64 protein-coding genes and 3 tRNA genes (2 of these 67 only partly in view) are annotated in these 53417 nt (G+C 72.3%); 26 read left to right on the forward strand and 41 right to left on the reverse strand.

What is annotated here, in order from left to right; all coding sequences use genetic code 11:
- A protein-coding gene (locus EXE59_RS22910) for an adenosine deaminase (RefSeq protein ID WP_135840952.1) crosses the window boundary here: on the reverse strand, positions 1-205 show its 5' portion. 824 nt of this gene lie to the left of the window's left edge; 205 of the gene's 1029 nt are visible here — the first part of the coding sequence; it begins with the start codon at positions 203-205; its stop codon lies beyond the left edge, outside the window.
- A 22-nt stretch (positions 206-227) separates the two neighbouring features.
- The gene (locus EXE59_RS22915; RefSeq protein WP_135840953.1) at positions 228-1031 is read right to left on the reverse strand and encodes a DsbA family protein; all 804 of its coding nucleotides are present in this window, start codon (positions 1029-1031) and stop codon (positions 228-230) included.
- A 76-nt stretch (positions 1032-1107) separates the two neighbouring features.
- On the opposite strand from EXE59_RS22915, the gene orn reads away from it, so the two are divergent.
- On the forward strand, positions 1108-1752 hold the full coding sequence (orn, locus tag EXE59_RS22920) for an oligoribonuclease (protein WP_135840954.1): 645 nt from the start codon (positions 1108-1110) through the stop codon (positions 1750-1752).
- A 44-nt stretch (positions 1753-1796) separates the two neighbouring features.
- Positions 1797-1872: transfer RNA gene (locus EXE59_RS22925), tRNA-His, on the forward strand.
- Between the two features lie 58 nt (positions 1873-1930).
- Here EXE59_RS22925 and EXE59_RS22930 read toward each other — a convergent pair.
- Complete coding sequence (locus EXE59_RS22930; RefSeq protein ID WP_135840955.1) at positions 1931-3037, reverse strand: FUSC family protein; 1107 nt, start codon at positions 3035-3037, stop codon at positions 1931-1933.
- Between the two features lie 64 nt (positions 3038-3101).
- Positions 3102-3368, reverse strand: coding sequence for a metal-sensitive transcriptional regulator (locus EXE59_RS22935; protein ID WP_135841489.1), 267 nt, complete (start codon positions 3366-3368; stop codon positions 3102-3104).
- Between the two features lie 126 nt (positions 3369-3494).
- Here EXE59_RS22935 and EXE59_RS22940 point away from each other — a divergent pair, with 126 nt between their 5' ends.
- Genes EXE59_RS22940 through EXE59_RS22955 form a run of 4 tightly spaced genes read left to right on the forward strand, consistent with a single transcriptional unit; the run spans position 3495 to position 6229 of the window.
- Complete coding sequence (locus tag EXE59_RS22940) at positions 3495-3812, forward strand: rhodanese-like domain-containing protein (protein WP_135840956.1); 318 nt, start codon at positions 3495-3497, stop codon at positions 3810-3812.
- Complete coding sequence (locus EXE59_RS22945) at positions 3812-5191, forward strand: MBL fold metallo-hydrolase (RefSeq protein ID WP_135840957.1); 1380 nt, start codon at positions 3812-3814, stop codon at positions 5189-5191. The genes EXE59_RS22940 and EXE59_RS22945 overlap by 1 nt, the downstream gene beginning before the upstream one ends.
- Positions 5188-6015 (forward strand): TSUP family transporter, encoded by an 828-nt coding sequence (locus EXE59_RS22950; RefSeq protein ID WP_135840958.1) that lies wholly within the window; start codon positions 5188-5190, stop codon positions 6013-6015. Before EXE59_RS22945 ends, EXE59_RS22950 begins: the two co-directional genes overlap by 4 nt.
- A 28-nt stretch (positions 6016-6043) precedes the next feature.
- Positions 6044-6229 carry a hypothetical protein gene (locus EXE59_RS22955; RefSeq protein WP_135840959.1) on the forward strand — a complete coding sequence of 62 codons (186 nt, stop codon included), beginning with the start codon at positions 6044-6046 and terminating at the stop codon, positions 6227-6229.
- 3 nt (positions 6230-6232) lie between these two features.
- On the opposite strand, the gene EXE59_RS22960 is transcribed toward EXE59_RS22955, so the two are convergent.
- Entirely contained in the window at positions 6233-7135 is a 903-nt protein-coding gene (locus tag EXE59_RS22960; protein WP_135840960.1) for a universal stress protein, read from the reverse strand.
- 133 nt (positions 7136-7268) lie between these two features.
- Here EXE59_RS22960 and EXE59_RS22965 point away from each other — a divergent pair, with 133 nt between their 5' ends.
- Both EXE59_RS22965 and EXE59_RS22970 read left to right on the forward strand, forming a co-directional pair.
- Entirely contained in the window at positions 7269-8837 is a 1569-nt protein-coding gene (locus EXE59_RS22965; RefSeq protein ID WP_246057007.1) for a phytoene desaturase family protein, read from the forward strand.
- A 62-nt stretch (positions 8838-8899) separates the two neighbouring features.
- Positions 8900-8972 (forward strand) — tRNA-Lys (locus EXE59_RS22970).
- Between the two features lie 56 nt (positions 8973-9028).
- On the opposite strand, the gene EXE59_RS24010 is transcribed toward EXE59_RS22970, so the two are convergent.
- From EXE59_RS24010 to EXE59_RS23005, 9 genes are all read right to left on the reverse strand, one after another.
- Positions 9029-9175: a GPGG-motif small membrane protein gene (locus EXE59_RS24010; RefSeq protein ID WP_168218648.1), complete on the reverse strand. Its 147-nt coding sequence runs from the start codon at positions 9173-9175 to the stop codon at positions 9029-9031.
- Positions 9176-9259: 84 nt separating this feature from the next.
- Entirely contained in the window at positions 9260-9820 is a 561-nt protein-coding gene (locus EXE59_RS22975; protein WP_246057008.1) for a 1-acyl-sn-glycerol-3-phosphate acyltransferase, read from the reverse strand.
- Positions 9807-11180: a flavin-containing monooxygenase gene (locus tag EXE59_RS22980; protein ID WP_135840962.1), complete on the reverse strand. Its 1374-nt coding sequence runs from the start codon at positions 11178-11180 to the stop codon at positions 9807-9809. The genes EXE59_RS22975 and EXE59_RS22980 overlap by 14 nt, the downstream gene beginning before the upstream one ends.
- A gap of 25 nt (positions 11181-11205) precedes the next feature.
- A complete protein-coding gene (locus tag EXE59_RS22985; protein WP_135840963.1) occupies positions 11206-11526 on the reverse strand; it encodes a GroES family chaperonin in 321 nt (106 codons plus the stop codon).
- Positions 11527-11549: 23 nt separating this feature from the next.
- Positions 11550-11798, reverse strand: a complete 249-nt coding sequence (locus tag EXE59_RS22990; RefSeq protein ID WP_135840964.1) for a DUF3618 domain-containing protein — start codon at positions 11796-11798, stop codon at positions 11550-11552.
- Entirely contained in the window at positions 11795-12550 is a 756-nt protein-coding gene (locus tag EXE59_RS22995; RefSeq protein WP_210429110.1) for an energy-coupling factor ABC transporter ATP-binding protein, read from the reverse strand. The genes EXE59_RS22990 and EXE59_RS22995 overlap by 4 nt, the downstream gene beginning before the upstream one ends.
- A gap of 35 nt (positions 12551-12585) precedes the next feature.
- Entirely contained in the window at positions 12586-13254 is a 669-nt protein-coding gene (gene cbiQ, locus EXE59_RS23000; protein WP_135840966.1) for a cobalt ECF transporter T component CbiQ, read from the reverse strand.
- The gene (locus EXE59_RS24015; protein WP_168218649.1) at positions 13254-13562 is read right to left on the reverse strand and encodes a PDGLE domain-containing protein; all 309 of its coding nucleotides are present in this window, start codon (positions 13560-13562) and stop codon (positions 13254-13256) included. Before EXE59_RS24015 ends, cbiQ begins: the two co-directional genes overlap by 1 nt.
- A complete protein-coding gene (locus tag EXE59_RS23005) occupies positions 13559-14248 on the reverse strand; it encodes an energy-coupling factor ABC transporter permease (protein WP_168218650.1) in 690 nt (229 codons plus the stop codon). The genes EXE59_RS24015 and EXE59_RS23005 overlap by 4 nt, the downstream gene beginning before the upstream one ends.
- A gap of 161 nt (positions 14249-14409) precedes the next feature.
- On the opposite strand from EXE59_RS23005, the gene bcp reads away from it, so the two are divergent.
- Positions 14410-14880 (forward strand): thioredoxin-dependent thiol peroxidase, encoded by a 471-nt coding sequence (gene bcp, locus EXE59_RS23010; protein WP_135840967.1) that lies wholly within the window; start codon positions 14410-14412, stop codon positions 14878-14880.
- Here bcp and EXE59_RS23015 read toward each other — a convergent pair whose 3' ends face one another.
- The 3 genes from EXE59_RS23015 to EXE59_RS23025 all read right to left on the reverse strand — a co-directional run bounded on the left by EXE59_RS23015 (position 14881) and on the right by EXE59_RS23025 (position 19417).
- Positions 14881-15273: a hypothetical protein gene (locus EXE59_RS23015; protein ID WP_135840968.1), complete on the reverse strand. Its 393-nt coding sequence runs from the start codon at positions 15271-15273 to the stop codon at positions 14881-14883.
- Complete coding sequence (locus tag EXE59_RS23020; RefSeq protein ID WP_135840969.1) at positions 15270-16964, reverse strand: glycoside hydrolase family 13 protein; 1695 nt, start codon at positions 16962-16964, stop codon at positions 15270-15272. Before EXE59_RS23020 ends, EXE59_RS23015 begins: the two co-directional genes overlap by 4 nt.
- Positions 16965-17089: 125 nt before the next feature.
- A complete protein-coding gene (locus tag EXE59_RS23025) occupies positions 17090-19417 on the reverse strand; it encodes an ATP-binding protein (RefSeq protein WP_135840970.1) in 2328 nt (775 codons plus the stop codon).
- Between the two features lie 135 nt (positions 19418-19552).
- On the opposite strand from EXE59_RS23025, the gene EXE59_RS23030 reads away from it, so the two are divergent.
- From EXE59_RS23030 to EXE59_RS23045, 4 genes are all read left to right on the forward strand, one after another.
- Positions 19553-19637: transfer RNA gene (locus EXE59_RS23030), tRNA-Leu, on the forward strand.
- Between the two features lie 51 nt (positions 19638-19688).
- Complete coding sequence (locus EXE59_RS23035) at positions 19689-20561, forward strand: bile acid:sodium symporter family protein (protein WP_135840971.1); 873 nt, start codon at positions 19689-19691, stop codon at positions 20559-20561.
- 44 nt (positions 20562-20605) lie between these two features.
- Entirely contained in the window at positions 20606-20944 is a 339-nt protein-coding gene (locus EXE59_RS23040) for a PadR family transcriptional regulator (protein WP_135840972.1), read from the forward strand.
- Entirely contained in the window at positions 20941-21591 is a 651-nt protein-coding gene (locus EXE59_RS23045) for a DUF1700 domain-containing protein (protein WP_135840973.1), read from the forward strand. Before EXE59_RS23040 ends, EXE59_RS23045 begins: the two co-directional genes overlap by 4 nt.
- Here EXE59_RS23045 and rdgB read toward each other — a convergent pair.
- Positions 21575-22192, reverse strand: coding sequence for an RdgB/HAM1 family non-canonical purine NTP pyrophosphatase (rdgB, locus tag EXE59_RS23050; RefSeq protein ID WP_135840974.1), 618 nt, complete (start codon positions 22190-22192; stop codon positions 21575-21577). The two genes, EXE59_RS23045 and rdgB, sit on opposite strands and share 17 nt — an antisense overlap.
- Positions 22189-22932, reverse strand: coding sequence for a ribonuclease PH (gene rph, locus EXE59_RS23055; RefSeq protein WP_135840975.1), 744 nt, complete (start codon positions 22930-22932; stop codon positions 22189-22191). Before rph ends, rdgB begins: the two co-directional genes overlap by 4 nt.
- A 242-nt stretch (positions 22933-23174) precedes the next feature.
- Here rph and EXE59_RS23060 point away from each other — a divergent pair, with 242 nt between their 5' ends.
- Positions 23175-24338 carry a sensor histidine kinase gene (locus tag EXE59_RS23060; RefSeq protein WP_246057009.1) on the forward strand — a complete coding sequence of 388 codons (1164 nt, stop codon included), beginning with the start codon at positions 23175-23177 and terminating at the stop codon, positions 24336-24338.
- Complete coding sequence (locus EXE59_RS23065) at positions 24335-24985, forward strand: response regulator (RefSeq protein ID WP_210429111.1); 651 nt, start codon at positions 24335-24337, stop codon at positions 24983-24985. The genes EXE59_RS23060 and EXE59_RS23065 overlap by 4 nt, the downstream gene beginning before the upstream one ends.
- A gap of 13 nt (positions 24986-24998) precedes the next feature.
- On the opposite strand, the gene EXE59_RS23070 is transcribed toward EXE59_RS23065, so the two are convergent.
- Together EXE59_RS23070 and murI are read right to left on the reverse strand one after the other, a co-directional pair.
- Positions 24999-25763, reverse strand: coding sequence for an MBL fold metallo-hydrolase (locus EXE59_RS23070; RefSeq protein ID WP_135840978.1), 765 nt, complete (start codon positions 25761-25763; stop codon positions 24999-25001).
- 8 nt (positions 25764-25771) lie between these two features.
- The gene (gene murI / locus EXE59_RS23075; protein ID WP_135841491.1) at positions 25772-26575 is read right to left on the reverse strand and encodes a glutamate racemase; all 804 of its coding nucleotides are present in this window, start codon (positions 26573-26575) and stop codon (positions 25772-25774) included.
- Between the two features lie 112 nt (positions 26576-26687).
- Between murI and EXE59_RS23080 the strand changes: the two genes are divergently transcribed.
- Positions 26688-27734: an alkaline phosphatase family protein gene (locus tag EXE59_RS23080; RefSeq protein WP_135840979.1), complete on the forward strand. Its 1047-nt coding sequence runs from the start codon at positions 26688-26690 to the stop codon at positions 27732-27734.
- A 24-nt stretch (positions 27735-27758) separates the two neighbouring features.
- On the forward strand, positions 27759-29306 hold the full coding sequence (locus tag EXE59_RS23085; protein WP_168218651.1) for a CotH kinase family protein: 1548 nt from the start codon (positions 27759-27761) through the stop codon (positions 29304-29306).
- A gap of 30 nt (positions 29307-29336) precedes the next feature.
- Here EXE59_RS23085 and EXE59_RS23090 read toward each other — a convergent pair whose 3' ends face one another.
- Complete coding sequence (locus EXE59_RS23090) at positions 29337-29966, reverse strand: DUF3152 domain-containing protein (RefSeq protein WP_135840981.1); 630 nt, start codon at positions 29964-29966, stop codon at positions 29337-29339.
- 40 nt (positions 29967-30006) lie between these two features.
- Here EXE59_RS23090 and EXE59_RS23095 point away from each other — a divergent pair, with 40 nt between their 5' ends.
- Positions 30007-30327, forward strand: a complete 321-nt coding sequence (locus EXE59_RS23095) for a hypothetical protein (RefSeq protein WP_135840982.1) — start codon at positions 30007-30009, stop codon at positions 30325-30327.
- Positions 30328-30394: 67 nt separating this feature from the next.
- Here EXE59_RS23095 and EXE59_RS23100 read toward each other — a convergent pair whose 3' ends face one another.
- The 4 genes from EXE59_RS23100 to EXE59_RS23115 form a co-directional block, all read right to left on the reverse strand.
- Positions 30395-31846, reverse strand: coding sequence for an HNH endonuclease signature motif containing protein (locus EXE59_RS23100; RefSeq protein WP_135840983.1), 1452 nt, complete (start codon positions 31844-31846; stop codon positions 30395-30397).
- Positions 31847-32028: 182 nt separating this feature from the next.
- Positions 32029-32979 (reverse strand): PLP-dependent cysteine synthase family protein, encoded by a 951-nt coding sequence (locus EXE59_RS23105; protein ID WP_135840984.1) that lies wholly within the window; start codon positions 32977-32979, stop codon positions 32029-32031.
- Positions 32980-32988: 9 nt separating this feature from the next.
- Positions 32989-33261 carry a MoaD/ThiS family protein gene (locus EXE59_RS23110; RefSeq protein WP_135840985.1) on the reverse strand — a complete coding sequence of 91 codons (273 nt, stop codon included), beginning with the start codon at positions 33259-33261 and terminating at the stop codon, positions 32989-32991.
- Entirely contained in the window at positions 33261-33722 is a 462-nt protein-coding gene (locus EXE59_RS23115) for a M67 family metallopeptidase (RefSeq protein ID WP_135840986.1), read from the reverse strand. The genes EXE59_RS23110 and EXE59_RS23115 overlap by 1 nt, the downstream gene beginning before the upstream one ends.
- A gap of 88 nt (positions 33723-33810) precedes the next feature.
- Here EXE59_RS23115 and EXE59_RS23120 point away from each other — a divergent pair, with 88 nt between their 5' ends.
- On the forward strand, positions 33811-35064 hold the full coding sequence (locus tag EXE59_RS23120) for an MFS transporter (protein ID WP_168218652.1): 1254 nt from the start codon (positions 33811-33813) through the stop codon (positions 35062-35064).
- Positions 35065-35070: 6 nt separating this feature from the next.
- Here the strand turns inward: EXE59_RS23120 and EXE59_RS23125 are convergent, their stop codons facing one another.
- Genes EXE59_RS23125 through clpS form a run of 3 tightly spaced genes read right to left on the reverse strand, consistent with a single transcriptional unit; the run spans position 35071 to position 37173 of the window.
- The gene (locus EXE59_RS23125) at positions 35071-36279 is read right to left on the reverse strand and encodes a DUF429 domain-containing protein (RefSeq protein ID WP_135840988.1); all 1209 of its coding nucleotides are present in this window, start codon (positions 36277-36279) and stop codon (positions 35071-35073) included.
- Positions 36276-36866, reverse strand: a complete 591-nt coding sequence (locus EXE59_RS23130) for a DUF2017 domain-containing protein (protein ID WP_135840989.1) — start codon at positions 36864-36866, stop codon at positions 36276-36278. The genes EXE59_RS23125 and EXE59_RS23130 overlap by 4 nt, the downstream gene beginning before the upstream one ends.
- Before the next feature lies 1 nt (position 36867).
- The gene (gene clpS, locus EXE59_RS23135; protein ID WP_135840990.1) at positions 36868-37173 is read right to left on the reverse strand and encodes an ATP-dependent Clp protease adapter ClpS; all 306 of its coding nucleotides are present in this window, start codon (positions 37171-37173) and stop codon (positions 36868-36870) included.
- A gap of 18 nt (positions 37174-37191) precedes the next feature.
- Between clpS and EXE59_RS23140 the strand changes: the two genes are divergently transcribed.
- The 3 genes from EXE59_RS23140 to EXE59_RS23150 all read left to right on the forward strand — a co-directional run bounded on the left by EXE59_RS23140 (position 37192) and on the right by EXE59_RS23150 (position 40189).
- Positions 37192-38514, forward strand: a complete 1323-nt coding sequence (locus tag EXE59_RS23140; protein ID WP_210429113.1) for a nicotinate phosphoribosyltransferase — start codon at positions 37192-37194, stop codon at positions 38512-38514.
- A gap of 132 nt (positions 38515-38646) precedes the next feature.
- The gene (locus EXE59_RS23145; RefSeq protein ID WP_135840992.1) at positions 38647-39474 is read left to right on the forward strand and encodes a hypothetical protein; all 828 of its coding nucleotides are present in this window, start codon (positions 38647-38649) and stop codon (positions 39472-39474) included.
- A 139-nt stretch (positions 39475-39613) separates the two neighbouring features.
- Complete coding sequence (locus EXE59_RS23150; protein ID WP_135840993.1) at positions 39614-40189, forward strand: isochorismatase family protein; 576 nt, start codon at positions 39614-39616, stop codon at positions 40187-40189.
- Positions 40190-40201: 12 nt separating this feature from the next.
- Here the strand turns inward: EXE59_RS23150 and EXE59_RS23155 are convergent, their stop codons facing one another.
- The 3 genes from EXE59_RS23155 to EXE59_RS23165 form a co-directional block, all read right to left on the reverse strand.
- Positions 40202-40738: a DUF1697 domain-containing protein gene (locus tag EXE59_RS23155; RefSeq protein ID WP_135840994.1), complete on the reverse strand. Its 537-nt coding sequence runs from the start codon at positions 40736-40738 to the stop codon at positions 40202-40204.
- 36 nt (positions 40739-40774) lie between these two features.
- Complete coding sequence (locus tag EXE59_RS23160) at positions 40775-41590, reverse strand: hypothetical protein (protein WP_135840995.1); 816 nt, start codon at positions 41588-41590, stop codon at positions 40775-40777.
- A 118-nt stretch (positions 41591-41708) separates the two neighbouring features.
- Positions 41709-42620, reverse strand: a complete 912-nt coding sequence (locus EXE59_RS23165) for a LysR family transcriptional regulator ArgP (protein WP_135840996.1) — start codon at positions 42618-42620, stop codon at positions 41709-41711.
- 72 nt (positions 42621-42692) lie between these two features.
- On the opposite strand from EXE59_RS23165, the gene EXE59_RS23170 reads away from it, so the two are divergent.
- Positions 42693-43292 carry a LysE/ArgO family amino acid transporter gene (locus tag EXE59_RS23170; RefSeq protein WP_135840997.1) on the forward strand — a complete coding sequence of 200 codons (600 nt, stop codon included), beginning with the start codon at positions 42693-42695 and terminating at the stop codon, positions 43290-43292.
- A gap of 174 nt (positions 43293-43466) precedes the next feature.
- Complete coding sequence (locus EXE59_RS23175; protein WP_135840998.1) at positions 43467-44150, forward strand: RDD family protein; 684 nt, start codon at positions 43467-43469, stop codon at positions 44148-44150.
- A gap of 30 nt (positions 44151-44180) precedes the next feature.
- Here EXE59_RS23175 and EXE59_RS23180 read toward each other — a convergent pair whose 3' ends face one another.
- Both EXE59_RS23180 and hppD read right to left on the reverse strand, forming a co-directional pair.
- The gene (locus tag EXE59_RS23180; RefSeq protein WP_135840999.1) at positions 44181-44975 is read right to left on the reverse strand and encodes a hypothetical protein; all 795 of its coding nucleotides are present in this window, start codon (positions 44973-44975) and stop codon (positions 44181-44183) included.
- A gap of 9 nt (positions 44976-44984) precedes the next feature.
- Positions 44985-46217: a 4-hydroxyphenylpyruvate dioxygenase gene (gene hppD, locus EXE59_RS23185; protein ID WP_135841000.1), complete on the reverse strand. Its 1233-nt coding sequence runs from the start codon at positions 46215-46217 to the stop codon at positions 44985-44987.
- A gap of 81 nt (positions 46218-46298) precedes the next feature.
- Between hppD and EXE59_RS23190 the strand changes: the two genes are divergently transcribed.
- Positions 46299-46784, forward strand: a complete 486-nt coding sequence (locus EXE59_RS23190; protein ID WP_135841001.1) for an Lrp/AsnC family transcriptional regulator — start codon at positions 46299-46301, stop codon at positions 46782-46784.
- On the opposite strand, the gene EXE59_RS23195 is transcribed toward EXE59_RS23190, so the two are convergent.
- Positions 46765-47295 (reverse strand): PaaI family thioesterase, encoded by a 531-nt coding sequence (locus tag EXE59_RS23195; protein WP_135841002.1) that lies wholly within the window; start codon positions 47293-47295, stop codon positions 46765-46767. The two genes, EXE59_RS23190 and EXE59_RS23195, sit on opposite strands and share 20 nt — an antisense overlap.
- A 55-nt stretch (positions 47296-47350) precedes the next feature.
- On the opposite strand from EXE59_RS23195, the gene EXE59_RS23200 reads away from it, so the two are divergent.
- Entirely contained in the window at positions 47351-47860 is a 510-nt protein-coding gene (locus EXE59_RS23200) for a winged helix-turn-helix transcriptional regulator (protein ID WP_135841003.1), read from the forward strand.
- Here EXE59_RS23200 and EXE59_RS23205 read toward each other — a convergent pair.
- The 6 genes from EXE59_RS23205 to EXE59_RS23230 all read right to left on the reverse strand — a co-directional run.
- Complete coding sequence (locus EXE59_RS23205; RefSeq protein ID WP_135841004.1) at positions 47857-48510, reverse strand: IclR family transcriptional regulator; 654 nt, start codon at positions 48508-48510, stop codon at positions 47857-47859. The two genes, EXE59_RS23200 and EXE59_RS23205, sit on opposite strands and share 4 nt — an antisense overlap.
- 21 nt (positions 48511-48531) lie before the next feature.
- Positions 48532-50310: a DEAD/DEAH box helicase gene (locus tag EXE59_RS23210; protein ID WP_135841005.1), complete on the reverse strand. Its 1779-nt coding sequence runs from the start codon at positions 50308-50310 to the stop codon at positions 48532-48534.
- Positions 50307-50600, reverse strand: a complete 294-nt coding sequence (locus tag EXE59_RS23215; protein WP_129456083.1) for a DUF3039 domain-containing protein — start codon at positions 50598-50600, stop codon at positions 50307-50309. The genes EXE59_RS23210 and EXE59_RS23215 overlap by 4 nt, the downstream gene beginning before the upstream one ends.
- 11 nt (positions 50601-50611) lie before the next feature.
- Positions 50612-52621 carry a cutinase family protein gene (locus EXE59_RS23220; protein ID WP_135841006.1) on the reverse strand — a complete coding sequence of 670 codons (2010 nt, stop codon included), beginning with the start codon at positions 52619-52621 and terminating at the stop codon, positions 50612-50614.
- 88 nt (positions 52622-52709) lie between these two features.
- On the reverse strand, positions 52710-53264 hold the full coding sequence (locus EXE59_RS23225) for a YqgE/AlgH family protein (RefSeq protein ID WP_135841007.1): 555 nt from the start codon (positions 53262-53264) through the stop codon (positions 52710-52712).
- 49 nt (positions 53265-53313) lie between these two features.
- Positions 53314-53417 carry the end of a hypothetical protein gene (locus tag EXE59_RS23230; RefSeq protein WP_135837072.1) on the reverse strand. The gene runs 421 nt beyond the window's last position, so only the last 104 of its 525 coding nucleotides appear in the window; the start codon falls outside the window, past its right edge; it ends in the stop codon at positions 53314-53316.

Raw genomic sequence — 53417 nt, forward strand, 5'->3', positions numbered from 1 at the left:
GGTCGACGACAGCGAGGTAGACCTCGATGAAGTGGGCGAAGTCGCGGAAGGTGAAGAACCTCCGCAGCTCGTCGAGGTCGGAGGGGACGCCGGCGCCGGGGTGGCGTGCCGCGAGCTCGGAGACGATCCGCGGCGACGCCGACCCGACGTGGTGGACGTGCAGCTCGGCCTTGGGCAGGCCGGCGATGAAGGACTGGAGGCTCACGCCGGGCAGTGTCGCAGAGACGTCAGCCGACCATCTGAGCGGCGATGTCCTGGAGCGTCTCGCCCTCGACGACCTCACCGTCGACGAGCACCGTCGGGGTGGAGCTGACGTCGGCGTCGGACGCCGCGTCCCCGGCCGCGTCGACCCAGCCCTCGAACGCCAGGCCCTCGATCCCCGGTCGTACGGCTTCCTCGTCCGCACCGGCCTCGACGGCCCACTCGACCAGCTCGTCGTCGTTCGGGAAGGGGCCGGACTCCGACGGCTGGTTCTCGAAGAGGATGTCGTGGAACTCCTTCGCGACCTCAGGACCGGACTCGTCGAGCACGACCGCGAAGGCGTTGGCCGCCTCCATGGAGTAGTCGAAGCGACGGGCCAGGAACGGCAGCGGCCGGTACTCGACGTTGACCTCGCCGGCCTCGACCGCGGCGTCGAGCTGGTCTCCGACGGTCTGCTCGAGCTGACCGCAGAAGGGGCAGAGGAAGTCCTCGTAGATGACGATCTCCTTGGGGGCGTCGGCCTCTCCCACGAGCAGCCCGTAGGTGTCGGTCGCGCCCTCCGGCGGGGTGTCGGGCTTGTCGGAGCCGAGGTTGGTGACGAGGAGGTAGCCCACCAGGGCCAGCACGAGCACGCCGGCGATCAGGCCGTAGCGGGAGAGCTGTTCCTTGCGCTTGGCCTTCTTGCGCCGCTCCTCGGCCTCCGCGCGCGCACGCTCGGTGCGTGCGCGCCGCGCCTCCCGCTTGGCCGCGGTCGCCGCCTTCTCCTCGGCGGTCCTGTGCGAGCTCTTCTTCTGCGCCATCGAGGCTTCCTTCGTGTCCGGTGTGCTCATCTGCAGGTCGTGCACCCCAGACCCTAGGAGGTCAGGCTGAGTCGAGCCTGAGAACACCCCAGTAGGGTGGCTCGTCGTGAACGACAGACTGGTGTGGATCGACTGCGAGATGACCGGCCTCGACCTGGGCGCGGACGCCCTGATCGAGGTGGCGGCCCTCGTGACGGACTTCGAGCTCAACGTCCTGGGCGAGGGCGTCGACGTCATCATCAAGCCGTCGCAGGAGTCGCTGGACCAGATGGTCGAGTTCGTCCGCTCGATGCACGAGAAGTCGGGCCTGCTCGACGAGCTCGCCGCCGGCACGACGCTGGCCGACGCCGAGGAGCAGGTGCTCGCCTACATCAAGGAGCACTGCCCCGACGGGAGCCGGCCGCCGCTGGCCGGCAACACCGTCGCCACCGACCGGTCCTTCCTGGCCCGCGACATGCCCGGCCTGGAGTCGTTCCTGCACTACCGCATCGTCGACGTCTCCTCGATCAAGGAGCTCTCGCGCCGGTGGTACCCCCGTGCCTACTTCGCCGCGCCGACCAAGCGCGGCAACCACCGCGCCCTCGCCGACATCCAGGAGAGCATCGAGGAGCTCCGCTACTACCGCGAGGCCGTCTTCGTGCCCCACCCCGGTCCTGACAGCGCCCGCGCGAAGGAGATCGCCGCCCGCCACGGCGGCCAGCTGACCGGGCTCGGCGAGGACACCGGTCCCGATTCCGGCTCCGCGGGCTGAGTGCCCTACACTTCTCGTCGTCCGCAGCGCGAGCCGCGGTCATGGTGGGTATAGCTCAGCTGGTAGAGCGCCGCCTTGTGGTGGCGGATGTCGCGGGTTCAAGTCCCGTTACTCACCCCAGACGGATCGAGCCCCCGACCTGGTCAGGTCGGGGGCTCGATTGTTCCCGGCCGGTCGGTCAGCCGGCCCCCCGCCGGCGTACAGGCACGCGCAGCGGCAGCGGCGGACCGCCCATGGGGTCGGCCTCGGCGACGCGGCCCATCGAGTCGACGATGTTGCGCAGGTTGATGATCAGCGCGCCGTAGACCGGCCACTCGGGCGAGCGCTCGGTGGCGCGGAGCTCCTCGGTGAACACCTCGAGCCGGCTGCGTACGTCGAGGAGCCCCGCCGCGTCGGCCGCGCTCGTGGCGCGACCCGCGTCGCCGAGCATCGAGATCCACGGGTCGGCGAAGGCCTCACCCCAGCGCTCGCGGTGCGCGCTGTGGCCGCCCAGCGTGCGCGCGAGGCTGCGGGTCTCGGCGACCGCCTGCTCCATGCGTCGGAGCAGCCCGTGCCACTTCTCAGGGTTGCGCATCGCCCGCGCCTGGCGGCGCGGGTTCAGCCGGGCGCTCTCCTGCGCCTGCCGGACGAGTGCCCAGGCGTGGTCCAGGTCGGCGTCGAGGTCGCGCGTGCGCTCGATCCACCCGCTGACGTCCTCCTCCTGGCACCCCTCCCCCAGGCCGCCGGCCATGTCGATGAGCAGCTCGCCGATGCCGTCGTCGATCCGGTCGAGCGCCTTGGCGGCGGTGTGCCTGCGCAGCGGCGGCCACACGATCACGTTCACGAGCAGGCCCACAGCCACGCCGATCCCGGTGTCGTAGAGCCGTGAGACGAGCATGACGTCGTTCTCGAACCCGGTGGTGAGGACCACCAGGCCGGTCGTCGCGATGGTGGTCGCCTCCGCGCCCAGCCAGGGCACCGCCCCCAGCACGAGGGCGACGACCAGCAGCAGCGCTATCGCCCAGGTGCTGAGGCCGAGCGCCTCACCCACGAGGGTCGCGAGCACCACCGCGACGACCGTCGCGGCAACCTGCTGCATGCCCTTGGAGAACGTGCGGTAGACGGTGGCGTGCACCACCAGGAGCGCCGCCCACGGCGCGAGGAACGGTTGTGGCAGCTCCAGCACGCTCGCCGCGATCACCCACGCGGCGACCGCTGCCAGCACCGTCTTGACCAGCTGCAGGACGTCGTTCCACCAGATCGGGTCGCCGAGCCGGCCGTCGACGCGCTCCCTCCACGTGCTCATGCGAGCTCCTCTCCCTCGCCGATCGACACTACGGCCGGGACGAGGGGCGCGCCTCACCCCGAGGTCACGCCAGGGAGAGGAAGAGCTTCTCCATCTTCTTCACGTCGAGGCTGTCCACCTCGCCGTCGCCCGCCAGGAGGCACTGCTGCAGGCCGGAGGCGACGATGGCAAAGCCGGCGCGGTCGAGCGCCTTGGACACCGCCGCGAGCTGCATGACGACGTCCTCGCACTCCCTGCCCTCCTCGAGCAGGCGGAGCACGCCGGCGAGCTGCCCCTGCGCTCGCTTGATGCGGTTGATGACGGGCGTCATCTCGTCGGGGTCGAGCTGCATCAGTCCTCCTCGGTGGGGGGTGATCACGGCGCAAGCATACCCCCCGGGGTGTTTTTGCCTTCTCCTCGAATACCCCATAGGGTATTTCTCGACCGGTTCGGAACACCCGATCACGAGAGGATTCGCATGTCACACCCGACGCCCGAGATCACCCTCGACGAGTTCGCCGCGGAGCGTGAGGACGGCATCACGGTCGACGTCCGCGAGCGCGACGAGTACGCCCAGGGCCACGTCCCCGGAGCCAGGCTGGTGCCGATGGGCCAGCTGGCCTCCCGGCTCGACGAGCTCGACCGGTCCGACCGGGTCCACGTCATCTGCGCCTCGGGCAACCGCTCGAAGGCGATGACCGACCTGCTCGTCGCCCAGGGCTTCGACGCCGTGTCCGTCGCCGGCGGCACCCAGGCCTGGATCGCCTCCGGCCGCGCGATCGGGGTGGGTCTGTGATGACCGACCTGACCGTCCTCGTGATCGACACCCCCACCCTCGGTGACCGCAGCTACCTGGTGCACGACGGCGAGGTGGCGCTCGTGGTCGACCCGCAGCGCGACATCGACCGCGTCCTTGCCCTGCTCGACGAGCACGGCGTACGCCTGACCCACGTCTTCGAGACGCACATCCACAACGACTACGTCACCGGCGGCCTCGCGCTCGCGCAGCGGACCGGTGCCCAGTACCTCGTCAACGGCGAGGACGACGTGTCCTTCTCCCGTATCCCCGTGGCGGACGGACAGGTCGTCGAGGTGGGTGGACGCATGCGCATCACTACGCTGGCAACCCCGGGCCACACGTTCACCCACCTCTCCTACCTGCTCACCGACGCGGGCCTCGACGGCGACCAGCGCGTCGGCGTCTTCTCGGGCGGCTCCCTGCTCTACGGAGCGACCGGACGCCCGGACCTGCTCGGCCCCGAGCACACCCACGAGCTCGTGCACGACCAGCACGCGTCGGCCCACCGGCTCGCCGACCTGCTGCCCGACGAGGCGGAGGTCTACCCGACCCACGGGTTCGGCTCGTTCTGCTCGGCCACCCAGTCGGACGCGACGTCGTCGACCATCGGGCAGGAGAAGCAGTCGAACCCGGTCCTGACCCAGGACGAGCAGACCTACGTCGAGGAGCTGCTGGCGGGCCTCGGCCCCTGGCCGGCCTACTACGCGCACATGGCGCCGGCCAACGCCGCCGGTCCCTCGGAGCCCGACCTCTCTCCCCCGGCCGTCGCCGACGCCACCGAGCTGCGCCGGCGGATCGAGGCCGGCGAGTGGGTCGTCGACCTGCGCAACCGCACGGCGTTCGCCGCGGGCCACGCCCCCGGCACGCTCAACTTCGGCCTCGACGGCGGCTTCGCGACCTACCTCGGGTGGCTGGTCGCGTGGGGCACGCCGATCACCCTGCTCGGTGAGAGTGCCGAGGACGTGGCCGAGGCGCAGCGCGAGCTGGTGCGCATCGGCATCGACCGACCGGCTGCCCACGCCACCGGCAAGCCCGAGGACTGGAGCGACCGCGGGCTCAGCTCGTTCCCCACGGCGACCTTCGCCGACCTCGCCCAGGTGCGCCACCACCGCGAGGTCGTGGTCCTCGACGTACGCCGGGCCGACGAGCACGACGCCGCCCGCATCGACGGCGCGGTCAACGTCCCGCTGCACGAGCTGACGGCCCGGCTCGGGGACGTTCCTGCCGGCGAGGTCTGGGTGCACTGCGCAGGTGGCTACCGCGCGTCGGTCGCCGCCTCGATGCTCCACGCCGCCGGCCGTGCGCTCGTGGCGATCGACGACACCTTCGACAACGCCGAGCAGGTCGGTCTGCACGTGGTCGGGCCCGACGCGTGACCGAGGTCCTCCTCGCCGTCGTCGCCGGCGCGCTCATCGGGCTCAGCCTGGGCGCGCTCGGCGGCGGCGGTTCGATCCTCGCCGTCCCCGTGCTCGTGGCCCTCGGCCAGGGACCGGCGCAGGCCACGACCGGTTCACTGGTGGTGGTGGCGATGACCTCGCTCGCCGGGGCGGTGACCGCCCACCGGGCCGGCAACGTGCTCCTGGCGCGCGGCCTCACCTTCGGCCTCGTCGCCACCGGCGGCGCGGTGGCGGGCGCGCGTGCGGCGAGCGCGGTCCCCGAGCCGGTCCTGCTGGCCGCCTTCGCCGTGCTGATGCTGGTCGTCGGCGGCCTGCTCGCCGTACGCCAGTGGCGCGCGCGGCACGCGGGCCCGGCCGACCGGGGCGCGCGTCGCGCCGTCCTCGACGACCCGATCATCACCTTCAGCCCCACCTTCGCGTGCCAGTGCCCGCGAGCGCTCAAGGTCCTCGTGACCGCGACCGCCGTCGGCCTCCTGACCGGCTTCCTGGGCGTCGGCGGCGGCTTCGTCGTGGTGCCGGCGCTGCTGATCGCACTCACCCTTCCCCTCGACCTCGCCGCCGGCACGTCGCTCGTGGTCATCACGATCACCAGCAGCGTCGCCCTCGCCGCGCGCGCCGGGAGCACCCCCGCGCCCGACTGGTCGCTGGTGGCCGCCCTCACCGTAGCCGCCGCCCTGGCCGCGGTCGCCGGCGCCCGTCTCGCCGACCGCGTCGACACCCGACGCCTCTCGGCCGCCCTCACCGGCCTCGTGCTGGCCGTCGCGGCGTACACCGCCGCCACCGCACTCCCCGCACTCGTCTGACCCCACCCAACCGAGAAGGAGCTCCACCATGTGCCGACCAGTCCGATGCAAGACCTGCGGCAAGACCACCTGGGCCGGCTGCGGCCAGCACGTCGGCCAGGTCAAGGCCGGCGTCCCCGCGAAGGAATGGTGCAACGGCCAGCACACCGCGGCGGAGAAGGCGGCCGGCGGCTCCGGCGGTGGCTTCCTGTCCCGACTGCTCGGCCGCGGCTGACCCTCACGGGTGGTAGACCGCCCGGTGGGGTCGCGGGCTGGCCAGCAGCACCGGGCAGGTGGCCTCCCGGAGCACCGCCCGCGCGACAGGTCCGACGTGCGACCCGATCGGCACGAGGGGGTCGTGGCGCCCGATCACCAGCAGCTCGGCGTCGGAGGAGGCCTTCACCAGCGCCTCGGCGGCACGGCCGTGGACGACCTGCACGTCGGCCTCCATCGCCGCGGAGAGGTCGCCCAGTGCGTCGATGGCGGCGCGCACCTCGGCGCGCGAGCGGTCCGCCCACCGGCGGGCCTCGTCCCCCGGCATCGCCTCCTCGTAGGGGCCGGGCAGCGACCACGAGTGGACGGCCCGCAGCCGGGCGCCCCGGGCGTGCGCCTCGGCCAGTGCCGCGCGCAGGACCTCCTCGGACCGCCCGGGCACGTCGATGCCGGCGACGACCACGCCCCGGCGCTGGTCCGCGTGCCAGCCGCCCGGGACGGCCACCACGGGGATCCTCAGGTGTGCCGCGACACCGCCGGCCACCGTACGGTTCACGATCCGCGAGAGCCGCGACAGGTGCCGGTGCTCCAGGACGACCATGCGTGCGGTGCGACCGACGTCCACGAGCACGCCGACAGCCGTGCCGCGGCGGATCTCGTGGGTGACGGGTACGGCACCCTGCACCAGGTCGTCGGCCAGCTTGACGACCTCTGCGAGGCGCTCCGCGCCCCACGCCTCGAGGTCGATCGCAGGCAGGAGGACCTGGTCGGGGCCGGGCGGGACCAGGCTGACCGCGTGCACGAGGTGCAGGCCACAACCGGCGCGCAGTGCCTCGTCCGCGGCGAAGGCCAGTGCGGACTCGACCTCGTCGGGTCCCACGCCGACCACGATCCGCGGGGCGCTGCTGGTGACGTGCTGCTGGGTCATGACGTCCTCCTCGACTGTCCGTGTGCCTCCACTCTTTCGCCGACGACGGTCCGGCACGAAGAGTCCTTGGGCCCGCGGAACGACGGCGAAGGGCCCTGCTCCGCGTTGCCGGCCGACGGTCTACGTTGGCCCGGTGACTTCCGGCACCAGCAGCTATGACGTCGTCGTGGTCGGCGGCGGGCACAACGCCCTCGTCGCCGCCGCCTACCTGGCCCGCGCAGGACTCTCCGTCGTCGTGCTCGAGCGCCTCGGCCACACCGGCGGGGCCGCCGTCTCGGTCGAGCCGTTCGCCGGCCAGCCCGCACGCCTCTCGCGCTACTCCTACCTCGTCAGCCTCATGCCCGAGCAGCTGATGGCCGACCTCGCCCTCGACGTCCGCCTGGCGTCCCGCACCACCGCGTCCTACACCCCGTGGACGCGCGGCGACCGGACCGGCGGGCTGCTGGTGGAGCGCCCCGAGGGGGACGCGACGCGGGCCTCGTTCCGCGAGCTGACCGGAGGCGACGAGGAGTACGCCGCGTGGCAGGAGTTCTACGCCGAGGTCGGTCGCCTCGCCGAGGTCGTCGCGCCGACGCTGATGCAGCCGCTGCCGCTCGAGCGCGACCTGCGCGCCCTGGTCGACCAGCGGACCTGGACCGACGTCGTCGAGGAGCCGCTCGGGCGTGCGATCCGCGACCGGTTCACCGACGACACGGTGCGCGGCGTCGTCGCCACCGACGCGCTGATCGGCACCTTCGCCTCGATGGACGACCCGTCGCTGATCCAGAACCGCTGCTTCCTCTACCACCTGGTCGGCAACGCGACCGGCGAGTGGCGTGTGCCGGTCGGCGGCATGGGGGCGGTGACCGACGCGCTCGCGAAGGCAGCCGTCGGGGCCGGCGCCGAGATCGTCACCGGAGCCGGCGTCAGCGCGATCACCCCCGGCCCCGACGGCGCCGAGGTCACCTGGCACGACGGCACCCGGCAGCACTCGGTCACCGGGCGGCGGGTGCTCTCCGGCGTCGCGCCGTGGGTGCTGCGGATCCTGCTCGGCGAGGGCGAGGACGCATCCACCAAGCCGGCCGGCTCCCAGCTCAAGATCAACTTCCTCCTCGACCGGCTGCCCGCGCTGAGGTCCGGCGCGGACCCGGCGGTCGCGTTCGCCGGCACCCTCCACCTCGCGGAGGACTACTCCCAGCTCGAGCAGGCGTACGCGGCTGCCGCAGCCGGTGCGGTACCCGACCCGGTGCCGGGCGAGGTCTACTGCCACAGCCTCACCGACCCCTCGATCCTCGGCGACCGCGCGGGGTCGGCGCACACGCTGACCTACTTCGGCCTGCACACCCCGGCCGGGCTCTTCGACGCCGACCCCGGCGCCAAGGACGTCGCCGTGCAGCGGGCGCTCGCCTCGATCGACGCGGTCCTGGCCGAGCCGCTCGCGGACTGTCTCGCCACCGACGGCGACGGCCGACCCTGCATCGAGGCGAAGATCCCGCAGGACGTCGAGCGGGACCTCGCGATGCCAGGCGGGCACATCTTCCACGGCGACCTGGAGTGGCCGTGGGCCCCCAACCGCTCGCGCCTCGACACGCCCGCCCAGCAGTGGGGCGTGCAGACCGCGCACGACGCCGTCCTTCTCTGCGGGTCCGGCGCACGTCGCGGCGGCGCCGTGTCGGGCCTCGGCGGGCACAACGCCGCACAGGCCGTCCTCGCGGAGCTCTGACCAGCCACCTCGATTTCGCCTACCGATCACGAGGCGGTAGAGTTCTACTCGCTTCACCGCCTGCGCCATTAGCTCAATTGGCAGAGCAGCTGACTCTTAATCAGCGGGTTCGGGGTTCGAGTCCCTGATGGCGTACAGAAGCGAAGGGCCGGTCCTCTCGGACCGGCCCTTCGTGCTTCTCCCGCAGGGTGCTACTTCGTGAAGAGGCTGACGCCACCCGGGCCGACCAGCAGCCCGACGATGATGAGCACGATGCCCCAGAGCATCTGACCCCTGATCAACGAGACGATGCCGGACACCACGAGGATGACGGCGAGGATCCACAGCAGAAAAACCATTGCATGCTCCCTTCGGTAGAACCCTCAACCTAGCCCTCACGGTTGCCGAGCGACACCGAGTCACACCCCGAGGGAGGGTGGGGCTCACCCCTCCTCGCGCAACCTCGGCGGAGTGAACCCCTCGGGCCTGAAGCCCGTCTTGTCGGCGTAGAACTCGCGCAGCACGTCCATGTCGGCGCTGACGTCACCGGTCGGGTGGAACGTCGGGCCCCAGCCGACGGTGCGGGAGGGGGCGTCGAGGAATGCGAGCGTGATCGGGAGTCCGGTCTGGCGGGCGATGCGGTAGAACCCCGACTTCCAGTACTCCCCGCGCGAGCGGGTGCCCTCGGCCGCGATGCCGATCAGCCACGGGTCGTCGCCCTCGGCCTCGGCGAGCAGCTCCTTGATGGCCCGCGCCGGGTTCTTGCGGTCCAGCTCCACGGCGCCGGTGCGGCGGAGCAACCAGCCGAGCGGGCCGACGAACAGCTCCTGCTTGACCAGCAGCCGGATGGTGATGCCGTACCTCCAGGCCAGGAGCATGGTCAGCACCCAGTCCCAGTTGGACGTGTGCGGGGCACCCACCAGGACGCCGCGCTGCGGCACCTCACCCACTGCCTTCCAGCGGATGAGGCGCAGCACGAGGCCTGCGACCTCACGACGAAGCACGGGCACGTCCTTTCGTGCGCTCGCGCGCGAGGTCCCACAGGTAGCGGTCGAAGTCGACCTCCATCGTGTGGCGGGGTGAGTCGTAGAACCGGCGCCGGTAGCGCCGGTGCTCCGCGGCCATCTGACGGCGTACGTCGCCGTCCGCGGGTGGCACGTAGTCGCCGCACAGCGTCTCGGCGATCCACGCCGCCTGGGCCTCGGCCAGCGGCATGACCGCGCCGAGCGGCTGGAGCAGGCCGAGGAAGTGGAGCCCCGGCAGGTCGGGGTGGACCGCCCGCTTCCACAGGGGCAGCTCGTTGTCGCGCGCGGCGACCAGCGCGGGGTCGAGGAAGGGGAAGGTGACGCGGTAGCCGGTGGCCCAGACGATGAGGTCGGCCGGCGAGGACGTGCCGTCGACGAAGACCACCCGGTCGCCGTCGAGGCGCTCGATGGCCGGGCGCGCGGTGACCGCGCCAGCGGCCAGCCGCTCCCGGATGCGCTCGGACTGCACCGGGTGCGACTGACCGGGCTTGTGGGTCGGCGCCGGCAGGCCGTACTTCGTCATGCTGCCCGCCGCCGTCGCGCCGATGCGCAGCCGCAGCGCGGTGACCCACCACGGCACCCAGCCGGGCGGCAGCAGGCCCTGGTCGCTCGGCTTGCCGAGGAAGAACTTGCGCAGCACCCACTCGGAGCGACGTACCGACCACGTCGTCGTGCGCGCGGTGGACGACGACTCGACGGCGATGTCCATCGCCGAGTTGCCGGCGCCTACCACAACGACGTCGCGCCCGGCGAGCTGGTCGGCGGAGCGGTAGTCGTGGGCGTGGATCTGCTCGCCGTCGAAGGTGCCGGGGTAGGCCGGGTCGGGCCAGCGCGGGTCCCAGTGGTGGCCGTTGGCGACGAGCACCGCGTCGTACGTCCGGGTCTCGGTGCCGCCGGGGCCGCTGGTCCGGACGTCCCAGCGACCGTCGGCGGCGCGCGAGACGTCCTCGACGGTGGTGTCGAAGGTGATGGTGTGCCGGAAGCCGAAGTGGTCGACGTAGGCCTGGAAGTAGGCGGCGACCTGGTCGTGGCGGGCGTAGGGCGGGTAGTCCTCCGGCATCGGGAAGTCGGAGTAGGCCATGCGCGGGCAGGACGTGTTGATCTCGAGGGTGTCGTAGCACGCCGACTGGCCGTTGGAGTTGTCGAGCACCCACGTGCCCCCGATGTCGCTGCCCATCTCGAAGCAGTCGAAGGGCACGCCGGCCTGGTGCAGGTGCTTGGCGGCGGCGATGCCGGACGATCCCGCCCCGATCACGCACGCACGCGGGAGCGAGTCGTCCACCGGCACCGGCGCGGTGACCGCGGGCGCCCGGTGGGACTGCTTGACGAGGTAGGCCATCAACGCTCCGCCGGGGGGAGGTCGCTCACAGGTAGAGCCCCGTCGAGCCGCCCTCGAGGCGCTCGGCGGCGACGGCGTGGACGTCGCGCTCGCGCATGACCACGTAGACCTCGCCGTGCACCTCGACCTCCGCCTTGTCCTCTGGGTCGAAGAGCACCCGGTCGCCGACCTCGACGGCGCGGGCGTGCGGACCGACAGCGATGACCCGCGACCAGGCCAGCCGCCGCGCCCCCATCGCCGCCGTGGCGGGGATGACGATGCCGCCGCTGGAGCGACGCTCACCGGCCTCCTCGTCGACCTCGACCAGGAGGCGGTCGTGCAGCATCTTGATCGGGGCGGACCGCATGCCCCCGGTGCCGGACGCGGCGCTCAGCGCGCGACCTTGCGGACGACGGCGAGGAGGACCACGACCCCGACGACCGCGCCGGCGACCTTGAGGATGTTGTCGGTGCGCGGGGTGCCGGTGTCGAGCTCGACGAAGTGGGACTTCACCGTCGTCACCTGCCGGCCGACGATGGTCCTCGGGTGGGCGCGGTGGGCGAGCTGGTCGATGGTCGAGGCGAGCCGCTGGCGCGTCTCCTCGATCTCGCGCTCGAGCGCGCTCATGTCCTGGGTCACCGGGGCAGGCTATCAATGCGCCGGGGATCGAACCCCCACGGCAGCTCCAACCTGTGGGCGGCCATCAGCGCGTCGTCGGTGAGCACGTCGAAGGTCGGACGGTCCGCCACCACGACCCCCTCGCTGAGCACCACGCTGCGCGGGCAGAGCTCGAGGGCGTAGGGCAGGTCGTGGGTCACCATCAGGACGGTGACGTCGAGGCTGAGGAGGATCTCCGCGAGCTCGCGCCGCGAGGCCGGGTCGAGGTTGGAGGACGGCTCGTCGAGGACGAGGATCTCAGGCTCCATCGCCAGGACGGTGGCGACGGCCACGCGACGGCGCTGTCCGTACGAGAGGTGGTGCGGCGGCCGGTCGGCGAAGTCCGCCATGCCGACGCGGTCGAGGGCGTCCATCACCCGGCGGTCGAGCCCGGCCCCCGTGAGTCCGAGGTTGGCGGGCCCGAACGCGACGTCCTGGCGGACCGTGCCGAGGAACAGCTGGTCGTCGGGGTCCTGGAAGACGATGCCGACGCGGCGGCGGATCTCCTTGAGGTGCTCCTTGGCGACGGGGAGGCCGCTGACCGCGACCGAGCCCTTGCCGGCGGTGAGGATGCCGTTGAGGTGCAGCACGAGGGTGGTCTTGCCCGCGCCGTTGGGGCCGAGCAGCGCGACGCGCTCGCCGCGGTGGACGTGCAGGTCGACGCCGAAGAGCGCCTGGTGGCCGTCGGGGTAGGCGAAGGCGAGGCCCTGGACGTCGAGGACCCGTCGAGACACCTCGTCCCTCAGCTCCTCAGGACAGCCGGGCGGGGTCATGATGGGAGCTTCCCGTCGTAGCCGCGCGACAGCATCGCCAGGTGCACGCGTTCGCCGCGCTCGTAGGACCTGATGAACAGGGCGCCCAGCGACCGGGCCAGCACCGGCCAGTGTCGCGGTGACCGGGGGTCGCAGCCGCGCGAGCGGAGCGCGGTCATCATCCGGCCCAGCTCGGCGGTGACCACGTCGAGGTAGCGGATCATGAAGCCCATGACCTGCACGACCAGCTCGGGCATGCGCAGCCGCTGGAGACCGCGGAGCAGGTCCTGCGGCTCCGTCGTGGCCGCGAGCGTGAGCGAGGCGAGCACGCCGATGCTGCCCTTGACGAGGAGGGCGATGCCGGCGACGAGCCCCGGCTCGGAGACGGTCACGCCGAGCACCTCGGTGCGGGGACCGTGGGCGATGAAGGGCATCAGCGCCGCGAAGACGGCGAACGGCACCTCGACCACCATCCGCGGCAGCAGGTAGCCGATCGGCACCCGCGAGACACCGACCACGCCGAGGAGGACGAGGGCCTCGACGACGAAGACGACGTACGCCTCGCGCGGGGTCGCGACGACCACGAGCATGAATCCCAGCAGCGCCAGCACCTTGAGGTGCGCCGGTGCGCGGTGGATCGGGCTGTGGCCGTGGAAGAAGAGCCGGTGCCCGTGCCCCGCGCCCATCAGCTGCCGCTGTCGACGGGCTCGCGGCGGCGTACGAGCCAGAAGAGTCCGGTGCTCAGCACGAGCATCACCACGACGCCGATGACCCCGGCGAGGCCACCGCTGACGCGCGGGTCGTCGACGCCGGTGGTCTCGTAGTCGGCGAGCGGGCTGTCGGCCGTCGCGGAGTCCTCGGCGGAGTCGATGAAGCCGGTCTGCTCGGCGACGTGCTCGAGACCGTCGGGGTGCGAGCTGGCGTAGTGGCTCGCGACGCCCGCGACGAGCAGGCTCACGACGACGGCGACGGCGAAGAAGCGGCGGGTGCTCATCGGACGACGACCTTGCGGGTCACCAGCTCGCGCTGCGCGATCAGCGGGCGGGCGCCGTGCACGAGGTCGGGGCGTGCGGCGACGACGCTGGCGACCACCAGGCCCGTCACCACCGCCTCGCCGACGCCGATCACGGTGTGCCAGCCGAACATCGCGATGGCGACTGCGGCGAGGTCGACCGGCGCGTTGTCCCCGACGGCGAACAGGCCGGTGAAGACCAGCGCCGCGACCGGCACGCTGACCAGGGCGCCGACGGCCGCGGCGGGCGCGACCAGGTCGAGACGCCTGGGCAGCACCCGGCGCAGGACGACGAAGACGGCCCAGCCCACGACCACCGTGACGATGCCGATCAGCGTGATGTTGGTGCCGAGGGCGGTGATCCCGCCGTCGGCCATCAGCAGGGCCTGCACCAGCAGCACGACCGCCAGGCACAGCACCGCCGTCCAGGGTCCGACGAGCACCGCGGCCAGCGCCCCGCCCATCAGGTGTCCGCTGGTGCCCGCGCCGACCGGGAAGTTGATCATCTGCGCGGCGAAGACGAAGGTCGCCACGAGGCCCGCCATGGGAGCCGTACGCTCGTCGAGCTCGCGGCGTGCGGCCCGGAGCGACACCGCGACCGCTGCCGCCGCGACGACGCCGGTCGCGACCGACGTGGGGGCGTCGAGGAAGCCGTCAGGCACGTGCATGTCTGCTCCCGTGTGGGTGAGGACTGCTTGGATGTCTGGTGGCCGGCACGGACCCCCCGGTACCGCGCCGGCACACCGCGACCTTATTGCAAGCAATTCGCAACAGCCAATCGATTCGAATCGATTGGCGGGACTTCCTCCTCCGAGAGAACAGGATCGAGATGACCGACCGCCTCGCCACCGGCGACACCGCCCCCGACTTCACCCTCACCGACGACGCCGAGGAGCAGGTGAGCCTCGCCGACCTGCGCGGCAAGAAGGTGATCCTCTACTTCTACCCGGCCGCGATGACGCCCGGCTGCACCACGCAGGCCTGCGACTTCTCGGAGTCGCTCGACTCGCTGCGCGGTGCCGGCTACGAGGTCCTCGGCGTCTCGAAGGACAAGCCGGCCAAGCTCGCGAAGTTCCGCGAGCGCGACGCCCTCACGCTGACCCTGCTCTCCGACGAGGACCTCGCCGTGCACAAGGCCTACGGGGCCTACGGCACCAAGAAGCTCTACGGCAAGGAGGTCGAGGGCGTGATCCGCTCGACCTTCGTCATCGACGAGGACGGCACGATCGAGCTCGCCCAGTACAACGTCAAGGCCACCGGCCACGTCGCGAAGCTGCGTCGGGACCTGGGGCTCGACTGATCATCCGTGGCGCGGCATCCAGCCCACCGGTGGAACGGCAGACCTGGCGCGCAGGCTGGAAGGCGCCAGGCCCGCCGGAACGGGGGGAACGTGGGCCACGAGGACGGCCATCCGGGAGCCCGCCTCGTGCCTGTTCAGGATGAGCTGCTCGACCGCGCCCACGTGGCGCAGGTCCGGGACGACGATCCCCCAGACGGTCTCGTCGCGGCCCACCTCGGCCATCAAGGCGTGGAAGGCGCCGGGATCGTGGCGCTGCTCCACGTAGACGGTGCCGAGGCAGAAGTCCTCGCGATCGGCGCACTCGCGCAGGCTGGCCTCCAACCGGGAGACGTCGACGCGGCTCCCGAAGACGTCGGCGCGGATGTAGCCGAGCAGCAGCGGCCGATGCCTCATGGCGTCTCCTCGAGCAGGAACCAGGCCGCGCTGTCCGGGGGCAGCTTCTCCCCGACCTCGGGATCGCTGCCCAGGAGCAGCCGCGACCCCGGCGGCGCGCACACCGGACGGGGAGTGAGGTTGACGAGGCAGGCGAAGCCGTCGCTGCGGGCGAACCCGAGCACGCCCGGCTCGGTCGCCAGCCACCGAAAGCTGCTCGAGGACAATGCGGGGATGCGGCGCCTCAGGGCGATGGCGTCGCGGTAGAGCTGGAGCACGGACTCGCCGGGCTCGCGCTGACGATCCGCGGAGTAGTGCACGAACCACTCCGGCTGCGGCAGCCACGTGGGAGCGTGGGCACCCGATGGGGAGAAGCCGAGCGCGTCGGACCCGGCCGCCCAGGGCAGCGGGACCCGGCACCCGTCCCGCCCTCGACGGGCACCGCCGGTGCGGTGGAACATCGGGTCCGTCAGCACGTGGTCGGGCAGGTCGGTGACCTCGGGCAGACCGAGCTCCTCGCCCTGGTAGAGGTAGACCGAGCCCGGCAGCGCGAGCATCAGCAGAGCCGCCGCTCGGGCCCGGGCCAGGCCGAGGTCGACATCACCCGCAGCGACGCCCGGAGCGCCACCGGCGTACCGCGTCACGGATCGGGGCATGTCGTGGTTGTTGAGGACCCAGGCCACGGGCGAGTCGTGCGTGGCGACCGTCCCCAGTCCCCGGTCGATCACCCGGGCCAGCGGCTCCGCGCCCCAGGGTGCGCGCAGGAACTCGAAGAAGAAGCTCTGGTGCAGCTCGTCGGGGCGCTGGTACGACGCGAGCTCCTCGGCGTCCAGCACTCCCACCTCGCCGATGAGCACCCGCTCCCGGCCGGTGCGGTCGGTGTACTCGTCGGCGAGGGCTCGCCAGCTGCGCCAGACGTCGTGCACCTCGGGCTGGTTCCAGGCGTGGGGGTTGACCGGGTCGCCGGTCAGCTCGTCGTCGATCGCGAGCTCGTGGTCCGGCAGCCCGTCCCGCTTGTGCAGGCCGTGGGCCACGTCGATGCGGAGGCCGTCCACACCGCGGTCCAGCCAGAAGCGGAGCACCTGCTCGAAGTGCTCGGACACATCCGGGTGGCGCCAGTTGAAGTCGGCCTGCTCGGGGGCGAACGTGTGGAGGTACCACTGCCCGGGCGAGCCGTCGGGTTCGCTGATCCGGCGCCAGGCCGGCCCGCCGAAGATGGAGCGCCAGTTGTTGGGAGGCAGCTCGCCGTGCTCACCGGTGCCGTCGGCGAAGTGGAATCGGAGGCGCTCGGGGCTGCCCGGGCCTGCGAGCACGGCCGCGATGAACCACGGGTGCTCGATCGAGCAGTGGTTGGGCACGACGTCGACGATGACCTTGATGTCCAACCGGTGGGCGTCGCGGACCAGCCGGTCGAAGGCCGCCAGGTCGCCGTACTCGTGGTGGACCAGCATGTGGTCGGAGACGTCGTACCCGTGGTCGTGCTGCGGCGAGGCGTAGAACGGGTTCAGCCAGATCCCGTCGACCCCGAGGCTGCGCAGGTAGGGAAGCCGCGCGCGGACACCCCCGAGGTCGCCCACGCCGTCCCCGTCGGAGTCCTGGAAGCTGCGGACGTACACCTGGTAGATGACGCCGTTCCGCCACCACCCTCGGCTGCCACGAGACCGCTCGTCGCTGACGGGGGAAACAGCGGGAGCAAGGGTCAGGGTGGACATCAGGGGAGTCCTCGGATGGTGGGGAACGGCGTGTGTGAACGCTCACACGTAGCCCGGCCGCGGGGATCCGAAGAGGTACGGAGATGACTACCCAGATGCGAGGAACTACGTAGTCCGGGTCAGGCTCAGCGAGCCTGCTGCTCGGCCACCCAGCTGGCGACCTGGGCGCGCGAGGCGATGCCGAGCTTGCCGAGGACGTGGTCGACGTGGGTCTCCACAGTGCGCTGGGAGATGACGAGCCGCGTCGCGATCTCCTTGTTGCTCAGTCCCTCGGCGAGCAACCCGGCAACCTCCCGCTCGCGCCGGGTCAGCCCGCCCGACTCGCTGGGCCGACGGCTGGACGCGATGATGGTGTTCTCGCCCTCGGGCACCTCACCGAGCGCGAGCGACACCGCCTGCTCGAAGGAGCACGCCGCGCCCTCCGCGAACGCCTGCTCGTACGCCTCGACGCCGAGCGCCTCACGCACGAGGTCCTGCGACCGCTGGTCGAACGCGCCGTAGGCGTTGGTCTCGTCGACCTTCGCCCCGCTCGTGCGCCAGACCGCCTGCGAGGCACCGAGCAGCCGGGCCGCCGCCTCGTCGGGCGCAGCGGAGGCGGCGCACCACGACAACGCCTGGACGCCGAAGCTGATGCCGGTGAGGTCGCGCATCGGCTGGAAGAGCCGTACGCACTCCCGTAGCGACCGGACCGCACGGCCGTACCGCTCGGCCCGCCACTGGGCGACGCCGACGCTCCACAGCCCGTAGGCCTTCGACGACAACGCGCCGTGGCGCTCGGCCAGTGCCAGGGCCTCACGGCTGAACTCGTCGACCCGCGGGTCCCCGAGGAAGAACATGGCCGCGGTCAGCAGGATCAGGGTGTCGAACTCGCCGAGGGGGTCACCGACCGCGCGGAACTCGTCGCGCGCCTCCAGCAGGAGCGCGACCGCGGCCGGCAGGTCACCCTGGTAGAGCGCGGCGTGCCCTCGGCACTCCTTGATGCGCGCGACCAACCGCGGGTCGTCGAGGCCTTCAGCGATCTCGGTGCACTCCGCGAGCATCGCGGCGTTGCGGTCGAACTCGGTGGCGAACATCGCCAGGTAGCTGGCGGCCCACAGGGCGTACGCCCGGTTCCTGGTCGGTTCGGTGGCGAGGTCCAGCGCCTGGAGGAGGTAGCGGTACCCCTCGCGGAGGAACCCGGCGAACCAGAAGTTCCAGGTGGGCGCGGCGATGTCGAAGGCAGCGGCGGCCTCCGAGCGGTCCGTGAGGCAGAACTCCAGCGCGGCCCGCACGTTGCCCTGCTCGCGACGGAGCCGGATGAACCAGTCCGCCTGGTGGGGGCCGAAGCTCTCGGCGTCGTACTGCTGCGCCAGGGCTCGGTAGTGGTCGCGGTGCCGGACCTGGAGCGCCCGCCGTTCCTCCTCGGCGAGGCGATCCGCGCCGTACTCCCGGACCGTCTCGAGCATCTGGTACCAGGCGGTCGTGTGCTCGGTCGCCTGGATCCGGACCAGGATCGACTTGTTGACCAGGCTCGCGATCAGGTTCAGGATCTCCTCGCGCGAGATCTGCTCCCCGCTGCAGACGTCCTCGGCCGCCTCCAGGTCGAAGCCGCCGGAGAAGATCGAGAGCCGTGCCCACAGGAGCTGCTCCGCGGGCGAGCAGAGCTCGTAGCTCCACCCGATGGTCGCGGCCAGTGCCTGCTGCCGGGCCGGCGCGCCACGGCGGCCGGTCGTGAGCAACCGGAACCGGTCCTCGAGACGCTCGAGGATCTGCACGGGCGACAGCGTGCGCAGCCACACCGCGGCGAGCTCGATCGCCAGCGGGATGCCGTCGAGCCGCCGGCAGAGCTCCACCACGGCGTCCCTGTTGCCGTCCGCGAGCTCGAAGTCGGGTGCCACGGCGCTGGCGCGCTGCAGGAAGAGCGCCACGGAGTCGTAGTGCGCGGCGTCGCCGGCCCTCACCCGGGCGTCGGGCGTGGACAGGGGCGGCACGACGAGGATCTGCTCGCCCTCGACGCCGAGCACGTGCCGGCTGGTGGCGATGATGCGCAGGTCGGGCGCCGCGGCCAGCAGCTTGCCGGACAGGACCGCGCAGGCGTCGGTCAGGTGCTCGCAGTTGTCGAGCACCACCAGGAGCTTCTTGCCCTCGAGGTAGGCGGCCAGGTCGCCGGCAGGATCGGCGGAGACCTGGCGCAGCTCGAGGGTGTTGGCCACGGTGTTGGGGAGCAGCTGCGGGTCGTGGACGGCAGCCAGCTCGACGAACCAGACACCGTCGGGGAAGGTGCGTCGGAGCTCGGCCGCGATCCGCAGGGCCAGGCGCGTCTTGCCGACCCCTCCGACGCCGGTCAGGGTCAGCATCCGACTGCTCGCCAGGAGCCTCCGGGTCTCGGCCAGCTCGCGTCGGCGGCCCACGAAGCTGGTCAGCTCTGCGGGCAGGGCGCCCCGCCCCGACGCCCCCGCCCTCGTGGTTGCCATACCGATCCCCAGCCTCTGCTGCCAGCCCGGGACAGTCATCGGATCATCCGGCGCCGCCGCGCGCCCTGACTGCCCCAGTGTACGGCCGCCCTGCCGCCGTGACAGGAAGCCGCCACCTCCTAGACTGACGCCCTTGCCGGAGTGGTGGAACAGGCAGACACGCACGGTTTAGGTCCGTGTGCCTTCGGGCGTGCGGGTTCGACTCCCGCCTTCGGCACCAGCTTTCCGCGAGTCCGTCGCACGTGACCCCCGTCACCACTAGGGTCCGCGCATGGATTCCGCGTTGACCACCGTCGGGCTGCCCCTCGCGCTGGCGATCATCATGTTCGGCCTCGGCCTGGACCTCACCGTCGGCGACTTCAAGCGGGTGGGCCGGGCACCCAGGACGGTGGCGGTCGCACTCGGGTGCCAGGTCGTCCTGCTGCCGGCGATCTGCTTCGGCCTGGTGGTGCTGTTCGACCTGCCCGCGCTGCTCGGCATCGGCATGCTCCTGCTGGCCGCGTCACCGGGCGGCACGACGGCCAACCTGTTCAGCCACCTCTTCCGCGGCGACGTCGCACTCAACATCACCCTGACCGCGATCAACACCGTCATCGCGGTCGTGACGCTGCCGCTGATCACCGGTCTCGCCATCGCGTACTACGACCGCCAGGACGACGTGACGATGCCGCTGCTCGAGATCGTCAAGGTGTTCGCGCTGATCCTGCTGCCCGTCGGCATCGGGATGCTGGTCAACCGGCGGGCGCCCGGTTTCGCCCGCCGGATGGACAAGCCCGTACGCATCGGCTCCGCGGTGATCCTCGCGATCCTGGTCCTCGGGATCCTGCTCGACCAGCGGGAGAACGTCGGCGACTACCTCGCCGACGTCGGCCTGATCGCTGCCCTCTTCTGCGCGATCAGCCTGGTGGTCGGCTACTACGTGCCGAAGACCCTCGGCGTGACCGGCCCGCAGGCCATCGCCTCGTCGATGGAGGTCGGCGTGCACAACGCCACCCTCGCGATCTTCGTCGCGGTCGAGGTGCTCGACGAGGTCGAGATCTCCGTGCCGGCGGCGGTCTACTCGCTGTTCATGTTCCTCTTCGCCGCGCTCTGGGGCACCTGGGTCAGCAAGCAGGTCGAACAGCGGGAGCCCGCTGCCGCCTGACCACTATCTTGTGCCGCAAGGTACCTTGCGGCTAGCCTCTCCTCATGGCGACAGGGGAGGCAGCACTCACGCAGCTGCGTCGCGGCGTGCTGGAGCACTGCGTGCTCGCCCTGCTCCAGTCGGGCGAGCGCTACGGCTACGACCTCGTCACCGAGCTGTCCGACGCCGGCCTCCTCGCCAGCGAGGGCACCCTCTACCCGCTGCTCAGCCGCCTGCGCCGCGACGAGCTGGTGAGCACCGCCTGGCGCGAGTCGCCCGCCGGCCCCCCGCGTCGCTACTACGCCCTGACCAACCGCGGGCAGGCCGCGCTCGACTCGTTCCGCACCGCCTGGACCGGGTTCGCCGGCTCCGTCGACCAGCTGCTCCAGAAGGGGACCCGATGACCACCGGCACCGACCTCCACCCGCTCGCACAGGACTACCTCGACCGCCTGCGCATGGCTGCGCGGACCCTGCCCGGCGACGACGCGGACGACCTGGTCGCCGACATCACGGACCACCTGCGCGACGCTCTCCCGCCCACGCCGTCCGAGGCCGAGGTCCGTACCGTGCTCGACCGGCTCGGCACGCCGCAGGAGCTGGTGGCGGCCGCAGGCGGTCCCACGACGAGTCCCGCGGCACCCCGGACGCGGGAGCCGCGGTTCGGCGCCGTCGAGGTCCTGGCGCTCGTGGGCCTCGTCGGCGCAGAGCTGCTGTTCATCATCCTTCCCCTGGCCGTCCTGCTGTGGCTGGCCGGGATCGTGCTCCTCGCGGTGTCGCGGGTCTGGTCGGGGCGGCAGAAGGCCTGGGGCCTGGCGGCCCTCGCGACGGGCTTCCCCGTGGTCTTCTCGACGCTCGTCGTGCCGGCGTCGACCGGGACGACGGTCTGCGAGGGCGCGGCGCCCGCAGGAGCCCCCGATGCCACGACGGTCTCGACCTGCGTGACCGAGGGCGGCTGGCCGGACTGGGCGTTCACCGTCGTCCAGGTACTGCTCGTCGCCTACCTCTGCGTCCAGGTGTGGACCCTCTGGCGCCTCACCCGGCGTCGCTGAGGTCCTCGGCGACGTACGGTGCGAGCGCGCGCAACGCCCGGCCCCGGTGCGAGATGCGGTCCTTCTCCCCCGGTCCGAGCTCGGCGGAGGTGAGGTCCTCGGCGTCGTGCTCGACGGCGACGAAGACCACGTCGTAGCCGAAGCCGCCGCTCCCCCGCTGCTCGCGGACGATACGGCCGTCCATCCGGCCCTCGACCACGCGCTCGCGTCCGTCGGGCAGCACCCACGCGACCGCGCACGCGAAGTGCGCGCCGCGGCGCGCGTCCGGCACGTCGTGGAGCTGGTCGAGCAGCAGCTCGTTGTTGCGAGCGTCGGACTTGCGGCGACCGGCCCACCTGGCCGACAGCACGCCCGGCATGCCGTTGAGGGCATCGACGCACAGGCCGCTGTCGTCGGCGATCGAGGGCAGACCGGTGGCCGCGACGCCGGCGCGGGCCTTGAGCAGCGCGTTGCCCTCGAACGTCGGCTCGTCCTCGACGGGCTCGACGTAGCCCTCGACGTCGCCGATGCCGAGCACCTCGACGCCGGGCACGTGCTCGGCCAGGATGCGCTGCATCTCGAGGATCTTCTTGGCGTTGGCCGAGGCGAGGAACACCTTCATCGAGCGAGGGCCTCCTGCTGGAGCCGGGTCAGGTCGGCGCAGCCCTTCTCGGCGAGCGCGAGGAGCGCGTCGAGCTCGGTGCGATCGAAGGCAGCTCCCTCGGCGGTGCCCTGCACCTCGACGAACTTCCCCTCGCCGGTCATCACGACGTTCATGTCGGTCTCTGCGCGGACGTCCTCGACGTAGGGCAGGTCGAGGCGGGGCACGCCGTCGACGATGCCGACGCTGACGGCGGCGACCGTGCCGGTGAGGGGCTCGCCGGCCAGCGCACCGTTGCCGCGCAGGTGCGCGACCGCATCGGCAAGGGCGACGTACGCTCCGGTGATCGCGGCGGTGCGGGTGCCGCCGTCGGCCTGGAGGACGTCGCAGTCGAGGACGATCGTGTTCTCGCCGAGCGCCTCGTAGTCGATGACAGCACGCAGCGAGCGGCCGATGAGGCGGGAGATCTCGTGCGTGCGGCCGCCGATGCGGCCCTTGACGGACTCGCGGTCGGAGCGGGTGTTGGTCGCGGCGGGGAGCATGGCGTACTCCGCGGTGACCCAGCCCAGGCCGGAGCCCTTGCGCCAGCGCGGCACGCCCTCGGAGGCGGACGCGGCACACAGCACCTTGGTGCCGCCGAACTCCACGAGCACGGACCCCGCGGCGTGGTCGAGCCAGTGGCGGGTGATGGTGATCGGGCGGAGCTCGTCGTCGGCGCGGCCGTCGGCACGCGAGGAGGTTCCGGGCGCGGGAGAAGTCATGGCCCCGACCCTAGACGTGGCCCCGGACAGGGCTGAGCCGGGTCCGGTCACCCCCGTGTGTTACCGGACCCGGCTCGAAGCCCCTTCCCCAGTGGGACCGTCGTGCTGCGCAGCCCCACGCCGCGCAGCTCCCTCCGCGCGGTGGTGCCCCATCGTGCCCGTTGCGTGCCGCGGAGGGCATCGGTCCTGTGGCCATGCCAACGCAGACCAAAGTAGGAGATCTGCTGGCTACGCTGACGCCCGTGGAGCCGCGAGCGACCGTCCCCGACACCCGGCCCGACCTGACCTGGGTGTCCCACGCATGGCGCTACGCGATCTGCCTCGTCTTCTCCGCGGCGGTCTGGCAGACGGTGGCCGGGATCGAGTGGCGGGAGAACCGCCTGCTCTTCGCCGCCGAGGTCGTCCTCGGCGCCGGCGCCTTCGTGCTGGTCCACTTCCGGCGCCGCGAACCCGTCCGCATCGCGCTGGTGATCGCAGCGATGAGCGCGTTCTCGGGGATCGCGGCCGGACCCGCCACGCTGGCGGCCGTCTCCGTCGCGACCCGGCGCCGCTTCCGCGAGGTCGTGCTGGTCGGCACCACGAACTTCCTGGCAGCACAGACCTGGACGACCCTCGCCCCGATCCCGGACAACGACTACCGCATCACCACCCTCGTCAACCTCACCGTCAACGCCGGGATGATGGGGTGGGGCCTCTACATCGGCTCGCGCCGAGAGCTCCTCTGGAGCCTGCGCAACCGCGCGGAGCGGGCCGAGCTGGAGCAGGAGCTGCGGCTCACCCAGGCGCGCTCCACCGAGCGCGCGCGCATCGCGCGCGAGATGCACGACGTCCTCGCGCACCGGATCACGCAGGTGTCCATGCACGCGGGCGCCCTCGCCTTCCGCGACGACCTCGCCGGCGACCGGTTGCGCGAGGGGCTCGGGGACATCCAGCGGCAGGCCAACGACGCGCTCCACGAGCTGCGCGACGTGCTGGGCGTCCTCCGCGCGGCCGACCCGGGACCCCCGACCGCGCGCCCGCAGCCGACGTACGACGACATCGCGGCCCTCGTCGCGGAGGAGGTGTCGTTCGGGATGGACATCGCCTACTCCGACGACCTGGACGCCTCCGTCCCCGTGCCGCCGGCCACCGGCCGCACCGTCTACCGGATCGTGCAGGAGGGCATCACCAACGTGCGCAAGCACGCCCCCGGCGCCGAGGTCGCGATCCGTTCCAGCGGTGACCCGAGCAGCGGCATCACCGTGGTCGTGTCGAACCCGGTCAGCGGGCGTACGAGCAAGACGCCGGGCGCCGGCCTCGGACTGGTCGGCCTCCGCGAGCGTGCCGAGCTGCGCGGTGGCCGGCTGCACCAGCGCACTGACGGCTCGAGGTTCGTGCTGGAGGCTTGGCTACCGTGGTCGGCGTGATCCGCGTGCTGCTCGTAGACGACGACCCGCTGGTCCGCTCCGCGCTGTCGCTGATGCTCGGCGGCCAGTCCGACATCGAGGTGGTCGGCGAGGCCCCCAACGGGGAGGCAGGCCTCGCCCTGGTGTCGCAGACGGAGCCCGACGTCGTCCTGATGGACATCCGGATGCCCGTGATGGACGGCCTCGAGGCGACCCGGGTGCTCCACTCGCGACCGTCGCCGCCCGCCGTCGTCGTGCTGACCACCTTCGACGCCGACGACCACGTCCTGCGCGCAGTGGCCTCCGGGGCCGACGGCTTCCTGCTCAAGGACACCCCGCCCGGCGACATCGTCGGTGCCATCCGGACGGTGGCGGCGGGCGACGCGATGCTGTCGCCGTCGGCGACACGCAGCCTCGTCTCGCGCCTGCGCAGCACCACCCCCGACGACCGCACGACCTCCGCGGCGGACCGGCTGACCGTGCTCACCGAGCGCGAGCTCGAGGTCGCGGTCTGCGTCGGGCGCGGGCTGAGCAACTCCGAGATCGCCTCGGAGCTCTACCTCTCCATCCCCACGGTGAAGTCGCACGTGTCGCGGCTGCTGACCAAGCTCGGCTCCACCAACCGCGTCCAGGTCGCGATGGTCGTCCACGACGCCGGGCTCGTCTGACCGGCCCGGCCGGTCAGACCGCGTACGTCGTCCCGGCGCGGGCCACGTCCACCGGCCCGGCCCACTCGGCGCGCGCCTCGGCCGCGGCGTCCGCCGGGTCGTGCCAGGGCGGGACGTGGGTGAGCACGAGGCGCTCGACGCCCGCCACCGACGCCGTGCGCCCGCAGTCCGCACCGGTCAGGTGCAGGTCGGGCGGGTTGTCGTCCCCGCTGCGGAACGACGCCTCGGCCAGGAGCAGGTGGGCGCCACCGGCGAGCTCGTCGAGCGCGGAGCACGGCCCGGTGTCGCCGGAGTAGACCAGGGCGCGGCCGCCGGCGGTGACCTTGAGCGCGTACGCCGCGACCGGGTGCACCACCTCGCGCGCCTCGATGCGGAAGGGGCCCACCTCCACCGACCGGCCGCCCGTGGGGTGCTCGAGGAACCGGAACTCCTCGTTCATCCCCGGCTCGGGGGGCAGGTCGTAGGCGCGGGCCATCCGCTCGGCCGTGCCGGCCGGACCCCACACGGGGATCTGCGGCTGCGCGCCGGTCGGGTGGTACTTGCGCATCACGTAGTAGCCGCAGAGGTCGAGGCAGTGGTCGGCGTGCAGGTGGCTGAGGAAGACCGCGTCGACCGTCAGCGGGTCGACGTAGCGGTGGAGCTGGCCGAGGGCGCCGTTGCCGAGGTCGAGCAGGATCCGCCAGGTGCGGCCGTCCTGCTCCCCCTCGAGGAGGTAGCAGCTCGCCGCGGAGTCGGGGCCGGGGTAGGAGCCCGAGCAGCCGACGATCGTGAGCCTCATCCCGTCGCTCACCGGACGCCACCGGCGAACTGGCTGGCGCTGAGCAGCTCGGCGCCGAGGAAGCGTCGCCCGACGGTCGCGAAGTCCTCGGGGCTGCCGGTCGTGGCGAACGTGTAGTCCGGCTCGCCCTCCGCGCGCATCAGCCCGGTGCTCGCGAGCATCTTGTAGACGTCCTTGGCGCACTCCTCCGCCGAGCTCACCAGCGTGACCTCGTCACCCATGACGTAGGAGATGACCCCGGTCAGGAGCGGGTAGTGCGTGCACCCGAGGATCAGAGTGTCGACCCCGGCCGCCACCAGCGGGTCGAGGTAGTCGTGGGCGGCGGCGAGGAGCTCGTCGCCTCCGGTCACGCCCTGCTCGACGAAGTCGACGAAGCGCGGGCACGCCTGGATGTGGAGGTCGAGGTGCGGGGCCGCGGCGAACGCGTCGTCGTACGCCATGGAGCTCGCGGTCGCCCGGGTGCAGATGACACCGACCTGACGGTTGCGCGTCGCTGCGGCGGCTCGGCGCGCGGCGGGGAGGATCACCTCGACGACGGGCACGTCGTAGCGCTCGCGGGCGTCGCGGAGCATCGCCGCGCTGGCGGAGTTGCACGCGATGACGAGCGCCTTCACGCCCTGCGCGTAGAGGTGGTCGAGGCACTCGAGGGCGTACTCGCGGACCTCGCCGATCGGCTTCTGTCCGTACGGCTGGCGGGCCGTGTCGCCGAGGTAGACCACGGACTCGTGCGGCAGCTGGTCGATCACGGAGCGCGCGACGGTCAGGCCACCGAAACCGGAGTCGAAGATGCCGACGGGGGCATCGGCGGTCATCCGCGGGGTCGGGGTCGGCACAGGCAGCAGGCTAGGCGCTCGCCCCGCCGCCGGTCACGCCATCGCGTGCGTCGTCCCGGTCACACGGCGGGTGCCGGGTTAGGGTCGTGCGGTGACTCCTCGCTCCGTGCTCGCCTCCGTGATCGCCTGCGCAGCCGTCGGGTTGTGCCTGACGTCGGCGCCGGCACAGATGGCGTCGAGCAGCATCCCGCCGGACCCCCGCAGCGTGTCCGCGGACGACGCGATCGACTCGGTCCTCGCGATCTCGATCGACGGCCTCAACCCCGAGGCGCTGCGGATCCTCGGCCCCGAGGGCACTCCGCACCTGCACGACTTCATGGCGTCGGGGGCCTCGACCCTCAACGCGCGCACCGAGCACGAGAAGACGCTCACCCTTCCCAACCACACGGGCATGGTCACCGGCCGTCGGATCGAGGCGGAGACGGGCGGTCACGGCGTGACGTGGAACGACGACCGCCGCCGTCCGGCGACGGTCCAGGCCGCCGCCGGACGGCGGGTCGAGTCGGTGTTCACCTCGATCAGCGCCGCCGGGGGCTCCACCGCCCTCTTCGCGAGCAAGACGAAGTTCTCCCTGTGGAAGCGCAGCTGGCCGCTGGCGATCGACAAGACCCGGATCCAGCTCGACAACGGCCTGCTGGCCCGCTCGGTGCGGCGCGACCTCCGCGACCACGACCGCGCCTTCCGCTTCGTGCACTTCTCGCTGCCCGACAACGTGGGCCATGCCAAGGGCTTCATGTCGAGGCCCTACCTGCGCTCGGTGAAGCAGGTCGACACCCTGCTGGGCGGCGTCGTGGCGGCCGTGGAGTCCGACCCGGGGCTCGACGCCGGCACGGCGATCATCGTGACCAGCGACCACGGCGGCCTGGGCGACAGCCACTCCGACGCGAGACGCTTCGCCAACTACCGGATCGCCTTCATGGTCGCCGGCCCCGGCGTGGCGATCGGAGCCGACCTCTACGACCTCAACGCCGACGACCGCCGCGATCCCGGCACCCGCCGCACGACCTACGCCCAGCCCGTGCAGCCCGTACGCAACGGCGACCTCGCCAACCTCGCGCTGGACCTGCTCGACCTCGACGCGGTTCCCGGAAGTGAGCACAACTCCGGGCTCGGTCTCGACGTCTCACTCGCGAACTGATCCCCCGTGGAGGCTCCCTTGTCCGTGCTGAGACACCTGTCCGTGGCGACCGCGCTCGCCGTGGCGTCGTCGACTGTCCTGCTGGCACCCGCCTCCGGGCGCCCGTCCGCCGCGCCGCAGGCGCCCGACAACAGCGCCGCCGCCGTCGGCTGGCCGCCGGCTCCGACGACCCAGATCGTCATCGACACCGGCGGTGTCGCGGTGGGCCGCGAGGACTACGTCCCCGGCACCGTGACCATCGACGGCGTCACCCACGTCACCGAGGTCCGCGGGCGCGGCAACTCCACGTGGAGCTGGCCCAAGAAGCCCTACAAGCTCAAGCTGGAGGAGGACGCCGCGCTCATCGGCTCGCGGCCCTTCGACGAGTGGGTGCTGCTCGCCGGCTACGGCGACCGCAGCGGCCTGCGCACGGCGGCCGCTTTCGCCGTGGCTGCGCAGACGCGGCTGGCCTGGACCCCGCGCTTCCGCTTCGTCGAGGTCGTCCTGAACGGCCAGGTGCAGGGCCTCTACATGCTCACCGAGCAGGTCGAGCAGGGGAAGGGTCGCGTCGACCTGCCCGACGACGGCTACCTCCTGGAGATGAACAAGCGCTACCTCAGGGACGGCGAGCCGGGGTTCCGCACCGGCAACGGCACGGCCGTCGCCTTCAAGGACCCCGACGAGATCACCAAGCGGCAGCGCCGCGAGGTGCGGGGCGCCGTGCGGCGCTTCGAGAAGGTCCTCTACGGCAAGTCGTTCGCCCACCCCACCCGCGGCTACGCCAAGTACGTCAACGTCAAGCGCATCATCGACTGGTACGTCGTCGAGGAGCTGTTCTCCAACCAGGACTCCAACTTCCAGTCCAGCGTCAACTTCAGCTGGGTCCCCGGCAAGAAGTTCGTCTTCGGTCCGGTCTGGGACTTCGACCTGAGCGCCGGGACGCGGTGGCGCGACTACGGACCGCCGGACGTGTGGCACACCCGCGAGGGACGTCACTGGGTCGCCCGGATGCTCGAGGACCCCGCGTTCTCGGCGCGGGTCAAGAGCCGGTGGGCGCGACTGCGTCCCGCCGTGCGCGAGGTGGTCTCCCAGCTGCCCGCGGCAGCAGCGACGCTCGCCCCGGCCGCGCAGGCCGACTGGCGCCAGTGGCACGAGTCGGGCGACCTCGAGTGGACCCACCACGCGAAGACCCTCGACGGCGAGGTCGCCTACCTCGGCGAGTGGCTCACCAAGCGCATCGAGTGGCTGAGCAAGAACGAGGTGCGCCTCGGCGGCACCCGGCAGTCGACCGAGGAGCGCGAGCGCACCGTGTGGGTGCCCGTGCAGCTGCAGTCCCCCGCCACCACGTCGGTGCAGGTCTCCTGGAGCCTCCAGGCCGGCAGCGCGACGCCCGGCGTGGACTACGTCGACGAGCAGGGGCAGGTGACCTTCGCACCGGGCCAGAAGGAGCGCGACGTGCCGGTGCGGATCCTCGACGACACCGAGACGGAGCGGCGCGAGACCCTGCGCGTGCTGCTGACCGGGTCGTCCAGGGAGCTCGTCATCGGCTCCCCGAACGTCGCCACGGTGGCGATCCGGGGCAATCGCCGCTGATCCCCGGCCCGGTGGTCCGTCGCCCGGTGATCACCGTCGCCTGACCGCGGCGGCCTCACCGGGCAGGGGCCAGGGGTTGAACCGGCAGCCGCCGGTGCCCTTGGACTGCTGCATCATCACCGGCGCCCTGCCCCTTCCGCCGCACGACGCGTGCCCGAGGCCGAGCCAGTGCCCGGTCTCGTGGTTGACGACCAGGTGGCGGTAGTCGCGCAGCGACCGGCCGGCCGCGTTCCACGCAGGTGATGCGTGCGCCCACCGCAGCTGGTTGATCACGACGTGGCGCCCGACCCGGCACGACCACTGCACGGAGCAGCCGGCCGCGAAGGACGGCAACGTCCCGGCGGCGGCGAGCACGAGCGTGAAGTCCCCGCCCCGGCGTACGCGGCGGAACTGCACCCCACCCGCCCGCCAGCCGCGCGGGTCCTCGAAGGTCTCCTGCGCCTGGCGCCGGAACACCTTCAGCGAGGCCGTGATCCGGCCCCGGGTGGTGACCGAGTAGGTGACGCGGCGGCGCACCGGCACGGCGTACGCCTCGGCGGTCTGCTCCGTCGCGCCCGGCGTACGCCGGTCGCGCGCCTCGGCCTCGAAGGCTGCCGCGGACGGGGCGAACAGGGTGAGGGCGAGCGCGACCGCGACGAAGGCGCGGGCGGGCCGGGTCATGCCGGGAGCCTACGCCCGGTGCGGCGGTAGGGTCCGGGCCGTGCTCGAACGACCTGAGATCGTCTGCCTCTGCGGCTCGATGCGCTTCGCCGAGGAGATGCGCGCGGCGAACCGTGACCTGACCTTCGCCGGTGTCATCGTCGTCGCGCCGGGCGAGGCGGACGAGGGGGACGAGGGGGCGGGCGAGGTGGTGACCGCCGAGCAGAAGGCCGCACTGGACGCACTGCACCTGGCCAAGATCGACCTGGCTGACCGCGTCCTGGTGGTGAACCCCGGCGGGTACGTCGGCGAGTCCACGAGGCGGGAGATCGCCCACGCCCGGGCAGCCGGCAAGCCGGTGTCGTTCACCGATCCCGTCTGACACACCGGAGTGGTCCGAGCGCGCCGGTGGCCCCGCTCGTGAGTGCTGAGCAGGGTGTGGGGCGGGGTCATCGTCGGCGGGGTCGTGGGATGCCAGGTGGGGCTGCCACATCCGGTGGTTCTGGTGGCTCGAGGTTGGTGGTGCCGGTGTGGTCGCGGCGGTAGCGGTGGCCGTGCGGTGAGGTCCACTCGAACACTCCGGGCGCGACCATGGCGTATCGCCAGGGTGAGTGGGTCTTGAGGCGGTGGTGGAACCGGCACAGGCAGGCCAGGTTGCTCGTGGTCGTCGGGCCGGGTTGCGGTCGGCCCTCGGCGTGGGCGTCGTCGTCCCACGGGATGATGTGGTCGCTGTCGCAGCGCCGTGCCGGGCGGGAGCAGAACGGGAACACGCAGGTGCGATCTCTCAGGATCACGTGTTCGCGGATCGTTGCCGGGACCTTCCGCGTCTGCGCGGTCAGCGTGGTGTTGAGGTCGATGACGGGCTTGATGGTGACCTCGGTGCGGGTGTCGGCGCACCAGGACTGGACCTGCTCGAGCAGGACCAGGCGCTGGCCGTTCTCCATGCGGCCGGTGGGCCCGAACACGGTGGTGTCGCCGGAGAAGGAGGCGTCGACGTGGGCGTGGATCACGACCGCGCGGGCGGCGGGCAGGTGCGACTCGTCGGCGTCGCCGCCGCCAGCGCCGGTGTCCTCCAGGTCGGCGCCGCCGCCGGCGAGATCCAGAGCAGTCTGGGTCCGGGCGAGGTCACCGAGCGCCTTGGCCCGTCGGGCGTCGAGCGGCAGCAGCGACCCGAGGGCCTGCTGCTCCTTGGCCTTGTGGGCGAGGGCGCGGTCGAGGTCGAGGGCGTCGGCGATGTCGACCTCGGCCTCGATCCGCAGGGTGCCGGCGTAGTGCACGTCCTCGGTGTCGACGGTGACGTGGCGGGGGTCGACGTGCAGGTAGCCGTCCTCGGGGTCCTGCGCGGGGTCGGCGGTCGCGAGGTCGTAGCGCCTGATGGTCTCGGCGACGAGGCGGTCGAGCTGCGCGGACCCGACCCGCCCGGCGACGGCGGCGACCTGCGCGTCGACGAACCCGGCCGCCTCACGAGTCAACGCGGGTGAGGAGTGGATCGTGGTGTCCGCGATCGCCCGGGCCCGCCACGCGGGCACCTGCCCGGCGTGGACCTGTGCCCAGAGCCGGGGGAGGCGGTGGCGCAGCTCGAGGGCGTGGCCGATGAGCTTCTTCGCCGCGGTCGTGGTGATGCCGAGGGTGGTGCCGAGCTCGGCGCAACAGAACTCCGCCACCAGCGGAGCACCCTCCCCGGCGATGGGCTCCTCGTGCTGCGACCCCGACACCGTGAACGACGCTGCCGTGTGGATCGACTCCGGCGGGTGCAGGTCCGCCCACCGGGCGGCGAGAGCGAGCTGGCGGGCAGCCTCGGAGTTCTCGACGTCACGGGAGGCCTTGATCGTGGCGAGCAGGTCGGCGGGTGAGAGGTCGTCCGCGACCCCTCGTGCCCCGGCTGCCAGCGTCTCGATCATGTGCTCGATTGTAGTCGTCGGGTCCGACAGTTGGCCATGGCTGTGGACGGTTCGTGGCCCACGAGGTTGAACGTGGTTTCGAGGCTCGCGGAGTTCATCCTGAGGAGCCGAGGGACGAGGCGTCTCGAAGGGCTCGCACCTCGACCACCGACGACAACCGCCGAGAAGAGGGGCGTCCCTCCTCAGGCCCAGAGCTGGCCGTCGAGCGCGTCCTCGGCCTCGTCGACGGTGCCCTCGTAGGCGCCCGTGGAGAGGTACTTCCAGCCGCCGTCGCACACCACGAAGGCGATGTCGGCGGACTCCCCCGCCTTGACCGCCTTGGCCGCCTGGCCGAGCGCGGCGTGCAGGATGGCGCCTGTCGAGATCCCGGCGAAGATGCCCTCGAGCTCGAGCAGCTCGCGTACCCGGCGTACGGCGTCGCGCGGGCCCACGCTGAACCGCGAGTCGATCAGCGAGGCGTCGTAGAGCTCGGGGACGAAGCCCTCGTCGAGGTTGCGCAGGCCGTAGACGAGCTCGCCGTAGCGCGGCTCGGCGGCGACGATGCGTACGTCCGGCCTGGCCCGGCGGAAGAAGCGGGAGACCCCCATCAGGGTGCCCGTCGTGCCGAGCCCGGCGACGAAGTGGGTGATGTCGGGCAGGTCGGCGAGCAGCTCGGGACCGGTGGTCTCCTCGTGCGCCAGGGCGTTGGCCTCGTTGCCGTACTGGTAGAGCATCACCCAGTCGGGGTGCTCGGCCGCGATCTTCTTCGCGACCCGCACGGCCTCGTTGGACCCGCCGGCAGCCGGGGAGGAGACGATCTCGGCGCCCCACATCCGTAGCAGCTGGCGACGCTCCTCGGAGGTGTTCTCGGGCATCACGCAGACGATGCGGTAGCCCTTGAGCTTGGCCGCCATCGCCAGGGAGATGCCGGTGTTGCCGCTGGTCGGTTCGAGGATCGTGCAGCCGGGGCGGAGGGTGCCGTCCTTCTCCGCCTGCTCGATCATCTTCAGCGCCGGGCGGTCCTTGATGGAGCCGGTGGGGTTGCGGTCCTCGAGCTTGGCCCAGATCCGCACGTCAGGGCTCGGCGAGAGCCGTGGCAGCCCCACGAGCGGGGTGTTGCCGACCGAGGCCAGCAGGTCGTCGTAGCGGGTCACGGCCCGGGATCAGCCTCCGGCGACGGCAGGCAGGACGACGACCTGGTCGCCGTCGGAGAGCTCGGCGTCGAGGCCGCCGATGAAGCGGACGTCCTCGTCGTTGATGTAGACGTTGACGAACCGCCGCAGGTCGCCGTCGTCGATCAGGCGGTCCTTGATGCCGGGGTGGTTGCCCTCGAGGTCGTCGATCAGCTCGGACAGCTTGCCGCCCGTGCCGTCGACGGCCTTGGCGCCGTCGGTGTAGGTGCGCAGGATGGTGGGGATCCGGACCTCGATGGCCATCAGGGGGTGCTCTCTTCCTCGGTCTGCGGGGGCGTGATCGTGACCTCTTCCTCGGTCACGACTCCGTCGATGATTCTGTAGGACCTGAACTCCACCGGGCCCTCAGTATTCCCCCCGTCCTCGTCGAAGCTGTCCCGTGTGCTGACGAGCACGTAGTGGGCGTTCGGCTCGCTCGCGAGCCCGATGTCGGTCCGGCTGGGGTAGGCCTCGGTGGCGGTGTGGGAGTGGTAGACGACCACCGGCTCCTCGTCGCGGGCGTCCATGTCCTTGTAGAGCGCGAGCAGCTCGGTGGAGTCGAACTCGTAGAACGTCGGGCTGCCTGCGGCGTTGACCATCGGGATGAACCGCTCCGGGCGGTCGCTGCCCTCCGGGCCGGCGACGACGCCGCACGCCTCGTCGGGGTGGTCGCGCCGGGCGTGCGCCACGATGGCGTCGTAGATCTCCTGGTCGATGGTCAGCACGCCGTCAAGGGTAGGCCGGATATCGATGTGACCCGACCACGTCTCAACGCATAGTCTTGACGTCGAGAGACTTGGGGGGATGCAGGACATGTCGATGACGCGCGCGCACGCGCAGCTCACGCGCCGGGGCATCCCCGTCGAGCGCGACCTGCGCGTCCTGGCGCTCGGTTCGTTCGCCAACCGGTTCGGCGCCGGGGCGGTCATGACGACCAGCGCGCTCTACTTCACCCGCCAGGTCGGCTTCTCGGCCGCCGAGGTCGCCCTCGCGCTCGCGGTCGCCGCCGTGGTGGGGATCCTCGTCCAGGTCCCGGCCGGCCAGCTCGGCGACGGCCACGGCCCGCGCCGGGTGCTGACGGTCTTCATGGTCGGCGCCGCGCTCACGAGTGCGCTGCCCGCACTGGCGCGTACGCCGTGGCAGCTCGCGGCCCTGCTCGCCCTGCTCACCCTCTTCGAGCGCTCGGCGGGCTCCGTGCAGCAGGGCGTGATCGCGCAGCTCGCGACCGGCGGCCGCGGCGTGCAGTTCAAGGCGTACCTGCGCGCCGTGACCAACACCGCGATCGGCCTGGGGTCGGTCTTCGGCGGTGCGGCCCTCGTCGTGGACGAGACCTGGGCCTACGTCTCGGTCTTCGTCCTCAACGCCGTCTTCACCGGTTTCGCCGCGTGGAACACGACCCGGCTGCCCGACCTGCCCGCCTACGTACGCCTCGAGGGCGAGCCGCGGCTCGCGGTGCTGCGCGACTGGCCCTACGTCGCCGTCGTCGCGCTGACCGGGCTGTTCTCGCTGCACTTCTTCGTGATGGAGCTCGGGCTGGCCCTCTACATCTCCGAGCGCACGGCCGCCCCGCCGGTGATGGTCGCGGTCCTGCTGGTCGTCAACACCGCGTGCGTCGCGCTCTTCCAGGTACGCCTGTCCCGCCGCGCCGACTCGGTCGAGGCCGGCGCACGGGCGCTGGTCCGGGGCGCGGTGTGGATCGCCGCCGGCTTCGCGATCGTGGCACTGGCCGACCGCGGCGACGCGACCTTCGCGATCGCGGTGCTCGTCGTCGGGTCGCTGGTCCACGTCGTCGGCGAGATGATCGGCTCCGGCGGCCAGTGGGGCCTGCAGATGGGGCTCGCCCCGCACGAGCGGCAGGGCCAGTACCAGGGCTTCGCCGGCCTCGGCTTCAGCGTCATCGCCGTCATCGGGCCCCCGATCGTGACCCTGCTGTGCGTGGGGATGGGCGAGACCGGCTGGCTCGTGCTCGCCGTCCTGATGCTCGCCGTCGCGCTGGTCACGGTGCCGGTCTCCCGGTGGGCGCTCGCCTCTCGTGAGCGCTACGGGGTGCTCACGCACTCGGGCTGAGCGGCCTCACACCCAGATCGCGGCCGGGATCCCGTCGGAGAACACCTCGGGCTCGCCCGGCAGCGACTCCGACACCCCGAGCGCGTGGCGTCCGGCCGTCCAGGCCACCGCGCAGGCGTCGAGCAGGTCGTCCTCGCCGAACCCGGACCCGCGGAACCACGGCGGCGCCCCGATGCCGTGCGCGGCGAGCGCCTCGCGCCGGGCGCGGACGCCGTCGGGGTCCTTCTTGCGGGCCAGCACGGGGGCCTCGGCCATCCGGGCGAAGCTCACCTCGGGGTGCACCTCGATCACCTCCGCGCCGGGGCCGGAGCGGACCCAGGCGTCGACCTCGAGCACCTTGGCGCCCAGTGCGTACGCCTGGGCGCTGACGCTGGTGCGCCCGTCGGTCGCGGCGAGGTTGGCCTCGCGCGCCTCGGCGTAGGTCGCCGCCTCGAGCGCGGAGCGCACCGGCGTGGAGAACACCGAGGACGCCTTGCCGACCAGCACGCGGCGCGCCTCGGCGTCCGCGAGCCGGCCGCCGTCGTCCGGCAGGCCGATGGGGATGTCGACGGCGACCACGTGCACGTCGTGCTGCTCGCGGACCAGCCCGACCAGGCTCGTGATGTCGGCGGCGACGAAGACCGAGGCGCGCAGCGCGGGGTCGAGGACCACGCCGACCCAGCCTGCCGGGCAGGCGTCGACGCCGAGCACCGGAGCCGGCGGCCTGAGGACGGGCCGCGGCTCGGCGCCGTCCTGGCCGTCCGGAGTGGCGAACCGCGCCTCGCGCTCGTCGCTCAGTGCTGCGTCGATGCGGGCGAGCATCACCTCGGACATCGGCGGGAGGCCGTCGACGGGCCACCACCGGACGTCGCTCGACTCGTCGTCGGCGACGCGGGCCTCACCCTCCAGCCAGGTGCAGGCGAAGGTGAGGTCGAGGTAGGCGGCCCGGTCGCCGTTGGCGTGCACGATCTCCGGGTGGGCGCCGGCCGTGGCGAGCCGGTCGACCCGTACGCGTACGCCGGTCTCCTCAGTCACCTCCCGCGCCGCGGCCACTGCGGGTTCCTCGCCGGGGTCGACGATGCCGGTGACCGGGGTCCACTGGCCATTGTCGGAGCGCCTCACCAGCAGCACCTGGTCCGCGCGTCGCACGACGGCGGTGACGGCTGGCAGCCAGAGCGGGTGGTCGCTGCCGATCTTCTCCCGGATGGCGAGGATGAACTCGGGGACGGGGCTCACGCCGTCAGTGCCTCGACGATCGTCTCCTGGAGGTAGCCGACCCACTCGTAGATGTCGTGCGCCTGGGCGCGCGGGTCGTCGTCGGGCAGCGAGTGCCAGTAGTGCTCGTCGCCGGCCTCGACCCCGAGGCGGGTGGCCAGCGCGAGCCGGATGTCGGTGAAGGCACGCATCCACGTCTCCGCCTCGCCGTGGGAGAGCTCGACGTCGATGACCAGGCCGTCCTCGGTCAGCTCGGGCGGCAGCCCGGCCTCCTCGAGGACGTCGATGATCGAGCCGGACGCCGCCGCCTTGCCGTCGCGGAGCCCACCCTCGGTGAACCGGCGGAAGTCGGAGGCGGCCTCCTCGTCCTCGGGGTAGGCCGTGGGGAACAGGCGTGCCAGGACCGGGTCCTCGGGGATCGTGGTGGCACCGGAGAACTCCGCCATCAGCGCCTCGAACGGATCGGCGGTCGGTGCTGCGGGCTCGGCGCGCTCGTTGCGCAGCAACTCGACCATCTGCGAGGCCAGGGAGCGCAGGAGGTCGGCCTCGAACCCGGAGAAGGTCGCGATCACGTTCCCGGTCCTGCGGTGCCGTTCGAAGCCGCTCACCTCAGGATGCCTTCTCCATCGTCGCCCAGAGTCCGTACTCGTGCATCGCCTGGACGTCGCGCTCCATCTCCTCGCGGGTGCCCGTCGAGACCACCGACCTGCCCTCCTCGTGCACCTCGAGCATGAGCTTCTCGGCCTTGGCCCTGTCGTAGCCGAAGTACTTCTGGAAGACGTAGGACACATAGGACATGAGGTTGACCGGGTCGTCCCACACGAGGGTCACCCACGGCTTGGCCAGGAAGGTGATCTCGTCGGGGGTCTGGGTCGGCTCGACCTCTACGGGACTGGCGGCTGACACGCCTCCCATCGTGGCACAGTGTCGGTCGTGACGAGCTCACCCGACACGTCGACGGCGCTGCTGACCGACCACTACGAGCTGACCATGGTCCAGGCTGCGCGGCAGTCGGGCACCGCCGACCGGAGGGCGGTCTTCGAGCTCTTCCCGCGCCGGTTGCCCGAGGGCAGGCGCTACGGCGTGGTGGCGGGCGTCGGCCGGGCGCTGGACGCGATCGAGTGCTTCCGGTTCGACGCGGCGTCGCTGGCCGCGCTGGAGGGGGTCGTCGACGCCGACCTGCTCGACTGGCTCGGCTCCTACCGCTTCTCCGGCGACGTCTGGGGGTACGCCGAGGGCGAGGCCTACTTCCCCCACTCACCGCTTCTCGTGGTCGAGGGCACCTTCGCCGAGGCGGTGCTGCTCGAGACGGTGCTGCTCTCCATCTACAACCACGACTCCGCGATCGCCTCGGCCGCCTCGCGGATGACCCTCGCCGCCGGCGACCGGCCGTGCATCGAGATGGGCTCGCGCCGCACCCACGAGGAGGCGGCCGTCGCGGCGGCGCGGGCGGCGTACGTCGCGGGCTTCGACGCGACCTCCAACCTGGCTGCGCGGGCGCGCCACGGCGTACCGTCCACCGGCACCTCCGCGCACTCCTTCACCCTGCTCCACGACGCGGAGGCCGACGCCTTCCGGGCGCAGGTCCAGACCCTCGGCGTCGGCACGACCCTGCTCGTCGACACCTACGACGTCGCCGAGGCGGTCGCGCTGGCCGTCGAGGTCGCCGGGACCGGCCTCGGCGCGGTCCGTCTCGACTCGGGCGACCTCGGCGAGATCGCCCGTGAGGTGCGGGCCCAGCTCGACGGCCTCGGCGCGACCGGCACCCGGATCGTGGTCACCAGCGACCTCGACGAGCACGCCATCGCCGCGCTGGCCGCCGCGCCCGTGGACGCGTACGGCGTCGGCACCCAGCTCGTCACCGGGTCGGGCCACCCGACGTGCGGCTTCGTCTACAAGCTCGTGGCGCGCGAGGGCGAGGACAACGAGCTGGTCTCGGTGGCGAAGAAGTCCCTGGACAAGGTGTCCGTCGGCGGACGCAAGTACGCCCTGCGCCGCCGTGGCCCGTCCGGCGTCGCGGAGGCCGAGGTGGTCGGCATCGGCGAGGCGCCCGCGGACGACGGTGACCCTTCGACGGGGCTCAGGACGAGCGACCGGCCGCTCCTGGTGCCGCTGGTGCGCGCCGGGGAGGTGGTCGGTCGGGCGACGCTCGAGGAGGCCCGCGCCCGGCACCGCGCCTCGGTCGCCGAGCTCCCGCGCGCCGTGACGATGATGTCGGCAGGCGAGCCGGTGATCCCGACGGTCTTCGCGGGCTGAGGGCCGGGGGCCGTCCCCGAGCTGCCAACTCACGGGCGGGTGAGCCAACTCGGGAGTAGCCCGGCGAGCCTGTCCACAGATCAGGCTCACGGGGTGGTCGCGGAACGTCCGCCGTCGGCAGGCTGGCGACCCATGGACGCCTTCCGCACCAGCCGTACGACCCGCGCACCCGCTGGGGCGACCCGCGTGACCCGCAACGCGTACCGGCTCTCCGACTCCGAGGACGTACGCACCGGCTCACTGCACGCGTGGCAGCTCGCCCTGCCGCCCGAGGCCGCGTTCACCCACCTCACAGGGGCCGGCGTGCACGGGATCTGGCTGCCCCCGCACGACGACCTCCCGGTCTGGATCTCGCTTCCGTACGGAGTGCCGCGACCGGTCCGTCCCGGCCTGCGAGTCGTACGCCGACACGTCTCGCCGCCGCCTGTGATCGTCAACGGGCTGCGTTGCGACACCACCGCCCAGTGCCTCCTCGTCTCCGCGCGAGACCTCCACGAGCTCGACCTGACCTGTCTCATCGAGGGCGCGCGCCACCGTGGCCTCCTCAGCGTGGACGACGAGGACCGGCTCCGAGAGCTGCACCGCGCCTGCGACGTGGCCGTCGTGGCGCAGCACCGGATCCTCGGCGCAGACGGCGGGTTCATCGCGCGGAGTGACCTGTGGATCGTGGACACGCGACGACTCCCGGAGTTCGACGGCGACGGTCACCGCGACGCCAAGCAGCATCGAGAGGATCTCCGCCGCGAGCGACGACTCTCGACCGACAAGTGGGAGCGCCGCGGCTACACCTCCCACGACGTGCTGCACCGGGCGATCACCATCCTCAAGGACGCCGACGAGGCGCTCGGGCGACCTCACGACCCGTCCCGGATCCGGGCCTGGCACGCACTCCTGAAGAAGTCGCTGTTCTCTCCGGCTGGCCGGGCGGTGCTGCGCGACCGCATCCGGACGTCGTTGTGACTCGTCGGTTGGCGACTTGGGGGGCGAATTCGCCCGGATCTGCCTGCCCAAGTTGCCAACTCACGGGTTGGTCGACCAACTCGTGAGTTGGCGCGACAGGAACGCACCCCCGCCGTCGCGCCCGGCTAGTCTCGGAGCCATGGCCCGAGCCCTGATCGTCGTCGACGTGCAGAACGACTTCTGCGAGGGCGGGTCGCTGCCCGTCGCAGGCGGGGCGCGGGTGGCGGCCGAGATCAACGACCTGCTGCACCGGTGGCACGCCCGGTCGGGCGACGCGCCGCCGTACGACGTCGTGGTCGCGACCAAGGACCACCACGTCGACCCGGGGCACCACTGGTCGGTCAAGCCCGACTACGCCGAGTCGTGGCCGGTGCACTGCAAGGTCGGCACCGAGGGGGCGGCGTTCCACCCCAACCTCGACCCGCAGCCCTTCGACGAGGTGTTCTACAAGGGCGAGCACGCGGCCGCCTTCTCCGGCTTCGAGGGCCGGACGGCCGACGACGAGACGCTCGCCGACTGGCTGCGCTCGCGGGGCGTCGACGAGGTGGACGTGTGCGGCATCGCCACCGACCACTGCGTCCGCGCGACGGCGCTCGACAGCGCGGCGGAGGGCTTCAGCACCCGCGTGCTCACCGCGATGTGCGCCGGTGTCGCGGAGGACTCCACGGCTTCGGCGATCACCGAGATGGCCGGCGCCGGCGTCGAGATCGCGTGAGCGGGCGGCCGCTCAGCACCACTTCTGGGTGACGGTCCGCAGCACCTTGATGGTGCGCGCGGTCCCCTGCCCGAGTGCGGTGAGCTCCTTCGAGGACATCAGCCGGGACGTGTGGATGTCGCCGTCGAGCATCACGTACGCCGCCCGGCCGTCGACCACCACCCTCTCCCCCGCGTGCTCGAGCGCGTGCAGGGCCGCCACCGCTGCCGCTCCCGGGGCGGTCGGGTAGAGCGTCACGTAGTGCTGGCCCGAGGGGGCGTGCTCGGCGTGCAGCTCCTCGCCGCGCGCGGTCAGGGCCGCGAGGTCGCGCGCGGTGAAGACCACGGTCGGGACGTCGAAGCCTGCCTCGGCGGCGTACGCCTCCTCGAGCGCCGCCCGGACCTTCTCGACTGAGCGCGCGGAGTGGGTCAGGCGGACGTTGCCGGTGTTGATGTAGGTCTCGACGTCGGTGCCGCCCGCGGCCTCCGTCGCAGCCCTGATCGCGTCCTTCGGGAACTTGCGCCGCGCGCCGAGGTTGATGGCGCGCAGGAAGGCGACGTAGGTGGGCACGGGTCGATCATGCCTGCCGGAGCGGGATGGTGCGGGTCAGACCCGCTTGCACTGGCTGGGCGGCGTGACGGCTGGGTCGAAGACGTACTTCGGGGGCGCGACGCTGGTGCCGTCCGGCGACTCCTTCATCGTCATCGCCCACCAGCCCGCCTTGCGGGTCTCGATGTCGGCCAGGTCTTCCTCGGGGAGCTCGTTCCACATGTTCACCACGTCGACCCCGACCTCGATGAGGTGCCCGTGCGGCGTGACGACGGCCTTGGCCTCGATGCCGTCGAGAGCAGCGGGGACGTCCGGGAAGAGACCGCGCGGCATGCCCATGAGCACCTTCTTGGCCGGTACGCCGACCGCGACGCCGTCGCCGGCGAGGCGGATCGCCCGGGCAGCCGACACCGGCCAGGTCGGGTCGAGATCCGTGGGCAGGGCCCAGCTGCGGGCCTGGTCGTCGGTGATGTCGACCCAGCAGTCGGCAGCGTTGGGGCCCCAGACGTCGCTGTTGAAGTAGGTGCGCCCGGCGACCACGAGGTAGTCGACCTGCTGCTTGTTGCCGTCGATCGCCGAGTCCATCGACAGCTCGCTGTAGCCCGTGGAGGGGCTGTAGCGGCCGTCGAGGTCGAAGATCCGCTTGCCGCCGTTGTCGGGGTTCTTGGTGAGGAGCTGCCCGTGCCACTCGACGATGCCCATCTTGTCGACCTGGGTGACCATGGCCTCGAGCTGCTCGTCCTCCATCAGCACGTCCGTGGCGTCGGTGGACGCGGCCTCTCCGGAGCCGCCGCAGGCGCCGAGGGTCAGCAGCAGGGCGGAACCGAGGGCTGCGCCGAGGGCGCGTTCCCACGAGGGGTTGCGACGTGCCACTGGGTCTCTCCCGTCCGGTCGGCTCGAGCGGTGTGCCCGATCACGCTCGGAGCCTAGGACCGGCGGGAGGACCTGTCAGGAGAACCGGACATCTCGCCCGCGGCCCCGTCCCGGCACCTCAACCCGCCATCCAGGCCCGCGCCGCGCCGACGACGGCCTCGGTGACGTCGTCGACCAGGGACGAGCCGAGGCGCCAGTGCTGCCAGAACAGCGGCACCTCGGGACGGCGACCGGGGACCAGCTCGACGAGCTCACCGCGGTCGATCTCGTCGAGGACGTCCGACTCCGGCAGCAGCCCCCAGCCCATGCCGACCCGTACGGCGCGGTCGAACTCGCGCACCGACGGCACGTAGGTCACCGGCGGCGCGAGGTGGCGACGGGTCACCCGGCGGACGAAGTCGTGCTGGAGCGAGTCGCTGCGGTCGAAGGCCACGATCGGCGCCTCGGCGAAGGTGGCCGAGCCGACGCCGTCGGCGAAGTGGGTGGCGTGGAAGGACGGGGTGGCCACCGCGGCGTACTTGAGCCGCCCGAGCCGTACGACCCGACAGCCGGGCACCGGCTCGGGCTCCCCCGTGATCGCCGCCACCACCTCGCCGCGACGCAGCCGTTCGGCGGTGCGGGTGTGGTCCTCGCGCACCACCTCGAAGACCACGCGGTGCCGGGTCTGGACCTCGGCGAGCGCGTCGACGAACCAGCCGTAGAGCGCGTCGGCGTTGACCGCGATGGGGAGCGAGGCGTACGACGTCCCGTCGGCGTCGTCCTCCTCCACGAGCTCGGCGACCGCCTCGCGCTCGAGGAGCTCGGTCTGGGTGGCGAGGCGGACCAGGACCAGGCCCGCCTCCGTGGGCTCCAGCGGCTTGACCCGGTGGAGGAGGACGCGACCGATCCGGGTCTCGAGCGCCTTGATCCGCTGACTGACCGCCGAGGGGGTCACGTGCAGCTCGCGGGCCGCCGCCTCGAAGGTGCCGAGCCGTACGGCGACGGCCAGTGTGCGCAGGGCCACAGGGTCCAGCTGGGTGATGTCTTTCATACTTAGACATCCTAATGATTCGTCAAAATCATTCGCTGGATTGAGGATCACTGCGCGCCTACCGTTGGCGTCATGTTCCAGGTTGCACTCACCGGTCTCCTCACCGGACTCGCCCTCATCGTCGCCGTCGGCGCCCAGAACGCCTTCCTCCTGCGACAGGCGATCCGCGGCGAGCACGTCCTGCCCATCGTGCTGGCGTGCCTGCTCTCCGACGTCGTCGCGATCACCGCGGGCGTGGCCGGCCTCGGGGTCGTGCTCGAGCGCTGGCCCGCCGTGCTCCCGGTGGCGCAGGTGCTCGGTGGCGTCTACCTGCTCGGCTTCGGCCTGCACGCCGCGATGCGGGCGTGGCGGCCCACCGGCCTCGACGCCGGGGAGGGCTCCTCGCTGACCGCTGGTCGCGCGGTGCTGCTGACGCTGGCGCTGACCTGGCTCAACCCGCACTTCTACCTCGACGCCGTCCTCATGCTCGGCACCGTGGCCAACAGCTTCGGCACCGACCGCTGGTGGTTCCTGGCCGGCACCCTGGTCGCGAGCGTGCTGTGGTTCTTCGGCCTCGGCTACGGCGCCCGCCTGCTGCGCGGACTCTTCGCCCGCCCGAGTGCGTGGCGCGTCCTCGACTCGGGCATCGCGGTGCTGATGGGCGTCCTGGGCGTGGGCCTCCTCGCTCACTGACCGCCTACTGGGCAGGTCCGGGCCGCGCGCCGCGCCCGCGCCCGTGGGTGGGGCGTACTACCGTCCGGACCATGCCGTGCGACTTCTGCGGGAAAGACTTCGACCCCATCTCCACCCGTTGGCTGTGCCCGCACTGCCACATGAAGGCCAACTGCTGCGACGGCGCCCCGCTCGGTGAGTGAGCAGCCGCGGCCGGCCCCTCCGGGCTGGTACGCCGACCCGCGGCCGAGCCCACCGGGCGGCCTCCGGTGGTGGGACGGCACCCGGTGGACACCGCACGGGTGGCCACCCGGTCCGCACGACGGGCGGCCCGGCTGGTGGCGACGCGCTGGGGCCTGGCTGATCGACGGCTTCATCGTCGCGGCCGCGAGCTGGCTGGTGACGCTGCCCGTCCAGCTCGACTTCCAGCGAGACCTCCGGGTCGCCCAGGAGCGGATGGTCGGCGACCCGCCCGGCACGGCGCTGGCGACCTACTGGTCCGACGTGCTCCAGGCCTGGAGCGAGCGCTGGGTCTGGGTCGGCCTGCTCCCCGCGCTGGCCGCGCTGGCCTACCACCTGGCGATGCTCCGCAGCCGCTCGGCGACCGTCGGCAAGCTCTCGCTGGGGATGCGGGTGGAGTCGGCGAGCGGAGGTGCACGACCGTCGTGGTCCGCGCTCGTGCGGCGGGTGCTTACCCAGTTCGGACCGGGCTGGCTGGTCATCCCCGTCGGCTTCGCCAGCGGGTCAGCCGCCACGATCGTGCTCCTGTTCGCCGTCGCGTTCGCGTGGCAGCTTCTCGACCACCTGTGGGCCGCCGGTTCCGGCCGGCGCGCCCTGCACGACCTCGCCTCGGGCACCCGGGTGGCCTGGGCCTCCTGACGGGCGGCCCGGTCAGCACGGTCAGCCCGGTCAGCCGGCGAAGCCCAGGTCCCGCTCCGCCATCGCCTCGCGGAGCCGGGTGATCGCCATCGGCCCGACGCCGTGCATCGCCGCCAGCTCGGAGGCCGTACGGGTCGCGACGTGCTCGAGCGTGGTCACCCCGGCCTCGCGCAGGGCACGCGTCGCGGGCGCACCGATGTTCCGGGGCAGCGGGGTGCCCTCCTCGCGCGCGGCCCGCTCGCGCGGTGCCGGGAGCCCGGCGTCGACGACCGCCTCACCACGCGGGGACAGCAGGTAGCCGATCGCGAGCGACTCGGTCAGCCCGAGCTCCTTGAGCTTGCGGACGTCCTTCTTGAAGTCGGCCGTCTCGCGGCCCACCCGGGCCGCGAGGTCCGGGGCGCGTACGGTCGGGTTGAGGTCGATCAGGTCGAGCGTCTCGCGGGTCCACGGTCCGGACGCGGACGCGGCGTCGAGCCGGTCGAGCCGGGCGTTGACCGCGGCGATCTCGTCGGCGTCCGGGACCGCCTCCCGCAGCGCCTCACGGGGGTCGGGACCGGCGTACGCCAGCCCGATCCGCCACGCGGGATCGTCCGATCGCGCGGCGAGAGCCCGCTTGAGAGCGGCCAGCGACGGCTCCCCGGCGCGCCTGGCGTCGTCGGCCCGCAGGCTCGCGACGGCCACCCGGTCGACCGAGGTGACCTCGATCAGCCCGATGCCCGTACGCATCCGGGTGCCCACGACGACCCGCGGCCTCGCCCACCGACGGAAGGCGAGGTCGACGGTCCCGGCCCTGATCGCGGCGAGCTCGCCGGGTCGGATCATCATGGGAGGAGACTACAAATTGCCGCGGGCGTCCTGCTCGCGCTCGATGGCCTCGAAGAGCGCCTTGAAGTTGCCCTTGCCGAAGCCGAGCGAGCCGTGGCGCTCGATCAGCTCGAAGAACACGGTCGGCCGGTCGCCCAGGGGCTTGGTGAAGATCTGGAGCAGGTAGCCGTCCTCGTCGCGGTCGACGAGGATGCCGCGCTTCTGCAGCTCCTCGATGGGCACGCGGACCTCACCGATGCGCGCGCGCAGCTCGGGGTCCTCGTAGTAGGAGTCCGGGGTGTTGAGGAACTCCACACCGTTGGCGCGCAACGCGTCGACGGTGGCGAGGATGTCGCCGGTGGCGAGCGCGAGGTGCTGGGCCCCGGGACCGTTGTAGAACTCGAGGTACTCGTCGATCTGCGACTTCTTCTTGGCGACGGCCGGCTCGTTGAGGGGGAACTTCACCCGGTGGTTGCCGTTGGCGACGACCTTCGACATGAGCGCGGAGTAGTCGGTGGCGATGTCGTCGCCGATGAACTCGGCCATGTTCACGAAGCCCATGACGCGGTTGTAGAAGCCGACCCACTCGTCCATCCGGCCGAGCTCCACGTTGCCGACGATGTGGTCGAGGGCCTGGAACAGGCGCTTGGGCTGGCCCTCGCGCTTCTGCCAGCGCGGCGAGGCGGCGACGTAGCCGGGGAGGTAGGGGCCGGCGTACGTCTCGCCGTCGACCGTGCGCTGCACGAGGGTGTGCCGCGTCTCGCCGTACGTCGCGATGGCCGCGATGCGCACGGTGCCGTGCTCGTCGGTGAGGTTCTCCGGCTCGCGCACGACGGTCGCGCCGGCCTTGCGGGCCTGGGCGATGCACTGGTCGACGTCGGGGACCTCGAGGGCGATGTCGACGACGCCGTCGCCGTGCCGGGCGTGGTGGGCGATGAGCTCGCTGTCCGGCGAGACGGCGCCGCTGAGGACGAACTTGATCGAGCCGGACTTGAGCACGAACGACTTGTGGTCGCGGTTGCCGTTCTCCGGGCCGGAGTAGGCGACGAGCTCCATGCCCCAGGCGGAGGCGTAGTAGTGCGCGGCCTGGGTCGCGTTGCCGACCACGAAGCAGATCGCGTCCCATCCGGTCACCGGGAAGGGGTCGGCCTCGGCGTCGTACTCCACGAGGCCGACGAGCTGGCGCAGCTGCTCCAGCGAGAGGTCGGCCTTCATCTCGTCCACGGTCAGGGCGCCACCGGTCGAGGCGATGTCAGTCGTCATGGGTCGAACCCTGCCGACTTGCGGCAAGGTGTGCAACAGTACGACAAAACACTGGACAACCTGCACAACCGCGAGGCCGCCATGGACGAGATCGACAGCAAGGTGATCGACATCTTCGCCAGCGAGCCCAGGCTCGGCGTCCTCGAGGCGAGCCGCCGGCTCGGCATCGCCCGCGGCACCGTCCAGGCCCGGCTCGACAAGCTCGTCGCGGCGGGCGTGATCACCGGCTGGGGGCCCGACCTCTCACCGGAGGCGATCGGCTATCCCGTGACGGCCTTCCTGACCCTCGAGATCAGGCAGGGATCGTCCGACAGGGGAGGCCACGACGCGGTCGCCCGGCACCTCGCCGGGATCCCGGAGGTCCTCGAGGCGTACACGATCACCGGCGCCGGCGACATGTGGGCGCGGGTGGTGGCCCGCTCCAACGCCGACCTCCAGCGCGTGATCGACCTCGTGCTGACCGAGCCCGGCATCGACCGCTCGACGACGGTCATCGCGCTCGCGACCCAGATCCCCTACCGGGTGGTGCCGCTGGCTCGCGAGGCCGTCAGCCGTCCGCACGCATGATGAGGCAGGTCGAGGTCGCGTGGGCGACCAGCCTGCCGCCGCCATCGGTCAGCTGCGCCTGTGCCAGGGCCGTACGCCGCCCGCGCTGGATCACCGTGCCCTCGCAGGTCAGCAGCCCGGAGTCGACCGTGACCGGTCGGAGGAACTTCACCGTCAGGTCGACCGAGGTGTAGAGCTCCCCCGCCGCCAGGGTCGTGTGCACCGCGCAGGCCGCGGCGGTGTCGAGGAGCGTGGAGATCACGCCGCCGTGGACGGTGCCGAGCGGGTTGTAGTGGAACTCGGCGGCCGGCATCTCGACGACCACCCGGCCGGGCTCGGGACGCAGGTCGGTGAAGCCGAGCGTGTCCATGATCGGCGGCGGCGGCATCTCGCCGGCCCGCATCGCCAGGAGCTGCTCGAGTCCGTCGAGCTCCAGCAACCGGGTCAGGTCGGCCTGGCCGGGCGGCGTGAAGTCGAAGCTGCGCGTCTCCGTGCGGAAGGCCCGGGTCACGGGAGGCTGCGTCTGAGTCATGGACCCAGAGTCGCACCGCCTTGCTGAGTCTGTCAACAAGACCTAGGGTGGCGAGATGAGTGTCACGCCGCCCGCACCTTCCCCCCCTCCCTCGGCCCTCGCGTGGTCCACCGACAACTGCACCGTCGGCCGCGCGATGTCGGTCCTCGGCGAGCGGTGGACCTTCGTGGTGCTGCGCGAGGTGTTCAACGGCGTGCGGCGCTTCGACGACATGCGCCGCCACTCCGGGATCCCGCGCCAGGTGCTCACCGACCGGCTCTCCCTGCTCGTCGACGCCGGCATCCTCCGCCGCGTGCCCTACCGCGAGCCCGGGCAGCGCGAGCGACACGAGTACCGCCCCACCGACAAGGGCTTCGACCTCTACCCAGTCCTCGTCGCCGTCCGCGCGTGGGGCGACCGCTACCTCGCGGACCCGGAGGGGTCGCCGGTGGAGTTCGAGCACGTCGGCTGCGGCGCCGAGGTCGGCGTGGTCCTGCGCTGCGCGGACGGGCACGAGGTGAGCGGGCGACGCGACGTGGCCACCCGCCCGGGCCCGGGCATCAAGCCGTTCGGCGAGGCGTCCTAGGTCCCACGTGCCACCTGGCCCAGCCGCTCCCCCACCTCGCGCGCCGCGGCGATCACCTGCGGCGCCACGACGTCCTCGTCGATCGCGCCGTCGAGGGTCACGATCCCCACGCTCGCACGCAGGCCCTCCACTCCGCGTACGGGGGCCGCGAGCCCGCGGGCGCCGGACTGCAGCTCGCCGCTGGTGACGGCGTACGCGCCCTCCCCGGCGTCGAGCAGGCCGATGGCCTTGCCGGCCGCACCCTGGGTGAGCGGGTGGCGCGCGCCGACACGGTAGGAGACGTGGAAGTCGGTCCACGTGGGCTCGACCACGGCGAGCGCCAGCGCCTCGTCACCGTCGGCGACCGTGAGGTGCGCCGTCGACCCGAGCGACTCCGCGAGCCGGCGCAGCACGGGCATGGCGAGGTCGCGCAGCAGCGGCTGCACGCCGCTCGCGAGGTGGAGCACGCCGAGGCCGACGAAGAGCCGCGCGCGGGCGTCCCGGCGGACCAGCCCGTGCTGCTCCAGCGTGCTGACGAGCCGGTGGACCACCGTGCGGTTGACGTCCAACCGGTGCGAGAGCTCGGTGACGGTCAGGCCCTCGGCGCTCTCGGCCAGCACCCGCAGGACGCGTAGGCCGCGGTCCAGGGTCTGCGAGATCTCGGAGGGCACGGGCCCAATATGGCAGGAAAGTCAGGAGGTCTGGCGCACTGCCCATTCGCGGATCCGGTTGATCCGCTCGTGGAGCTGCTCGGCGTTGGCCACCGCGGCCGGCGGGCCGCCGCACTCCTTGCGCAGGGCGTTGTGGGTGATGCCGTGCGCCTGGCCGGTGCGGTGGTGCCACGCGGCGACGAGGCCGTTGAGCTCGCGCCGCAGCACTCCGAGCTGCTGGTGGGTGCTCAGCTCCTGCACGGAGTCGACGACGCGGTCTCCCACGCCGTCGGCCTTCTGCTTGCGGGCGCGCTCGCTCTGCCGCGAGTGCAGCAGCTCGCGGACCTGGTCGGGCTCGAGCAGCCCGGGGATGCCGAGGAAGTCCATCTCCTCCTCGGAGCCGGACACCACCTCGCCGGAGTGGCCGAACTGCGCCCCCTCGTAGAGCACGTGGTCGAAGGACGCCGTCGAGCCCAGCGCCTCCCACGACATCTCGAGCTCGTCGGAGGCCGACTCGCCCTGCTGCGCCTCGGCGAGCAGTCCCTCCTCGGCAGCGAAGATGTCGTCCTCGTCCTGGACGCGGCGTCCCAGGACGTGGTCGCGCTGCGCCTCCATGTCGGAGGCGAACTCCAGCAGGTGCGGCACCGACGGCAGGAACACCGACGCGGTCTCGCCGCGCGACCGCGCGCGGACGAAGCGGCCGACGGCCTGCGCGAAGAACAGCGGGGTCGAGACGGTCGTCGCCCACACGCCGACGGCCAGGCGCGGCACGTCGACGCCCTCGGAGACCATCCGGACGGCCACCATCCAGCGGTCCTCGGACGCGGTGAACTTCTCGATCTTCTTCGAGGAGCCCTTCTCGTCGGACAGCACCACGGTCGGCGACCCGCCGGTGATCTTCTTCAGCAGCGCGGCGTAGGCGCGGGCCGTCTCCTGGTCGCCTGCGATCACCAGCCCGCCGGCGTCGGGCACGTGGCGGCGTACCTCTGACAGCCGCGTGTCCGCTGCCTCCAGCACCGCCGGGATCCACGACCCGCGCGGGTCGAGGGCCGTACGCAGCGCTTGGGCGTGCATGTCCTTGGTGAGCGGCTCACCGAGCCGGGCGACGACCTCGTCACCGGCCCGGGTGCGCCACTGCATCTCGCCTGAGTAGGCCATGAACAGCACCGGGCGCACGACGTGGTCGGCGAGGGCGTGGGCGTAGCCGTAGGTGTAGTCGGCGGCCGAGACGGGGATGCCGTCGTCACCGGGGGCATAGCGCACGAACGGGATCGGGTTGATGTCGGAGCGGAACGGTGTGCCGGTCAGCGCGAGCCGGCGCGTGGCCGGGTCGAACGCCTCGCGCACGCCCTCGCCCCACGACAGCGCGTCGCCGGCGTGGTGGATCTCGTCGAGGATCACCAGCGTCTTGAAGCGCTCGGTGCGGATCCGCATCGCGAGCGGGTTGACCCCGACGCCGGCATAGGTGACCGCGATGCCGACGTAGTCGTCGGACGTCCTGCCCTTGCCGGCGGAGTAGGTCGGGTCGATCGGGATGCCGGCTCGCGCGGCCGCCTCGGCCCACTGCGTCTTGAGGTGCTCGGTGGGGGCGACGACCGTGATCCGGTCGACCACGCGGCGGCTCAGCAGGTCGGCCGCGACCGTCAGGGCGAAGGTCGTCTTGCCGGCCCCGGGCGTCGCGACGGCGAGGAAGTCCTGCGGCTGGGCGGCGCGGTACTTGTCGACCGCCGCCTGCTGCCAGGCACGAAGGGACGGCGCGGTGCCCCACGCGGCCCGGTCGGGCCACGCGGGAGGCAGCGGCGCGTCAGGCCGCCCCGTCACGCGTCGGGACCCGAGCCGTCCGAGCCGGACCCGCCGCCGGGCTTGTCACCCGGCTTCATCGAGTCCCAGATCTCCTTGCACTCCGGGCACACGGGGAACTTCTCCGGAGCACGCGAGGGCACCCACACCTTGCCGCACAGCGCGATCACGGGGGTGCCCATGACCATCGCCTCGGTCAGCTTGTCCTTGGGGACGTAGTGGGAGAACCGCTCGTGGTCACCCTCGTCGGTCGGGACGGTCTGACGCTCTTCGATCGTCTGGCTGCCCGGCGAGAATCCGATGGTGCTCATGATGGACAAGCCTAACCGGCCGTCCAGAGATAGACCTGCTCGACGTCGGTGTACGCGCCGGGGACGATGTCGTACCCGGCCTTGCCGAACACGACCGCGCTCCCGCCCGGCGCCGCCGAGACCGACGTGAGCTCGTCGCCGTCGACGAACCGGGAGGTGTCGACGTCGAAGTGGTCGGGCGCCCACCGGGGTGCACGGAGGAGTCGGCGCTCGGTCCCGTCGAGCCGCTGCATCCGGACGGTGTCGTCGTGGGCCACCCGCGCCCAGGCGCTGGCGTCGGCCGCGAGCGAGACCCGTTCGCCCCACTCCCCCAGCGGGCGCATGCCGGAGACCTCGAGGGGCCGCATCTCGCGGTACCGGTCGCAGAAACGGTCCTCGACGACGTACCGGCCGTCGTCGGACACGCTCGAGACCTCGCTGCGGCAGTAGTCGGGCGCGCCGGGGAACTCGCCGCTCGCAAGCACCGACCCCGCGACCGAGTCCCAGATCCGCAGGGTCGCGCCGTCGACGAGCGCCAGGAGCATGCCGTCGCGCGACGCCGCCTGGAAGCCGGCCACGCCGAGGTCCTCGACGACCCCGCTGTCGGCGTTCCAGCGGCGGGTGGTGCCGCCGTCCGCGAAGGTGACCGTTCGTCCGTCCCGTGACAGGCTGGCCGCCCGCACGACGCCCTGGGGGACGGCCACCGACGTGCCCGCGACGCGGTCACGCAACCACCTGACACCCGCGTGGGGGTCGTGGAAGAGCACGTACCTGCCCGAGCCCGACACCTGGACGTCCGAGGCGCCGACGGGACGGCCGCTCGCGTCGACGCTGACCAGCTCGGTGCGCCCGGTCGTGGCGTCCCACGCGTACGCACGCGCGCGCAGCCGTCGGCCGGCCGGCCTGTCGCCGCGCACCAGGTTGGTCGCCGTCGACACGTACGCCACCACGCGGGCGTCGTCGGAGACCGAGGCGCCCCACGACGGGGCGTTGGCGGGCCGTGAGTCGACACCGCGACTGACCAGGACGGTGCCGCGCTCGGCGGCCTGCCGACGCGCGTCGAGGACCACGGTCACCGTCCGGCGCACGGCCGGCGCGACGACCCGGCTCCACACGCGGAGCCTGACGGCCGTACGCCCATGGGGAGCCCGTCCGACGATGTGCCCGCCTGAGATCCGCAGGCCCCGCGGCAGTTTCCGCACCGCTGCCGCCCGAACCCCTCGCAGGCCTCGCGGACTCAGCGGCACCCGCACCTTGTGCCTGCCGATCGCCGGCCACGTGGCCTTCTCCGCGATCGGCAGCCGGCCGGCCCGTCCGAAGAAGGAGGTCCGGTCGTAGGCGTAGTGCCCCCACATGTCGTCCTCGGTCGGCGCCCGGCCACGCACCTGTCCGCAGACGGGCTCGGTCCCGAAGCAGGAGCGCGCGAGCATGTCCGCGCGCCGGATCCAGCGCGGCACGGCAGGTCCCCGGCCGGCGAGCACGCCCTCGAGCACCCGCTGCCCCTGGTCCCGGCGTCGTTCGTGCAGGGGGTCGCCGAGCAGCCAGAGGCCGCCGAGGTGCCGGCGCGCGGCGTCGTGCCCGGGTCTCGTCAGCCGCCGTGCCGCCTCGCGCGCGACGACGGCACCCTCCGAGTGCCCACCCAGCACGAGCATCGTGCCGGGGCAGGCCTCGGCGGACCGGTCCAGGACACGGACCGCGTGCCGGGCGTGCGCCCGCCAGCCGGCGAAGTGTCGGTGCCGCAGCCCCTGCCTGCGGACGTCGTCGAGGTCCGCGAGCGAGAGCCTCGGTGCCGCTGCCACCACGGCCGTCACCGACACGCGCTGTCCGGGCACGCGCCGGAGCTCGCGTACCGCCGCTTCGCGCGAGCGACCCCCCGCCCAGACCACTCGTACGTCGGGGCAGCCACCGGGCCTCGCCGGCGCGGCCGTGGGAGCTCCCGACGCCGGGGCGGTGGTCACCGCGGTCGTCGTCACCGCGGCCAGCCCGGTCACCAGCGCCGTGGCAGCCAGCCACGTCACGCCGTTGCGCAGTCGTCCGTGCACCGTGCTCCCCCTCGTCCCGATCGCCGCGCGGTCGCGCGCGCATGGGAGACGCGGACTCCACGGAGAAAGTTGTGGCCGGTGTGGGAGATCAGTTCAGGTCGGGATCGACCGGCCGGTTCACGTGCCAGGCGAGCATGCCCGGCTGGCGACGCATCACGTCGCGGCGCAGGCCGCTGGTGTCGCCGCGGAACGCGTCGCCCACCTCGCCGCTCACGACGTACCAGCTGCCCTCCTCGACCTCGCCGTCGAGCTGACCGGCGCCCCAGCCGGCGTAGCCCGCGAAGACCCGCATCGCGGTCAGGGCGCCGTCGACGAGCTCGGTCGGGGTGTCGAGGTCGACCATGCCGAGCAGGCCCGCGACGGGCCGCCAGCCGACCGGTGGGTCCTGCGGGTCGCGCAGGGACGCCAGGGCGAGGGCACCGTCGGTGCCGACCGGCCCGCCGCGGAACAGCACCTCCGGCTCGGCGACCGCGTCACGCCACGGCTCGAGCACGTCGGCGACCAGCACCTGGGAGGGTCGGTTGAGCACGACGCCGAGGGCACCCTCGTCGCTGACGTCGAGCAGCAGCACCACCGTGTCGACGAAGTTGGGGTCCTGCAGGGCCGGCGTCGCCACCAGCAGCATCCCCGATGCGAGCTGCATGCCCTCCACTATGTCCGATGCGGCCGCACCGCACACCACCCTGGCGGGGTCAGGCCGCGAGCACCGCCCGGATCCGCTGCACCAGCGACGGCGCCGGGGCCGACCGCGGCGCGGCGCCCGGGACGTACGACGCACGAGCCGCGAGCTCGATCT

The sequence above is a fragment of the Nocardioides eburneiflavus genome (assembly GCF_004785795.1).
In the GTDB taxonomy this organism is placed as follows: Bacteria; Actinomycetota; Actinomycetes; order Propionibacteriales; family Nocardioidaceae; genus Nocardioides; species Nocardioides eburneiflavus.

Excerpts from the sequence above, each read along its gene's own strand:
- EXE59_RS22935 (WP_135841489.1), bottom strand. The coding sequence starts at position 3,368 with ATGCAGCTCGACCCCGACGAGATGACGCCCGTCATCAACCGCATCAAG.
- EXE59_RS22980 (WP_135840962.1), bottom strand. The coding sequence starts at position 11,180 with ATGGCCTACCTCGTCAAGCAGTCCCACCGGGCGCCCGCGGTCACCGCG.
- EXE59_RS23020 (WP_135840969.1), bottom strand. The coding sequence starts at position 16,964 with ATGTCCACCCTGACCCTTGCTCCCGCTGTTTCCCCCGTCAGCGACGAG.
- EXE59_RS24010 (WP_168218648.1), bottom strand. The coding sequence starts at position 9,175 with ATGGTTTTTCTGCTGTGGATCCTCGCCGTCATCCTCGTGGTGTCCGGC.
- rdgB (WP_135840974.1), bottom strand. The coding sequence starts at position 22,192 with ATGAAGGTGTTCCTCGCCTCGGCCAACGCCAAGAAGATCCTCGAGATG.
- EXE59_RS22955 (WP_135840959.1), top strand. The coding sequence starts at position 6,044 with ATGTGCCGACCAGTCCGATGCAAGACCTGCGGCAAGACCACCTGGGCC.
- hppD (WP_135841000.1), bottom strand. The coding sequence starts at position 46,217 with ATGACGACTGACATCGCCTCGACCGGTGGCGCCCTGACCGTGGACGAG.
- EXE59_RS22930 (WP_135840955.1), bottom strand. The coding sequence starts at position 3,037 with ATGAGCACGTGGAGGGAGCGCGTCGACGGCCGGCTCGGCGACCCGATC.
- EXE59_RS23120 (WP_168218652.1), top strand. The coding sequence starts at position 33,811 with ATGTCGATGACGCGCGCGCACGCGCAGCTCACGCGCCGGGGCATCCCC.
- EXE59_RS23070 (WP_135840978.1), bottom strand. The coding sequence starts at position 25,763 with ATGAGGCTCACGATCGTCGGCTGCTCGGGCTCCTACCCCGGCCCCGAC.
- EXE59_RS23090 (WP_135840981.1), bottom strand. The coding sequence starts at position 29,966 with ATGACCCGGCCCGCCCGCGCCTTCGTCGCGGTCGCGCTCGCCCTCACC.
- EXE59_RS23100 (WP_135840983.1), bottom strand. The coding sequence starts at position 31,846 with ATGATCGAGACGCTGGCAGCCGGGGCACGAGGGGTCGCGGACGACCTC.
- EXE59_RS23025 (WP_135840970.1), bottom strand. The coding sequence starts at position 19,417 with ATGGCAACCACGAGGGCGGGGGCGTCGGGGCGGGGCGCCCTGCCCGCA.
- EXE59_RS23040 (WP_135840972.1), top strand. The coding sequence starts at position 20,606 with ATGGCGACAGGGGAGGCAGCACTCACGCAGCTGCGTCGCGGCGTGCTG.
- EXE59_RS23035 (WP_135840971.1), top strand. The coding sequence starts at position 19,689 with ATGGATTCCGCGTTGACCACCGTCGGGCTGCCCCTCGCGCTGGCGATC.
- EXE59_RS23225 (WP_135841007.1), bottom strand. The coding sequence starts at position 53,264 with ATGCAGCTCGCATCGGGGATGCTGCTGGTGGCGACGCCGGCCCTGCAG.
- rph (WP_135840975.1), bottom strand. The coding sequence starts at position 22,932 with ATGACTTCTCCCGCGCCCGGAACCTCCTCGCGTGCCGACGGCCGCGCC.
- EXE59_RS23180 (WP_135840999.1), bottom strand. The coding sequence starts at position 44,975 with ATGATGATCCGACCCGGCGAGCTCGCCGCGATCAGGGCCGGGACCGTC.
- cbiQ (WP_135840966.1), bottom strand. The coding sequence starts at position 13,254 with ATGGGCGCGGGGCACGGGCACCGGCTCTTCTTCCACGGCCACAGCCCG.
- EXE59_RS23215 (WP_129456083.1), bottom strand. The coding sequence starts at position 50,600 with ATGAGCACCATCGGATTCTCGCCGGGCAGCCAGACGATCGAAGAGCGT.
- EXE59_RS23195 (WP_135841002.1), bottom strand. The coding sequence starts at position 47,295 with ATGACTCAGACGCAGCCTCCCGTGACCCGGGCCTTCCGCACGGAGACG.
- EXE59_RS23015 (WP_135840968.1), bottom strand. The coding sequence starts at position 15,273 with ATGAGGCATCGGCCGCTGCTGCTCGGCTACATCCGCGCCGACGTCTTC.
- EXE59_RS23045 (WP_135840973.1), top strand. The coding sequence starts at position 20,941 with ATGACCACCGGCACCGACCTCCACCCGCTCGCACAGGACTACCTCGAC.
- EXE59_RS23165 (WP_135840996.1), bottom strand. The coding sequence starts at position 42,620 with ATGAAAGACATCACCCAGCTGGACCCTGTGGCCCTGCGCACACTGGCC.
- EXE59_RS22985 (WP_135840963.1), bottom strand. The coding sequence starts at position 11,526 with ATGCGGTCCGCCCCGATCAAGATGCTGCACGACCGCCTCCTGGTCGAG.
- EXE59_RS22915 (WP_135840953.1), bottom strand. The coding sequence starts at position 1,031 with ATGAGCACACCGGACACGAAGGAAGCCTCGATGGCGCAGAAGAAGAGC.
- clpS (WP_135840990.1), bottom strand. The coding sequence starts at position 37,173 with ATGGGAGGCGTGTCAGCCGCCAGTCCCGTAGAGGTCGAGCCGACCCAG.
- EXE59_RS23200 (WP_135841003.1), top strand. The coding sequence starts at position 47,351 with ATGAGTGTCACGCCGCCCGCACCTTCCCCCCCTCCCTCGGCCCTCGCG.
- EXE59_RS23005 (WP_168218650.1), bottom strand. The coding sequence starts at position 14,248 with ATGCACGTGCCTGACGGCTTCCTCGACGCCCCCACGTCGGTCGCGACC.
- EXE59_RS23150 (WP_135840993.1), top strand. The coding sequence starts at position 39,614 with ATGGCCCGAGCCCTGATCGTCGTCGACGTGCAGAACGACTTCTGCGAG.
- EXE59_RS23145 (WP_135840992.1), top strand. The coding sequence starts at position 38,647 with ATGGACGCCTTCCGCACCAGCCGTACGACCCGCGCACCCGCTGGGGCG.
- EXE59_RS23190 (WP_135841001.1), top strand. The coding sequence starts at position 46,299 with ATGGACGAGATCGACAGCAAGGTGATCGACATCTTCGCCAGCGAGCCC.
- EXE59_RS24015 (WP_168218649.1), bottom strand. The coding sequence starts at position 13,562 with ATGAGCACCCGCCGCTTCTTCGCCGTCGCCGTCGTCGTGAGCCTGCTC.
- EXE59_RS22960 (WP_135840960.1), bottom strand. The coding sequence starts at position 7,135 with ATGACCCAGCAGCACGTCACCAGCAGCGCCCCGCGGATCGTGGTCGGC.
- murI (WP_135841491.1), bottom strand. The coding sequence starts at position 26,575 with ATGACCGCCGATGCCCCCGTCGGCATCTTCGACTCCGGTTTCGGTGGC.
- EXE59_RS23170 (WP_135840997.1), top strand. The coding sequence starts at position 42,693 with ATGTTCCAGGTTGCACTCACCGGTCTCCTCACCGGACTCGCCCTCATC.
- EXE59_RS22940 (WP_135840956.1), top strand. The coding sequence starts at position 3,495 with ATGTCACACCCGACGCCCGAGATCACCCTCGACGAGTTCGCCGCGGAG.
- EXE59_RS22945 (WP_135840957.1), top strand. The coding sequence starts at position 3,812 with ATGACCGACCTGACCGTCCTCGTGATCGACACCCCCACCCTCGGTGAC.
- bcp (WP_135840967.1), top strand. The coding sequence starts at position 14,410 with ATGACCGACCGCCTCGCCACCGGCGACACCGCCCCCGACTTCACCCTC.
- EXE59_RS23110 (WP_135840985.1), bottom strand. The coding sequence starts at position 33,261 with ATGGCCATCGAGGTCCGGATCCCCACCATCCTGCGCACCTACACCGAC.